54 protein-coding genes and 1 tRNA gene (1 of these 55 only partly in view) are annotated in these 56,793 nt (G+C 67.9%); 27 read left to right on the top strand and 28 right to left on the bottom strand.

Features of this window, described 5'->3' with window-relative positions; genetic code table 11:
• The 3 genes in view from recD to recC are tightly spaced (at most 34 nt apart) and all read right to left on the bottom strand, a layout consistent with a single transcriptional unit that may run on beyond the window.
• Window positions 1-1,835, bottom strand: partial view of an exodeoxyribonuclease V subunit alpha gene (gene recD, locus ACFWPH_RS16815; protein ID WP_378751908.1) — the 5' portion only. It extends 85 nt beyond the left edge of the window; the window shows 1,835 of its 1,920 coding nt (coding positions 1-1,835); its start codon is at window positions 1,833-1,835; its stop codon lies off the left edge, out of view.
• Window positions 1,832-5,188 (bottom strand): UvrD-helicase domain-containing protein, encoded by a 3,357-nt coding sequence (locus ACFWPH_RS16810; protein ID WP_378751906.1) that lies wholly within the window; start codon window positions 5,186-5,188, stop codon window positions 1,832-1,834. Before ACFWPH_RS16810 ends, recD begins: the two co-directional genes overlap by 4 nt.
• Window positions 5,189-5,222: 34 nt before the next feature.
• Window positions 5,223-9,272 (bottom strand): exodeoxyribonuclease V subunit gamma, encoded by a 4,050-nt coding sequence (gene recC / locus ACFWPH_RS16805; RefSeq protein WP_378751904.1) that lies wholly within the window; start codon window positions 9,270-9,272, stop codon window positions 5,223-5,225.
• A gap of 327 nt (window positions 9,273-9,599) precedes the next feature.
• Here recC and ACFWPH_RS16800 point away from each other — a divergent pair, with 327 nt between their 5' ends.
• Both ACFWPH_RS16800 and ACFWPH_RS16795 read left to right on the top strand, forming a co-directional pair.
• Window positions 9,600-9,812 carry a hypothetical protein gene (locus tag ACFWPH_RS16800; protein WP_062979623.1) on the top strand — a complete coding sequence of 71 codons (213 nt, stop codon included), beginning with the start codon at window positions 9,600-9,602 and terminating at the stop codon, window positions 9,810-9,812.
• An 88-nt stretch (window positions 9,813-9,900) separates the two neighbouring features.
• Entirely contained in the window at window positions 9,901-10,743 is an 843-nt protein-coding gene (locus tag ACFWPH_RS16795) for a serine hydrolase (protein ID WP_378752650.1), read from the top strand.
• 83 nt (window positions 10,744-10,826) lie between these two features.
• Here ACFWPH_RS16795 and ACFWPH_RS16790 read toward each other — a convergent pair whose 3' ends face one another.
• Entirely contained in the window at window positions 10,827-12,311 is a 1,485-nt protein-coding gene (locus ACFWPH_RS16790) for a cytochrome P450 (protein ID WP_378751902.1), read from the bottom strand.
• A gap of 251 nt (window positions 12,312-12,562) precedes the next feature.
• Between ACFWPH_RS16790 and ACFWPH_RS16785 the strand changes: the two genes are divergently transcribed.
• The 5 genes from ACFWPH_RS16785 to ACFWPH_RS16765 all read left to right on the top strand — a co-directional run bounded on the left by ACFWPH_RS16785 (window position 12,563) and on the right by ACFWPH_RS16765 (window position 19,395).
• On the top strand, window positions 12,563-14,032 hold the full coding sequence (locus ACFWPH_RS16785) for an NAD(P)/FAD-dependent oxidoreductase (protein WP_378751900.1): 1,470 nt from the start codon (window positions 12,563-12,565) through the stop codon (window positions 14,030-14,032).
• Window positions 14,033-14,108: 76 nt separating this feature from the next.
• Window positions 14,109-15,353, top strand: coding sequence for a hypothetical protein (locus tag ACFWPH_RS16780; protein ID WP_378751898.1), 1,245 nt, complete (start codon window positions 14,109-14,111; stop codon window positions 15,351-15,353).
• 564 nt (window positions 15,354-15,917) lie between these two features.
• The gene (locus ACFWPH_RS16775; protein ID WP_378751896.1) at window positions 15,918-16,784 is read left to right on the top strand and encodes a hypothetical protein; all 867 of its coding nucleotides are present in this window, start codon (window positions 15,918-15,920) and stop codon (window positions 16,782-16,784) included.
• A 578-nt stretch (window positions 16,785-17,362) separates the two neighbouring features.
• On the top strand, window positions 17,363-18,469 hold the full coding sequence (locus tag ACFWPH_RS16770) for a lycopene cyclase family protein (protein ID WP_378751894.1): 1,107 nt from the start codon (window positions 17,363-17,365) through the stop codon (window positions 18,467-18,469).
• A complete protein-coding gene (locus ACFWPH_RS16765; RefSeq protein ID WP_378751892.1) occupies window positions 18,469-19,395 on the top strand; it encodes a Ku protein in 927 nt (308 codons plus the stop codon). Before ACFWPH_RS16770 ends, ACFWPH_RS16765 begins: the two co-directional genes overlap by 1 nt.
• Window positions 19,396-19,402: 7 nt before the next feature.
• Here ACFWPH_RS16765 and ACFWPH_RS16760 read toward each other — a convergent pair whose 3' ends face one another.
• The gene (locus ACFWPH_RS16760; protein WP_378751890.1) at window positions 19,403-19,900 is read right to left on the bottom strand and encodes a GNAT family N-acetyltransferase; all 498 of its coding nucleotides are present in this window, start codon (window positions 19,898-19,900) and stop codon (window positions 19,403-19,405) included.
• 176 nt (window positions 19,901-20,076) lie between these two features.
• Between ACFWPH_RS16760 and ACFWPH_RS16755 the strand changes: the two genes are divergently transcribed.
• Window positions 20,077-20,979: a universal stress protein gene (locus tag ACFWPH_RS16755; protein WP_378751888.1), complete on the top strand. Its 903-nt coding sequence runs from the start codon at window positions 20,077-20,079 to the stop codon at window positions 20,977-20,979.
• A 119-nt stretch (window positions 20,980-21,098) separates the two neighbouring features.
• Here the strand turns inward: ACFWPH_RS16755 and ACFWPH_RS16750 are convergent, their stop codons facing one another.
• Window positions 21,099-22,010: an LLM class F420-dependent oxidoreductase gene (locus tag ACFWPH_RS16750; protein WP_378751886.1), complete on the bottom strand. Its 912-nt coding sequence runs from the start codon at window positions 22,008-22,010 to the stop codon at window positions 21,099-21,101.
• A gap of 202 nt (window positions 22,011-22,212) precedes the next feature.
• Between ACFWPH_RS16750 and ACFWPH_RS16745 the strand changes: the two genes are divergently transcribed.
• From ACFWPH_RS16745 to ACFWPH_RS16710, 8 genes are all read left to right on the top strand, one after another.
• On the top strand, window positions 22,213-23,103 hold the full coding sequence (locus tag ACFWPH_RS16745) for an alpha/beta fold hydrolase (RefSeq protein ID WP_378751884.1): 891 nt from the start codon (window positions 22,213-22,215) through the stop codon (window positions 23,101-23,103).
• A 384-nt stretch (window positions 23,104-23,487) separates the two neighbouring features.
• Entirely contained in the window at window positions 23,488-24,375 is an 888-nt protein-coding gene (locus ACFWPH_RS16740) for an alpha/beta fold hydrolase (RefSeq protein WP_378751882.1), read from the top strand.
• Window positions 24,376-24,481: 106 nt separating this feature from the next.
• The gene (locus ACFWPH_RS16735; protein WP_378751880.1) at window positions 24,482-24,817 is read left to right on the top strand and encodes an Lsr2 family protein; all 336 of its coding nucleotides are present in this window, start codon (window positions 24,482-24,484) and stop codon (window positions 24,815-24,817) included.
• A gap of 240 nt (window positions 24,818-25,057) precedes the next feature.
• Window positions 25,058-26,128: an alpha/beta hydrolase gene (locus ACFWPH_RS16730; protein ID WP_378751878.1), complete on the top strand. Its 1,071-nt coding sequence runs from the start codon at window positions 25,058-25,060 to the stop codon at window positions 26,126-26,128.
• A gap of 84 nt (window positions 26,129-26,212) precedes the next feature.
• Window positions 26,213-27,268 (top strand): fused (3R)-hydroxyacyl-ACP dehydratase subunits HadA/HadB, encoded by a 1,056-nt coding sequence (locus ACFWPH_RS16725; protein WP_378751876.1) that lies wholly within the window; start codon window positions 26,213-26,215, stop codon window positions 27,266-27,268.
• A 76-nt stretch (window positions 27,269-27,344) separates the two neighbouring features.
• The gene (locus ACFWPH_RS16720; protein ID WP_378751874.1) at window positions 27,345-27,794 is read left to right on the top strand and encodes an SgcJ/EcaC family oxidoreductase; all 450 of its coding nucleotides are present in this window, start codon (window positions 27,345-27,347) and stop codon (window positions 27,792-27,794) included.
• A gap of 87 nt (window positions 27,795-27,881) precedes the next feature.
• Entirely contained in the window at window positions 27,882-28,184 is a 303-nt protein-coding gene (locus ACFWPH_RS16715; RefSeq protein WP_280417995.1) for a hypothetical protein, read from the top strand.
• Entirely contained in the window at window positions 28,174-28,503 is a 330-nt protein-coding gene (locus ACFWPH_RS16710; RefSeq protein ID WP_378751871.1) for a hypothetical protein, read from the top strand. The genes ACFWPH_RS16715 and ACFWPH_RS16710 overlap by 11 nt, the downstream gene beginning before the upstream one ends.
• 18 nt (window positions 28,504-28,521) lie before the next feature.
• Here the strand turns inward: ACFWPH_RS16710 and ACFWPH_RS16705 are convergent, their stop codons facing one another.
• Both ACFWPH_RS16705 and ACFWPH_RS16700 read right to left on the bottom strand, forming a co-directional pair.
• The gene (locus tag ACFWPH_RS16705) at window positions 28,522-29,391 is read right to left on the bottom strand and encodes a hypothetical protein (RefSeq protein WP_378751870.1); all 870 of its coding nucleotides are present in this window, start codon (window positions 29,389-29,391) and stop codon (window positions 28,522-28,524) included.
• 196 nt (window positions 29,392-29,587) lie between these two features.
• Complete coding sequence (locus ACFWPH_RS16700) at window positions 29,588-29,959, bottom strand: hypothetical protein (RefSeq protein ID WP_378751868.1); 372 nt, start codon at window positions 29,957-29,959, stop codon at window positions 29,588-29,590.
• A 144-nt stretch (window positions 29,960-30,103) separates the two neighbouring features.
• Between ACFWPH_RS16700 and ACFWPH_RS16695 the strand changes: the two genes are divergently transcribed.
• Window positions 30,104-31,885 carry a thiamine pyrophosphate-requiring protein gene (locus tag ACFWPH_RS16695; RefSeq protein WP_378751866.1) on the top strand — a complete coding sequence of 594 codons (1,782 nt, stop codon included), beginning with the start codon at window positions 30,104-30,106 and terminating at the stop codon, window positions 31,883-31,885.
• Between the two features lie 326 nt (window positions 31,886-32,211).
• Window positions 32,212-33,357 (top strand): RNA-guided endonuclease InsQ/TnpB family protein, encoded by a 1,146-nt coding sequence (locus ACFWPH_RS16690; RefSeq protein WP_378751864.1) that lies wholly within the window; start codon window positions 32,212-32,214, stop codon window positions 33,355-33,357.
• A gap of 129 nt (window positions 33,358-33,486) precedes the next feature.
• Here the strand turns inward: ACFWPH_RS16690 and ACFWPH_RS16685 are convergent, their stop codons facing one another.
• Entirely contained in the window at window positions 33,487-35,526 is a 2,040-nt protein-coding gene (locus ACFWPH_RS16685; protein WP_378752648.1) for a catalase, read from the bottom strand.
• A 267-nt stretch (window positions 35,527-35,793) separates the two neighbouring features.
• On the opposite strand from ACFWPH_RS16685, the gene ACFWPH_RS16680 reads away from it, so the two are divergent.
• The 3 genes from ACFWPH_RS16680 to ACFWPH_RS16670 all read left to right on the top strand — a co-directional run bounded on the left by ACFWPH_RS16680 (window position 35,794) and on the right by ACFWPH_RS16670 (window position 38,816).
• Window positions 35,794-35,955: a hypothetical protein gene (locus ACFWPH_RS16680; protein ID WP_378751862.1), complete on the top strand. Its 162-nt coding sequence runs from the start codon at window positions 35,794-35,796 to the stop codon at window positions 35,953-35,955.
• Window positions 35,956-36,045: 90 nt separating this feature from the next.
• The gene (locus ACFWPH_RS16675; protein ID WP_378751860.1) at window positions 36,046-36,765 is read left to right on the top strand and encodes a PAS and ANTAR domain-containing protein; all 720 of its coding nucleotides are present in this window, start codon (window positions 36,046-36,048) and stop codon (window positions 36,763-36,765) included.
• Window positions 36,766-36,827: 62 nt separating this feature from the next.
• Window positions 36,828-38,816, top strand: coding sequence for an erythromycin esterase family protein (locus ACFWPH_RS16670; protein ID WP_378751858.1), 1,989 nt, complete (start codon window positions 36,828-36,830; stop codon window positions 38,814-38,816).
• Here the strand turns inward: ACFWPH_RS16670 and ACFWPH_RS16665 are convergent.
• Window positions 38,761-39,093: a hypothetical protein gene (locus ACFWPH_RS16665; RefSeq protein WP_378751856.1), complete on the bottom strand. Its 333-nt coding sequence runs from the start codon at window positions 39,091-39,093 to the stop codon at window positions 38,761-38,763. The genes ACFWPH_RS16670 and ACFWPH_RS16665 overlap by 56 nt on opposite strands.
• A 189-nt stretch (window positions 39,094-39,282) precedes the next feature.
• On the opposite strand from ACFWPH_RS16665, the gene ACFWPH_RS16660 reads away from it, so the two are divergent.
• From ACFWPH_RS16660 to ACFWPH_RS16650, 3 genes are all read left to right on the top strand, one after another.
• Window positions 39,283-39,825, top strand: a complete 543-nt coding sequence (locus ACFWPH_RS16660) for an STAS domain-containing protein (RefSeq protein WP_378751854.1) — start codon at window positions 39,283-39,285, stop codon at window positions 39,823-39,825.
• Between the two features lie 102 nt (window positions 39,826-39,927).
• A complete protein-coding gene (gene hrpB / locus ACFWPH_RS16655) occupies window positions 39,928-42,387 on the top strand; it encodes an ATP-dependent helicase HrpB (RefSeq protein WP_378751852.1) in 2,460 nt (819 codons plus the stop codon).
• Window positions 42,388-42,582: 195 nt separating this feature from the next.
• Window positions 42,583-43,542, top strand: coding sequence for a peptidase (locus tag ACFWPH_RS16650; protein WP_378751851.1), 960 nt, complete (start codon window positions 42,583-42,585; stop codon window positions 43,540-43,542).
• Window positions 43,543-43,562: 20 nt separating this feature from the next.
• Here the strand turns inward: ACFWPH_RS16650 and ACFWPH_RS16645 are convergent, their stop codons facing one another.
• The 6 genes from ACFWPH_RS16645 to ACFWPH_RS16620 form a co-directional block, all read right to left on the bottom strand.
• Entirely contained in the window at window positions 43,563-44,021 is a 459-nt protein-coding gene (locus ACFWPH_RS16645; RefSeq protein ID WP_378751849.1) for a hypothetical protein, read from the bottom strand.
• Window positions 44,022-44,140: 119 nt separating this feature from the next.
• The gene (locus tag ACFWPH_RS16640) at window positions 44,141-44,767 is read right to left on the bottom strand and encodes a hypothetical protein (RefSeq protein WP_378751847.1); all 627 of its coding nucleotides are present in this window, start codon (window positions 44,765-44,767) and stop codon (window positions 44,141-44,143) included.
• 137 nt (window positions 44,768-44,904) lie between these two features.
• The gene (locus ACFWPH_RS16635; RefSeq protein ID WP_378751845.1) at window positions 44,905-45,339 is read right to left on the bottom strand and encodes a DUF5313 family protein; all 435 of its coding nucleotides are present in this window, start codon (window positions 45,337-45,339) and stop codon (window positions 44,905-44,907) included.
• Complete coding sequence (locus tag ACFWPH_RS16630) at window positions 45,336-45,806, bottom strand: MarR family winged helix-turn-helix transcriptional regulator (RefSeq protein ID WP_378751843.1); 471 nt, start codon at window positions 45,804-45,806, stop codon at window positions 45,336-45,338. The genes ACFWPH_RS16635 and ACFWPH_RS16630 overlap by 4 nt, the downstream gene beginning before the upstream one ends.
• 207 nt (window positions 45,807-46,013) lie before the next feature.
• Window positions 46,014-46,361 carry a type II toxin-antitoxin system HicB family antitoxin gene (locus ACFWPH_RS16625; protein WP_378751841.1) on the bottom strand — a complete coding sequence of 116 codons (348 nt, stop codon included), beginning with the start codon at window positions 46,359-46,361 and terminating at the stop codon, window positions 46,014-46,016.
• 1 nt (window position 46,362) lies between these two features.
• Window positions 46,363-46,647, bottom strand: a complete 285-nt coding sequence (locus ACFWPH_RS16620; protein ID WP_378751839.1) for a toxin HicA — start codon at window positions 46,645-46,647, stop codon at window positions 46,363-46,365.
• A 300-nt stretch (window positions 46,648-46,947) separates the two neighbouring features.
• Here ACFWPH_RS16620 and ACFWPH_RS16615 point away from each other — a divergent pair.
• Window positions 46,948-47,021, top strand: a tRNA-Pro gene (locus tag ACFWPH_RS16615).
• A gap of 45 nt (window positions 47,022-47,066) precedes the next feature.
• Here ACFWPH_RS16615 and ACFWPH_RS16610 read toward each other — a convergent pair.
• The 11 genes from ACFWPH_RS16610 to ACFWPH_RS16560 are packed head-to-tail and all read right to left on the bottom strand — an operon-like array spanning window position 47,067 to window position 54,117.
• A complete protein-coding gene (locus tag ACFWPH_RS16610; RefSeq protein ID WP_378751837.1) occupies window positions 47,067-48,269 on the bottom strand; it encodes a tyrosine-type recombinase/integrase in 1,203 nt (400 codons plus the stop codon).
• On the bottom strand, window positions 48,269-48,484 hold the full coding sequence (locus tag ACFWPH_RS16605; RefSeq protein ID WP_378751835.1) for a helix-turn-helix transcriptional regulator: 216 nt from the start codon (window positions 48,482-48,484) through the stop codon (window positions 48,269-48,271). Before ACFWPH_RS16605 ends, ACFWPH_RS16610 begins: the two co-directional genes overlap by 1 nt.
• Before the next feature lie 14 nt (window positions 48,485-48,498).
• Entirely contained in the window at window positions 48,499-50,160 is a 1,662-nt protein-coding gene (locus tag ACFWPH_RS16600) for a replication initiator (RefSeq protein ID WP_378751833.1), read from the bottom strand.
• Window positions 50,160-50,837, bottom strand: a complete 678-nt coding sequence (locus tag ACFWPH_RS16595) for a hypothetical protein (protein ID WP_378751831.1) — start codon at window positions 50,835-50,837, stop codon at window positions 50,160-50,162. The genes ACFWPH_RS16600 and ACFWPH_RS16595 overlap by 1 nt, the downstream gene beginning before the upstream one ends.
• A complete protein-coding gene (locus ACFWPH_RS16590) occupies window positions 50,834-50,995 on the bottom strand; it encodes a hypothetical protein (protein ID WP_378751829.1) in 162 nt (53 codons plus the stop codon). The genes ACFWPH_RS16595 and ACFWPH_RS16590 overlap by 4 nt, the downstream gene beginning before the upstream one ends.
• Window positions 50,992-51,180, bottom strand: a complete 189-nt coding sequence (locus ACFWPH_RS16585; RefSeq protein ID WP_378751827.1) for a hypothetical protein — start codon at window positions 51,178-51,180, stop codon at window positions 50,992-50,994. The genes ACFWPH_RS16590 and ACFWPH_RS16585 overlap by 4 nt, the downstream gene beginning before the upstream one ends.
• 46 nt (window positions 51,181-51,226) lie before the next feature.
• Entirely contained in the window at window positions 51,227-52,522 is a 1,296-nt protein-coding gene (locus ACFWPH_RS16580; protein WP_378751825.1) for an FtsK/SpoIIIE domain-containing protein, read from the bottom strand.
• Entirely contained in the window at window positions 52,522-52,758 is a 237-nt protein-coding gene (locus ACFWPH_RS16575; RefSeq protein WP_378751823.1) for a hypothetical protein, read from the bottom strand. The genes ACFWPH_RS16580 and ACFWPH_RS16575 overlap by 1 nt, the downstream gene beginning before the upstream one ends.
• Window positions 52,758-53,411: a DUF2637 domain-containing protein gene (locus ACFWPH_RS16570; RefSeq protein ID WP_378751821.1), complete on the bottom strand. Its 654-nt coding sequence runs from the start codon at window positions 53,409-53,411 to the stop codon at window positions 52,758-52,760. The genes ACFWPH_RS16575 and ACFWPH_RS16570 overlap by 1 nt, the downstream gene beginning before the upstream one ends.
• A complete protein-coding gene (locus ACFWPH_RS16565) occupies window positions 53,411-53,659 on the bottom strand; it encodes a hypothetical protein (protein ID WP_378751820.1) in 249 nt (82 codons plus the stop codon). The genes ACFWPH_RS16570 and ACFWPH_RS16565 overlap by 1 nt, the downstream gene beginning before the upstream one ends.
• Window positions 53,659-54,117 (bottom strand): hypothetical protein, encoded by a 459-nt coding sequence (locus ACFWPH_RS16560; protein ID WP_378751819.1) that lies wholly within the window; start codon window positions 54,115-54,117, stop codon window positions 53,659-53,661. The genes ACFWPH_RS16565 and ACFWPH_RS16560 overlap by 1 nt, the downstream gene beginning before the upstream one ends.
• Window positions 54,118-54,260: 143 nt before the next feature.
• Between ACFWPH_RS16560 and ACFWPH_RS16555 the strand changes: the two genes are divergently transcribed.
• Window positions 54,261-54,992, top strand: coding sequence for an XRE family transcriptional regulator (locus ACFWPH_RS16555; protein ID WP_378751818.1), 732 nt, complete (start codon window positions 54,261-54,263; stop codon window positions 54,990-54,992).
• A gap of 9 nt (window positions 54,993-55,001) precedes the next feature.
• The gene (locus tag ACFWPH_RS16550; protein WP_378751817.1) at window positions 55,002-55,484 is read left to right on the top strand and encodes an NUDIX hydrolase; all 483 of its coding nucleotides are present in this window, start codon (window positions 55,002-55,004) and stop codon (window positions 55,482-55,484) included.
• Here ACFWPH_RS16550 and ACFWPH_RS16545 read toward each other — a convergent pair.
• Window positions 55,460-55,987, bottom strand: coding sequence for an HD domain-containing protein (locus ACFWPH_RS16545; protein WP_378751816.1), 528 nt, complete (start codon window positions 55,985-55,987; stop codon window positions 55,460-55,462). The two genes, ACFWPH_RS16550 and ACFWPH_RS16545, sit on opposite strands and share 25 nt — an antisense overlap.
• Window positions 55,988-56,793: the final 806 nt, after the last annotated feature.

Here is a 56,793-nt window from a genome sequence, read left to right as displayed (position 1 = left end):
GTTCCCAGGATGCGCACGTGGCGGCGGGCGCGAGTAATGGCGGTGTACAGGAGTTCCCGGGTCAGCAGGCTCGATCCGGGCTCCGGTAGGACGATGGTCACCGCATCGTATTGGCTGCCCTGACTGCGGTGGATCGTCATCGCGAACACCGTGACCACGGCGGGGAACCGGGTCGGATGGATCAGCAGCGGTTCCTCGCCCCGCTGCAGTGCCACCCGCAGCGACCCGTCCGGGCGGCTCACGACCACACCGGTATCGCCGTTGTAGATCCGCGCCTCGTGATCGTTGGCCGTCACCAGCAGCGGTTGCCCCGGATACCAGGTGCCGGTCCGGTACTCCGGGCCCGCACCCGCGGCGGCGGCCCATTCGGCCGCCGTCCGGTCCCAGTGCTCCACCCCGTACGGGCCCCGGCGATGGGCACAGAGAAGGCGATGTGATTCGAATGCGGTCAGTGCCGCCGCCGCGTCGCCGGTCTCCGCCGCCGCGGTGACTCGTTGTGCGGTGGTGACGGTATCGGCCCGGACGGCGGCTATCTCGTCGGGGCCGAGCAGTTCGAGCGTTTCGCCACCGGACCGCAGCAGGTCCAGCGCAGCCTCGGTATCCCCGGCGCGGACCGCCACCGCCAGTTCGGCGATCCGGCCGCCGAAACGGCGCCCGCGGGTGAGCCGGACGATCCCGCCGCGCAACCGCTTACGCTCGGATTCGGTCAGCGCCTCGGAATCTTCCGCAATTCCGGCCGGTGCAGACGCACCGGCGAATCCGGGTTCGGCGGCGAGAATCGCCTCGAAGGCCGGATCGGGCTCGACCGGGAACGGCGCGGCCACCAGATCCGCGAGCACCGCCCCCGCGTCCACGGAGGCGAGCTGATCCGGGTCTCCGGCCAGCACGAGCCGGGTGTCCGGGCGTAGTGCGGCGAGCAGCCGGCTCATCATGGTCAGCGAAACCATGGACGTCTCGTCCACGACGACCACGTCGTAGGGCAGTCGATTGTGTTCGTGATAGCGGAACCGGGTGGTGCGACCGCGCTGCCAGCCCAGCAAGCGGTGCAGTGTCGCCGCGGAGAGTTCGGGGAGGCCGAGCGGCGCGGCCTGGTCGCGGACGGCCTCCTGCAACCGGGCCGCAGCCTTACCGGTGGGTGCGGCCAGCGCGATCCGCAGCGGTGCACCCCCGGGTTCGGCCGCGCGATGCGCGACCAGAAGCGCGAGAATACGGGCGATGGTATGCGTTTTCCCGGTGCCGGGTCCGCCTGCGACGACGGTGGTCCACTGGGTGGCGGCCAGCGCCGCGGCGAGACGCTGCCGGTCGGGGGTATCGCCCGCCGGGCCGAAGAGCCGATCGAGTTCGCGGCACACCACGGCCGGATCGGCGGCCGGATGACCGGCCGCCCGCGCGGTGAGCACCCGGCGGATGGTGTGTTCCTGCCGGTAGTACCGGTCCAGATAGAGCAGCGGGCCGACGCCCGGCCGGGCCGGTTCGGTGAGCCGCAACGGCCGCAGCGGTCCGGCCGGGCCGCCGCGCACGAGCGGACTGTCGCGGACCGCGTCGATCACCGATTGTTCGTCGGGCCAGGGTAATTCGGTGAGGTCGAGCTGATCGGGATGTTCGTCGTCGGTATCCACGCCGATATCCCGCATCCGGGTCAGGTCCAGGCAGACCGACCCCGAGCGCACGGCGCGTACCGCCAGCGCCGCCGCGAACAGCACCGGTTCGCGGTCCTCCCCCGCGAGCCGGCCCAGCCGGGCGGCCACATGCACATCCGCGGCCGACAGCACCCCGGCCTCGTTGAATTCCCGCAGTATTCCGCGCCCGCGCTGCGCCACCCGGATCGGGATCACGCCCCACCTCCGGCCAGCAGCTCGGACAACTCGGTGATCAGGACGGGCGGCGGTGTCCAATCGAACACTCCCGCACCGCCGGGGGTCTCCGGTCCGATCATGCCGCGGACGAACAGGTAGCGGATACCGCCGAGATGTTCCGCGGGATCGTAGCCGGGCAGCCGCCACCGCAGATACCGGTGCAATGCCACCGAATACAGCAGGGCCTGCAGCGGATAGTGCGAACGGATCATCTCGGCGGCCATCCGGTCACAGGTGTAATGCGCGACGGTGAGATCACCGGTGCCCAACCTGTTCGTCTTGTAGTCGACCACGACGAATCGGCCGTCGGGTGTGCGTAGCACCGCATCGATACTGCCGGTGAGGTATCCGCGTAACGGGGTGTCGTCGAGAGTGCCGAGTTCGTCCGCGTAGGTGTGGAAGATATCGCCGGGGGCCAGCCGGGACCGCACCAGCGCGGCGATCCGGTGCAGCGTGGCCCAGCCGGCGGCGGGTGCGTCCCCGCCCGCGAGGGGCAGTTCGAATTCGAGTTCGCACAACCGGTCCCGGTCGGGGATATCGGCGAGGGCGCCGAAACCGATCGGGGTCCGCAGAACGGCGAGCAGTGCCTCCGCCAGCAGGTCCGGATCCGCCGCGGACAGCATCTCCCCCACCGCTTCGGCGCAGCGGGCCCGCACCTCGGCGGCCGGGTCGGCGGCGTCGGTACTCACCCGCTCCAGCACCGCATGCACCAGGGTGCCGAATTCCGCACCGTAGGGCAGCGCGTTCATGAGAGAGGCGGCACCCGGCTCCGGTTCGGCCAGCGGCGCCGGTGCTTCCGGTTCGTCGTCCGGACCGAGGGCCTCCTCCGGTTCGGTATCGGGCACCATGCTGTGCGCCGCGGCGGTCAGCGCCGAATAGGAGGTCCGCCGCCACTGCTCGTCCAGCTTCCGGTCGAAACGCGCCACCGCGAGCGCACCCCCGGCCACGCCGGCGCGCGCGTGGAACACCGGCACCTGCGGTCCCGGGTCCGCCGCCGTAACCGAGATGGTCTCCGCCGCAGCCCCTGCCCACGCCCGGATCCGGTCCACCACCGCGGCGTCCTCGTCGACCGGCGCGCGTGGTTTCGGCTGCGCCGACTCCGGTGTCCGGCCGAACAACAACCGGTGCAGCGGGGCGACCGCGGTCCCGAACGACGGCGCCCACCAGGCGACCACCTGGCAGCACGCACGGGTCAGCGCCACATAGCACAGCCGCAGTTCCTCACCCGCCGATTCGCTGTCCGCGCGCTCCTTGCGGGCGTTGTAGCCCGGTGCGTCGGGGCCGCCGATATCGAGCACCCGGGCCCCGTTCTCGTGCATCAGCAGGGTGGCCGGTTTCGGATCGGCCGAACTGTCCCAGGCGAACGGCAGGTAGACGATCGGGAATTCGAGTCCCTTGCTGGCGTGCACGGTGGCCAGCTGGACCGCGGCCAGATCCCGGTCCAGCCGCCGGCTGCGCCCGGCCACCGAGCCCGAACCGGGTTCCCGGATCCGGTCGGCGAGCCATCTGGTGAGCGCGGTGAGCCCGAACCCCTCGGTGGCCGAGACCTCGTCGAGCAGCTGAGCGAGCTGGCGGATATCGGTGAGCCGGCGCTCGCCGTGCTCGACGGCCAGCAACCGCGGCACCAGCCGGGTCGCGGCCGTGAGTTCCTCGACAACAGCCGCGAACCCGGCCCGGGCGAACAGGCGGGCCGCATCACGTAATTCGGCGCTGACCCGCCCCACCAGATCCGCGCCGCCGGTATCCATTTCGGCGCTCGTGTACCCGAATATCGGAGTGAGTGCGGCCAGCCGGACCCGGTCCGCGCGATGCGGCTGTTCGAGCGCGGACAGTACCCACAACCAATCGGTGGCACTCGCGGTACCGAAAACACTGCTACCGCTGGTCAATACGACAGGCACGCCCGCGCGTTCGAGCGCCTCCCGGACCACCTCCAGCTGGGTGTGGGTGCGTACGAGCACCGCGATATCGCCGGGCCCCAGCGGGCGCCCCTCTCCCTGCTCCCCGGCGGGGGCGCCGTTGTGCGCCGCGGGCCGCCGGCCGGTCGCCTCGGTGAGGACGGTGCCCGACTCCAGCAGCGCCACGATATCGCCCGCCAGATCCGCGGCGACCCGGGCGCGCTGCCGGTGGATATTCGGAAATCCCGACATACCCCGGGGTCCGGCCCCGGTGCGCGGCAGGCACCGCAACCGCAGCGCCGTGACCAGTTCGGCGGGGCCCCGCAATCGGGTCCACGGCTGGGTCGCCGTCACCGTGGGCACCACGATCTCGTCGTGCCCGAGCGCGGCCCCGCCGAGCAGGTGGTCGAGTGCGCGCAGCAGGCCGGCGTCGCTGCGGCGGTTGGTGGTGAGTTCGCGCCGGGCGGTCGCCTGGCCGACGGCGTCGAGATAGCTGAGTACTTCGGCGCCGCGGAACGCATAGATCGCCTGTTTGGGATCACCCACCAGCACGAGTGTGTTGTGACCGTGGAATGCGCGGTACAGGATCTCCCATTGCAGCGGGTCGGTGTCCTGGAATTCGTCCACCAGCACCACCGGATACCGGTCGCGGATGCGGCGGCACGCACCGGGGCCGCGCACCGGATCGGCCAGGATATCGCGCAGCAGAACCAGCAGATCATCGAAATCCCGGACGCTCGAAAGCCTTTTGCGTCGTTCGGTTTCCGCACGTACCGCCGCGGCGAAAGCAACCCGCTGCGCCGACACCTCGTCGGTGTCCGGGGCGAGCGCGGCCTGCCGGTCGCGCACCGCGGCGGCCGCGAACCGGTGGGCCTGTTTGATCGTGAACGGCGCGGGCGTGCGCGCGTAGCGGCTCAGATACAGGTCGTCGATCACCGCGCGGGTGAGGTCGTCGGCCTCCTCCACCAGCCGCACACCGGGGTCGAGATCGCCGGCGACACCCAGTTCGGCCAGCATGCGCCGGCAGAAACTGTGCGTGGTGGCGATCACCCCGGCATCGAAATCGGAGAGCGCGGTGAGCAACCGGGCCCGGCGGGCCGCCACCTCGCCGGGTTCGGCGGTTGCCAGATGGCGCACCAGCTCATCGGTCGCGGTGCGTGCGGCCGCCGGGTCGGCCAGCGCCGAGGCGACGGCGACGAACCGGTCGCGGGTCCGTTCGCGCAGTTCCTGGGTGGCGGCGCGGCTGAAGGTCACCAGCAGCAGCCGTGATATCGGGATCGCGGCCTCGGCGACGTAGCGGACGGCCAGGCCGACGATCGCATAGGTTTTCCCGGTTCCCGCACTCGCCTCCAGCACGGTGGTACCGGCCGGCAGGGCATCGCAGAGCGCGAAGGTGTCGCCGGCTGCGGGCGGTGTGGTGGCGGTCGCTGTCACGGGAACCGCCCGACGTCTCCGCTGCGCGCGGTGCTCATGGCGCCCCTTGCTGTTCGGCCCGCAGCAGCGGGCCCCAGAGGCGGCGGGCGATGGAGCCGAACCGCGTCTGTTCCACGGGCTCACCGTCGGGCGCCGCCGCGGCGGTGAGGCGGCTCAGGTCCGGTGCCGGACCCCAGACGTAGCGCACGTTCCGGTCGGTGTGCTCGGCGAACTCGCGTTTCTTGTCCCCGCCGCCGAATTCGCGATCGGCCGCGACCATGGCTTCCTCCGGTGCGAGGCGCCGGAACCGCGCCTCGGCGTAGGCGGCGGTGGTGGCGGTCGGGATCGGCAGGGGTTCGGCCAGGCCGGCCTCGCGCAATGCGACCAATGTCCGCAACAGGCCGCTCGCCTCGTCCGCGGCGGGCGCAGTGAGCTCGGCGCGCCAAGCGGGTGTCGGGAACCGGCCGCGCCCGGTAACCGCAGCGCGCCACGACCGGTCCTCGGTCGCTGCCAGCGCCAGCACCGAAACCCAGGCCGCCAGGCGGTGTTTCGGCGCGACCCGGGAGTAGGTGGTACGCACCAGCAGATCACCGCGCACCTCGGCGACGGTGCCCGTCAGGCGCCGGCCGCCGCCGAGATCGACGGCGATATCGATATCGCGGGGCGGTTGCGCGTAATCCGGTGCGGCGGCGCGGAAGAGCGTATCGACCGTCCGCTCCACCTGGTCCAGCACTGCACGGCCCAGTTCGGCGGGCGGTAAGGTGCCGCGCCGCCACTCCGCGGCCCGCAGCTCGGCGGGGTCGGCTCCGGCCAGCCGGGCGCTCAGCATCCGCTCCCCGAGCGACCAGGTCTCGAGACCGCCGAATTCGATCGGCAGTCGATCGGCGATCTCTTCCTCCTGATCGGGGATCCGCAAACCCAGCCGCTGCCACAGGAATCCGCGCACCGGATGCTCCAGAAAGGCAATCAGCTCGGCCAGGCCGACTTCGGTGGTCTCGGCCGCGGGCAGGGAACGGGTGAAGGGGCTCGCCGCGGGTTGCGCGGGACGCAGCGTCGCCTGCGCACCGGCGTATGCGGCGGTATCGAAGGAGAACGGCGCCGCGGCGGCGAAATTGCGCCGATCGTGTGGTTGCAGCGGGTGGCGGGTGAGGACCGCGGACATCCCGGCCGGTCCGACATGAGCACGCACGGTATCGAGCAGCTCCGCCACGGGTACCGCGGGCGGACGGTAGGCACCGGTCACCGGATCGGCGCCGGTGTGCAACACCACCAGGGTGTCGCGGGCGGCCATGATCGCATCCAGCAGCAGTTGCCGATCCTCCGACCGCGGATCACGCTCTCCCACAAGACGGTCGCGCGCGGGAATATCGTCACCGTCGAGGCCCGCGCCACGGGGAAAGACCTCGTCGTCCACGCCGAGCAGTACCACCACCCGGTGCGGGACCGAGCGCATCGGGGTCATGGTGCAGACGGTGAGCTCGCCCGTGCGGAAGTTGGCGCGGGTCGGGGTGGCGGCGAGCCGGCTCTGCAGCAATTCGGTGATATCGGCGAGCCGCAGCACGGTATCCCCGGCGTGGTCCGTCGCGGCCGCCAGTTCCCGGCGCGCCTCGGTGCGTATCCACTCCTGCGACGGGGCGACATCGGTGAGCAGATCGAGGGAACGCCCCAGGGTCGCCGACCACTCCGCGGCCGGTGCGAGCCCCTGGAGATCGCGCAGGATCGAGGCGAGGCGATCGATGTATTCGGCGAACCGGCCGGCCAGATCGATATCGTTGCTGTCCACATCGTCGAGCGGCAGGACCCGGTCGAGCCAGTCCTGCGAACTCTCGTCGGCGGTGACGCCCAGCAGGATCCGGTCCAGCGCGGCGTTGAGGGTGTTCTGTTCGAATTCGCCGAGGCCGAACGCATGCCGCTGCCGGCGTCCGATCCCCCAGCGGGCACCGGCCTCGACGGCCCATTCCCGCATCCGCTCGATATCGTCGTCATCGAATCCGCAGGCCCGGCGAACCGGTTCACAGGCGGCCAGATCCAGCACCTCGGTGACGGTGACCCGCCCCCGCGCCAGCTCCAGCAGCACCGCCACCACACCCAGTAGTGGATTGGTTGCGCCGCGCCCATGATCGGCGAGCCGTACACGTAACCGGTGCCCGGGATGGGCCACGGCCTCCGGTGCCTCGGTTCCGGACGGTACGGGTTGCCCGAACGCCGCACGCACCAGCGGGGCGAACGATTCGACCTCCGGGCACATGATCACCACATCGCGCGGTTCCAGGGTGGGGTCGGCGGCGAACAACCCGAGCAGGCATTCCCGCAGGACCTCCACCTGCCGCACGGGGCCGTGGCAGGCATGGATCTGCACGCTGCCGTCGCCGGTGTGCCGGCCCGCGACCGGCGGCCAGTCGTCGTCACGGATATGCGCTTGTAGCGCCTGGAGCAGGGACGACGGCGAATTCCGCCCGTCTCCGTCGTCAGCAGAACCGGCTGCGGCCATGGACTTTTCGCCGACCGGCTGATCCGATGCGCTCGCCTCGGCAGGCACCGGACCCGGCGCTGCCGGATGGCGGGTATCGGTTTCCGCAGCCGGCAACCGCAGTTGCAGTTCCCGGATATCGCGACTCAGCCCCGCCAGCAGTGGGTGCCGCACTACACCGGCCGAATCATCGTCCACCCGTGTTCTTTCCATAGCGAGTAACGGGCCGCCACCGGGGACCGATCCCGGCACTCGGACCGCCTCTGGGCGCGCGCCGGGCGCTGAGCTCGAGCCCGACGCCGAGCTCGCCATCCCTCGGGCCTCGGCGAACGTTTCGGCGGCCGCAGTGATCTCGGAGTCGAGCGGACGGCCGGTCACCCCGACCGCGCCGGCGGAGTGACCAGGTCCGGTGATGCTCGGTGCAGCGCTTTGATCCGGAACAGCGCTTGGGTCTTGTGCAGAGCCCGGATCAGATTCTGAGCTCGGGCTCGGTACTGAACCCGAGTCCGGCGCCGGCCCCGGGGCCGAGTTCAACACTGAGCTCACCGAGTCCGTGCCGGGGCCGGGTGCCGGGGTCGAGCCGGGAGCCGATTTCGGGCCTGAGCCTGGGCCAAGGATTGGACCTGGTGCGGTGGATGGGCCTGAGACGGTGGGTGCACTCGAGCCTGCGGCCGGGGCCGAGAGTGGAGCTGCGCCCGGGCCCAGGGCTGAGACCGAGCCCGGGGCTGGGGCCAGTGGTGCCGACCACGCGGTGGGTAAGCGATCTCCGGGATCGCAGGCCGGTCCGCCCGGAGGGCGGCGATGCCGGTCCAGCGAGTTCCACATCGCCGGACTCGGGTGCGTCAGCCATAGATGCAGGTCGCGATGTTCGGCCACAGCGGTGAGTACCGCCAGGTGTCCCGCGGGCAGTCTGGTCGCCCCGAAGAGCGACAGGCGATCGGGCAGTGTGACAGCACGCGGTTCCGCCCGCAGGCGTGCGCAGGCGGTGTGCAGCCGCTCCGCCGGGCCGGGTGCGCCGACGGCCGCGCGCAACCGGCGCCACAGGGCGGGCTGCCAGAGCAGATCGTCCGGGAGCGGCCGGCCGGTGCCGTCGGTATCCGCCCCGCCCGCCCATTCGGTGATCAGGTGGGGACGCTGCACCGCATACCCGTCGAACAGCGTGGCCAGGCGGGCCGCCGTGGCGTACCGCCGACCGAGCCGGTGCGCCGCGGCGGCCGGCCCGGAGGAATCGGTTTCTCCCTCGGGGACGCCAGGCGGATCCAGCCCGAGGTGGTGCGCCAGTACCGCGCACCACGGTTCTCCCACCGCATCGTCGATCACCCGCAGCAGTGTCCAGACCACCCGGTCGTGGGCCCACGGATCCGTCTGCGCACCGACACCGGTGGCCTGGGCCAGTACCTCCTCGACCAGCGCGGCCGGGGCAGGGAAACGGATATTGGCCGCGATTCCGTCGCCCGCATCGGGGGCCGCGCCCAGCACACCCGAGAGTTGTTGCGCCAGCCAGCGCTCCACCCCTTTGGCGGGTACCGCGACCACTTCCGTGGCGAACGGATCCGGCAGCGGATCGGCGAGCACGGCCGCGAGCGCGCCGGCGAGCGCGTCCGCGCGTTCGGCACGGTGGATGTGCAGCGCCATCTCCGCCCTTCCGCTCGGTCCGATCGCCGGTGTCCGCCCTCATCCGCACAGCTCGGGCGGCTCTCTCGTCCACCCGTTTATACGCCCTGCCACCGACAGCGCCGGGTCACCCCCCACGACGGCAGAGGACAACCCCCGGACAGATGGTCATCATCCGAATGTCCCTAGCGCCGAAGGCTTCTACCCGATATTCAGTCGTTCCGCACAGTGATTTAGCGCACATGAGTCACCGACACGCGGCCGGATGGCCGGGATCCGGCGGAGTCGCTGTGTCACAGTGCAACCCCGGGAGGAACGGGTTACCGCACGAAAGGCTGGTTCGCGTCGATGAAAGCGCTGGTTGTTCCCCTGATACCGAGAGACGGATTCACCGTCCGCCGCTCCGGGGACCGGTGGGAGCTGGTCAACTCCCGGCATTACGGGCGGACCGTCGTTCTGCATTCGTGGCCTCGCGATCAGCACACCGAGGCGTTCGAGCACTGCTACCGCCTCAACGGCCGCCCGGTGGCCGATCTGAAGGCCACCGCCCGGGTCCACTAGCGGATCACGGAAAACGTGCGCGCCGAGCGCCGATGTGACAAGGTGTTTCCTCGTGCGTTACCCCCTGCTCACCGGTGCTGCGCCCCGCATGGCCGCACCCGCCACAGTCCTGGCCGCCGCCGCGATCATGTTCGCCGGTGTGCCCGCGGGCCTGCCCGCGGCCGATGCCGTTCCACTCGCGCACACCCAGGGTTGCGCGCACGGTTTCGACTGCGATCTCGCCGGCCGTATCGAAACCGTCAACTCGTATCTCGATTCGCGACCGGGTGTCACCGGCTATGTGATCCGCGATCGGAACACCGGCGCCGTCTACGCCAGCCCGCACGCCGAAGATATGGTGTGGACCGCGTCGACGATCAAACTCGCCATCGCGCAGGATCTGCTCAACCGGGCCCGCGTCGGCGCCATCGCCCTGCCGCCGGAGGATCGCGGGCTCATCGAGCAGATGATGTCGACCTCCAACGATCAGGCCACCGATATCCTCTGGAACAAGTACGCGGGCCTGGACCGGATGGCTTTCAACAACGCCTTCCGCGCCAACGGAATGACCAGCCTGGCCCCGCAGCCCTCGCCCAATCCCGGGCCGCACTGGGCATTCCAGAAGACGACCGCCGCTGATCTCGACCGGCTCATGTCCAATGTCCTGGACCGGATGCATCCCGATGACCGCAACTACCTGCTGGACCTCATGCGCCGTGTCGATTCCAATCAGCACTGGGGCGTCTGGGGCGCCGGCTCGGCGATGCGGCCCGGCCTGAAGAACGGCTGGTCCGATGAGCAGGGCGGCTGGGTAGTGAACTCGGTCGGTTTCGCCGGACCGGGCGAGCGATACACCCTGGCGATAATGACGGCGATGAACGGTGAGGGCGGCTACCAGCAAGGCTCCGAAACCGATACCACCGTCGCCGAATATCTGCTGTCCGGCCGCTGAACCACCGCGCCCGAACCGTTTCCGCAGCGCCCGGCACCGGCCCCACCCGTAGCGGGGAACCGGTGCCGGGCGCTTCCGGTGTCTCAGGTGAGACGTCGCAACCGCATCGGGGCGTCGTCGCGCGGGAACGGAATCGTGGTGAAACCCCAGGGCATGCGGTAGTTCTCCGGGAAGCTCCACGCATAGTCGCGGACCAGGGCGGAGATGATCGTCTTCACCTCGAACGTGCCGAAATGCATGCCGATGCACTTGTGCGACCCCGCACCGAACGGCATCCACGCGAGCCGATGGGATTTGTCCTCCCGGCGCTCGTCGGAGAACCGCAGCGGATCGAAAACCTCCGGATCGGTCCACAATTCGGTGAGTAGGTGGTTGACCTGATAGCCGAGGTCGACCGGGGTTCCGGCGGGGATGTAGTGCCCGCAGATCGCGGTATCGCGGACGGCGCGGCGCACCATACCGGGCACCGGCGGCATCAACCGCAGACTTTCCTTCACCACCAGGTCCAGGGTGCGCAGGCTGTCCAGATCGGCGATGGCCGGCGAATCGCCGGTCAGATCCAGTGCCAGGACCTCCTCGCGCACCTTCTGCTGCCACTCCGGGTGTTTGCCCAGGTAGTAGGCGACCGCGGTGGCGGTGGTGGTCGTGGTGTCGTGCGCGGCCATGATCAGGAAGATCATATGGTTCACCACATCGTCGTCGCTGAAGACCGAACCGTCCTCGGCGCGTGCGTGGCACAGACCGGAGAAGAAATCCGAGGCATCGCTGCGCCGCTTCTGCGGCAGCATCCCGCGGAAGTACTCCTCGAGCACCTTGCGGCCACGTAATCCGGCCCGCCATTTGCCGCCGGGCACATTGTGCCGGACCAGTGCGAGCCCGGCATGCGTGCAGGCCACGAATGCGTCGGTGAGTTTCCTGCGCTCTTCGCCCACCTCGAGTGCCATGAAGGTTTCGCCGGCGATATCCAGCGCCAGTTCCTTGATGGCGGGAAACATCTGCACGGTCCGGCTCGCCCCCGCCCCCTCGGGCACCCAGCGGCCGATGGTCGAGCGGACGACCGGTGTCAGTTCGGCCAGATGGGCCTCCAGGCGTTCCCGGGTGAATGCCTGCTGCATGATGCGCCGGTGGAACATATGCTCGTCGAATTCCAGCAGCAGCAGACCGCGCCGGAAGAACGGGCCGATGAAATAGTCCCAGCCCTGCCCGAAATCACGGCGGCGGCGGCCGACCACTTCGTCGAGCGCCTCCGGCCCCGCGGCGAACACCCGGTCCATTCCCATCGAACTGTTGAGGGTGACCGGGCCGAACCGGCGGTACCGGTCCAGCATCTCGGCCGGACCCCAGCGCATGTAGTGGAGGGTGCGCCCCAGATAAGGCAGGCCCCCGTCGCCGCGTACCGCGAGAGTATCGTTCCGGTCCGGCGGGGTGGCCAGGGTTCGCGGTCGCTCGGGGACCTGCAGGAGCAGCCGGTCGAGTACCTGACGCCGCGGAATTTCGATGAGCGCCGAATTCTCGGTATCGGTGCGCGCCCGCGACGCTCGCGTGGCGGCACGGTCGACGGTGACCATGGCAGAACCTCCTGAGAGATAGCACCCATCCTATTCTCTTTGTTGCAACAGACTGGGCGATTTCGACCGAATCGGTACCTGCTCGCCTCCCCCGAGACCGCCGCGCGATCGCTATCGTGGTGAGTTGCCACACCACCACGAGCGAACAACAGCGTCGGACTGTGTCCTCGACGGGTACTGCTACTACCGTGTGCGTTGTCGGACATGATCATCACGGGCAGCCACCGGCCCACCGCTGGCGAGGAGCGACCATGAGCACGCAACCTGTTGGGAACGGCCGGCACCGCGTCGTGGTGATCGGGTCCGGATTCGGCGGTCTGTTCGGGACCAAACACCTCGCGCGGGCCGACGTCGACGTCACCCTCATCTCCAAGAGCACGACCCACCTGTTCCAGCCCCTGCTCTACCAGGTGGCCACCGGGATCCTGTCGGTCGGCGAGATCGCGCCCGCGACCCGGCTGGTGCTGCGGAAACAGAAGAACGCCCGGGTGCTGCTGGGCGAGGTCACCGATATCGACCTGGCCGAGCGCACCGTCACCTCGGTACTGCTCGGCGAATCCACCGTGACCCCCTACGACAGCCTGATCGTCGCGACCGGCGCCCAGCAGTCGTATTTCGGCAACGACCAGTTCGCCACCTTCGCGCCCGGTATGAAAACCATCGACGACGCCCTCGAACTGCGCGGCCGCATCCTCGGCTCCTTCGAACAGGCCGAGGTCGCGCAGACGCAGGAGGAACGCGACCGGCTGCTCACCTTCGTGGTGGTGGGCGCCGGCCCCACCGGAGTCGAACTGGCGGGCCAGATCGCCGAACTGTCCGACCGCACCCTCGAGGGCACATTCCACAACATCGACCCGCGCGACGCCCGGGTGATCCTGGTCGAAGGCGCGGGCGCGGTACTCGGCCCCATGGGACCGAAACTGGGCGGTAAGGCGCAGCACCGGCTCGAATCCATGGGTGTGGAGATCCAGTTGAACGCCCTGGTGACCGATGTCGACGCACACGGCGTGACGGTGAAGGACAAGGACGGCACCACCCGGCGGATCGAATCCGCCTGCAAGGTGTGGTCGGCCGGGGTGCAGGCCAGCCCGCTGGGCAAGATGCTGGCCGACCGTTCGGCCGGTACCGAAGTGGACCGCGCGGGCCGGGTCGTGGTGGAACCGGACCTCACCATCAAGGGACACCCCAATGTCTTCGTCGTCGGGGATCTGATGTCGGTACCCGATGTTCCCGGGCAGGCCCAGGGCGCGATCCAGGGCGCAACCTACGCCGCGAAGCAGATCAAGGCCGAGGTGGCGGGTAAACAGACCCCGGCCGACCGGCGGCAGTTCAAATACTTCAACAAGGGCAGTATGGCGACGATCTCGCGATTCAGCGCGGTCTGCCAGGTGGGGAAGCTGGAATTCGGCGGTTTCGTCGCGTGGCTGGCCTGGCTGGCGCTGCACCTGTATTACCTCGTCGGTTACCGGAGCCGGATCATCACGATCATCCAGTGGTTCGTGACCTTCCTCGGCCGCGGGCGCGGACAGATGGCGGCCACCGAACAGTGGATCTTCGCGCGTCTGGCGCTGGAGGCGGTGTACGGCGACAGCGAAGAGGGCGAGGAAATCGTGCGCGGGGCGGCGGGCCGCCGGCCGCCCGGTTCCTCGCAGGCCAATCCCACCGGCAACGGGGTCGCTACCCCGGCCGAGAATTCCGGGGGCGATCGTAAAGTCGGCTGACCGGCCGACATCCCAGGCGCCGACCCCTTCCGGAGCTAATATCGGGCAATCCGATTGATTCCGGAGAAAGGCGACCATGGGTAAGCACAGAGCTCCCGGTGTCACCCGGCGCGCTACCGGATCGGTCGTCGCGGCGGGCGCGGTCCCGCTCATCGCGACACTGATCGGCGCCGGTACAGCCAATGCCGAAACACCCCCCGCCCCGCCCCCGATCCCGGCACTGCCCGCGCTGCCCGCACTCCCGGCGGGCCTCTTCCCACCGGCTCCCCAGCCGGCCGTGGACACCGCGGTACCTCCCACCGCGCCCGGTCCGGCGCCGCCGGCCACACCCGGCGCCCCATCACCCGCCGTACCGGTGACGAACCTTTCCACCACCCCCGCCGGGCCGATGCCTGCCGCACCGGCAGCACCCGCCCTCCCCGCACCGATCGCAGACGTGTTCGGCGCCGCGCCGGTAGCACCGGCCACATTGGACGCACCGGCCTATCTCGTCAGGCCCGCGGCACCGACCCCCGGCGCCCTCGCCACGTCCGTGGACCCGGCACCCGGTCCACTGGCCGCGCTCGGTGCGTTGGTGCCCGGCCTGCCGGAGGCACCCGTTATCCCGACCCCGATGGCGGAGCCGTTCACCGGACCGGCCGCCGTCGACCCATCGGCGCCCGCCGTCCAACCGCCGGCAGCACCGGACCCGGTCAGGGCGGCTACCACCGCAGTCCAGAACGCTGTCCAGTCGGTGACCGAGACCATCGGTGCGGCGGCGGCACCGCTGACCCGGCCCGTCCCCGGGATCGCACCGCCGGCCGCGCTCGCCGATCCGGGCGCGGCGCTCTATCGCACGCCCCAGGGCTCCCTCCCCGCGGCGCAGCCGGGTGTCCCCGGTACGCCGGCCGACGCACCGCCGGGCACACTGCGGATCGGCAACTTCGTGATCGCCGTACCGTTCGACGCCGGCCCGGTCAACCAGGGCGCCGCGCAGGCCGAGGATCAGGTGTCGACCTATCTCGATTCGATGGGTGTGGAGTCCACCCGGTCGGATCGGCTCGCCGCCCAGACCCTGGGTAACGCCGTCATCGGCGCGGCCATCGGCAACGCCGTCGCCGCGCCGGTCGCCATCCCGTTCGGAATGCTCGGCGCCGCACTGGGTTTCGTGGCAGGTATCCCCTTCCTCCCGACCGGCCTCGTCGTCGGGCCCGTCCTCGGTGCCGCGGTCGGCTACGGCATCGTCGCAGTGCCCGCCACGATCGCCGGAGCCGCACTCGGGGCGGCGTACGGCGTCACCGACGGTTTCACCACGCCGCTACTCGGCGCAGCCCAGCCGTGAGCCCCGGTATCCGGCCCGAGCCCCACAGCCGGCTACCGGACTGCACGGACCAGCCGGTTCCTCCGTGTGGGTGCCCCGTGCCGGTGCCCTACCATCCGTCGTCGTCGGACCCCCATACAGATCTCCATCAGCATGCCCTGGGTTCGGCCAGGCAAAGCGGCCATGTTCCGGCGCGAATTCGGTCGGCGGTCGGATCTGCGTCCTGCCGCCGGGTACCGGCCATGGGTCGGGCTCCACTTCCGCACCTGGACTGCCGGTATCGAGGCGTCGCGCGAATCGTTGCCGATCGCGCCCGCCGGCACCGGGCACGGCTCCCGCCCGGGCCGGTGTCTCGGGCCGAGGCCCCGGGCACCGCGTCGAATCGAGGCCGTCCGATCGATTGCACGTCCGGCGATATGGTCACCGGCTTCCGGTGCCGCAAACCAACCGTTATCGCTGCGTCGCCCTGTCCTCGGTGCAGGTTCGAGAGCGGATTGCCCGGCGGCATGAACAGGAGAATCCCATCCGCCGCGCGTTCCGGTCCGAATGTTTGGCAAACCGACAATTTCCCGGAGAAAGGCGACCATGGGTAAGCACAGAGCTACCGGTCCGGCTCGGCGGGCTGCGGGATCGGTGGTAGCGGCGGGCGCGGTTCCGCTCATCGCGACACTGATCGGCGCCGGTACGGCCAATGCCGAAGCACTCCCCGCTCCACCCGCGTCACCCCCGATTCCCGCGCTACCGGCGAATCCGCTCCAGCCGGCCTCCGCCGCCCCCGACCCGGTCCGCGACCTCACCGTCGCCGTACAGGACGCGACCCGGGTGGCCGTGCGGTCCGCTACCGATACATTCGGGATGGCGGCGGCGCCGTTCCTTCCCGCACCGCCGGCCCCGGCGCCTGCGGCGGTCGCCGAACCGGCCCCCACCCCGGCGACCCGGGCGCTACCCCAGCACACCTACCTCGCTCCGCAGGGCGAATTGCATGCGCCGATGCCGGTGGCACCGGTGGCGCCGATCGAGGCGCCGCCCGGCAAGCTGCGGATCGGCAACGTCGTCATGGATGCGCCGCCGTTCGACGTCCGGGACATCAATACCGGCGCCGCACAGGCGGAAGCGCAGGTGGCGACCTTCTACGATTCGGTGGGCGTGGAGCGCAGCCGGTCGGACCGGATGGCGGCGCAGACCGTGGGTTCCGCGGCCATCGGCGCCTCGGTCGCCAATACGCTGGCCTCCCCGATCTCGACCACCTCGGCGATGGTCGGCGCGGTCGCCGGGCTGATCTCCGGTGTGCCGTTCCTGCCGATCGGTCTCGTCGTGGGCCCGGTGCTCGGCGCGGCCATCGGCTACGCGGTGATCGCGGCACCGGCGATGGCCGTCGGTGCGGCTGTCGGCGGAGCGATCGGAGCGGCCGAGGGGTATACCGCGGCACCGTACGGCGCGGCACCGCAGTGATCACCGGGTGTCCGGCGGGATGCGCTCGCCGGACACCCGATCGGCCGGGGTGAGCGTTCCCTTCGAAACGCCCCGGCCCGAATCAGCGGCACGCGGACAGGCGGAGGGCCGGCTGCCCGGCCCCCATCGACCGTTGGGTCCGCCGGAACCCGCCCGCGCCATGTCGACAGCGCCCCGTATCAGCACCACAGCCGCACCGGCCCGCACGTACAGCCGACGGCGCGGATCATTGCTCATTGCACCGGGCGTGTGTTCCGCCGGGATCGCGACGGCGCCGGTATCCATGGCGCCCCGCCGAGGAATGATTCTTATCGGCCGCCGAGCCGAATCACCTGCCACCGACTGCGACCGGTCTGCAATCGGTGGTGCCCCGGTTCGCCGAGCGATACGGCCGGGCGTCGGCCCGATGTCGATACCGCCCCGGCTCGACAGCCCTCCGGATTCGTCACCGAGGATCATTCGGGTCCGCGGTCATCCAGCCACCACACTATGGGCGCACGACCGGCCGAACCGAGCGGTACCACTATCCCGGTACCCCGCCGACAACGGATAGTTCCGGCCGTGTTTCGATCCTCTCCGTGCGCGCCGATATCGTGATCTGCGGTCTGGGCCCGGCCGGGCGAGCGCTCGCCCACCGATGCCTGGTGCGCGGTATGTCGGTTGTCGCGATCGATCCCCATCCAGACCGGCGCTGGCAGGCGACCTACGCCGCCTGGACCGACGAACTCCCGCCCTGGCTGGACGGCACCGCCGTCGCGGCGACGGTCTCCTGGCCGCATGCCCACGGCCGGCGCGCGCATACGATCCCCCGGTCGTACTCGGTACTGGATACCGGCCGCCTCCAGCACAGCCTCGATCTCACCGAAGCCACTGTGCTCTCCGGCCGGGCCACGACCCTCGACCGGCACACCGTCACCCTGGATTCCGGCCGGAGGGTCTGGGCCGATCGGGTAATCGACGCGCGCGGCCTGCGGCGCCGGGCCGGCCGGGCCGAACAGACGGCCTACGGACTCGTCCTCGACGATCCCGGTGCAGATGAGCCGCCCCTGTTCATGGACTGGCGCGCCGACAACGGTGCCGATTCCGGCTCGCCGCGGTCGTTCCTGTACACGATCCCGGTCGGCGGCGGCCGGGTGCTGTTCGAGGAGACCTGTCTGGTGGGCGCACCAGCGATCGACCTCGGTGAACTCGCGCGGCGATTGCGCTGCCGGTTGCGGGCTCGCGGTATCCCGGTGCGTGGCGACGAACCGGTCGAGCGAGTCCGCTTTCCGGTCGTGGGCGGCGTCCCGGGGGCCGGCCGATTCGGCGCCGCCGGCGGGTACCTGCATCCGGCCACCGGATACAGCGTGGGGGCGGCGTTGGCGGCAGCCGGCGATATCGCGGCTGGTCGGGCGGCCACCTCGAATGCTGCCCGGGCCGTGTATCGCCTGCGCCGCGCCGGGCTCCGGGCCTTGCTCTCTCTGCCGCCGGGCGAAGTTCCCGGGTTCTTCGACGCGTTCTTCGAGCTGGATATCGGCCTGCAATGCGCCTATCTGTCCGGTCACGCCGACCTCGCCGGCACCGCCGCCGCGATGACCCGGCTGTTCGCGGCGGTGCCCGCCGGTACCCGCGCGCGGCTCGCCGCCGCGACACTCCATCTCCCGGCGCTCTCGCACCCGGGGTCCGGTTCGGTCATCATGGAGTGATGCGGTCAATCTGGAAAGGCTCGATCGCGTTCGGGCTGGTGAACGTCCCCGTGAAGGTCTACACCGCCACCGAGGACCACGACATCCGGTTCCATCAGGTCCACGCCAAGGACGGTGGCCGGATCAAATACGACCGCGTCTGCACCGTCTGCGGGCAATCGGTGAAATTCGCCGATATCGATAAACAGTACGAATCGCCGGAGGGTGAGAAGGTCGTGCTCACCGACGACGATTTCGCCAAATTACCGGTGGCGGAGAAACATGAGATCCCGGTTCTGCAATTCGTCCCGTCGGACCAGATCGATCCGATCCTCTACGACAAGACCTACTATCTGGAACCGGATTCGACCACCCCCAAGGCCTATGTCCTGCTGGCCGCCACACTCGAACGTATCGACCGCACCGCCCTCGTCCATTTCACCCTGCGCCAGAAGACCCGGCTGGCCGCGATGCGAGTCCGGGACGGGATGCTGGTGTTGCAGACGCTGCTGTGGCCGGACGAGGTGCGCTCGGTATCGTTCGAATCGCTGGAGGAGGCCAAGGCGCCGCGGCCGCAGGAAATCAAAATGGCCGAAACCCTCGTCGAATCGATGTCCGACGATTTCGACCCCGATCAATTCACCGACGAATATCAGGTCGAACTGCAGCGGTTACTGGAGGAGGCGATCGCCAGCGGTGACGGAAAGGTTGCCGAACGCGCCGCGGAGCCGGCCGAGGAATCCGATGCCGAGGTGGTCGATCTGGTCGCTGCGCTGCAGCGCAGCCTGGAGGCCAGCGGCGCCCGCGGTGGCGAGAAGTCCGGTGGCCGCGGAGGTGGCAAATCCGGTGGTACGAAATCCACCGGGGAGAAGAGCTCCGGCGCCGCGAAAGCCCGCAAGACGACCCAGCGCAAAACCCCGCAGAAGCGAACTCGTAAAGGCGCGTGAGTCCCGGTCACAGGGCTTGGATGAACCAGTCCAGGTAGCCCTCGGTGTCGATGCTGCTGCGGTGGTAGTGGAATCCGAGCTGATGGGCCAGTGCGATCTCCGACTTGTTGTCCCTTTCGATACGCAGCACCGCTTCATCCGCCACATCGTTGCGGGCCAGATATCGGCAGGCCAGCACGACGGTCCGGCCGGGCACGCCACTGTCGCGCCACGGCGCGTGGATTCCGTAGCTGATATCGGCCTGGCGTTTGGCCAGGAATTCCGGTTCCAGCGTCACATCCAGCGTCCCCGCCAGCGCATGCGACGTTACGTCCACGACGGCGAATACTTTCCGAGGTCCGTCGGCGGCCCATTCCGCGGCGCACCGTTCGAATTCGGCCACCGTATTCGGTGTGCCGGGCCCGGCCGTCCGGCGCATCGACTCCCGGTCCTGGGCGGCCAGGTGCGCGGCGGCGTCGGCGACCTCGATCGGCCGTAGCCCGATCACCCCATCCGATATCAGCACGTGATCATGATCTGCATATTTCACGGCATTCGACAAGCCCCATGGACGGCGAGCCGCCGACGAGAATTCCGGCTAGCGTTCGGGAGGCCGGCGAGCAACAATTCCGCGACACGCAATCGTGCAGACACGCCCGCAGTATAGGACCGCCACGGTTTGCCGGGTGGATACTCGGGGCCATGACCGATAACCCGGAGGATCCGCATCGGCTCGTATCCGCTGCCGTGGTGGTGGGCGTGGACGGTACCCCCGCCGCCCATTCGGCCATCCGCTGGGGCGCCATGGTGGCCGCCCGGCGTGGGCGGCGGCTCGTCCTGGCCTACGGGATGAATTCCACCCCGGCCAAAACCTGGCTGGTCGCCTATCAGCCGATGGTGGACGAAGCCGTGCAGACGCTGCGCACACACGGCGAACAGGCATTGACCACCGGCGTGCAGGTCGTCCGCGAGGCCGCGCCGGATCTGGCGGCCGATACCCTGCTCTCCGAACACAGCCCCGCAAAAATGCTGATCGAATTGTCCAAATCCGCGCATATGGTGGTGCTGGGATCGCGCCGTGGCGGCGCCATCGCGCATCTGGGGTCGACCATTCTGGCAGTCGCGGCGCACGGACACGGCACCATCGTCGCGGTCCGCGAGGACGCCGAGGACATCGCGAACGGCCCTGTCGTGGTCGGCGTCGACGGCAGCCCGGTCAGCGATACCGCCGTCGCCGCCGCCTTCGCCGAGGCCTCCGAACGCGGAGCCGAACTGGTCGCGGTCCACACCTGGAGCGACCTCACCTTCACCGAATTCGCCAGTACCGGTTTCATCGAGATACCGGCCGAAGATCTGCAGACCGCCGAACAAGCGGTACTGGCCGAGCGGCTGGCCGGATGGCAGCAGCGCTACCCGGAGGTCACCGTGCGGCGCGAGGTGTATCCCTCGACCCCGGCAATGCATCTGCGCGAATGGTCCGAACGGGCCCAGCTGGTCGTGGTGGGCAGCCGCGGCCGGGGCGGATTCCGTGGGTTGCTGCTCGGTTCGACCAGCCAGTCACTGATCCAGCGGGCCGCCTGCCCGGTCATGATCACGCGGCCCTGATCACGCGGCCGGGCCGATCATGCGGCCCGGCTGATCGTCCGGGCTCAGCGGGCAGCCGGGCTCGAGCGGTCGGCCGGGCTCGAGCGGTCGGCCGGGCCCGAGTGGTGGGGGCTGAGCGCTCAACCGAGCAGGCCGGCCAGCAGCGCCCGGGTGCGCTGTGCTTCCGCGCCGCCGGCGAAGACCGAGGCGACGAATTCGGTGGCACCGGCGTCGAAGACCTCCCGCACCCGGGCGGCGACCTGGTCCTCGGTGCCGATGATCGCGAGATCCGCCGGACCGGCCGCGCCCTCGCGGTCCATCATCGCCCGGTAGGACGGCAGTGTGCCGTAGGTGGCGAAGGTGCGGGCCGCGCGTTCCCGCGCAGCGTCGGCATCGTCGGTCACCAGCACCGGTAGCGCGCAGACGATACGGGCCGGGGGCCCGCCGGCGTCCGTCGCGGCCGCGGTGATGGTCGGGGCGATATGCTCCCGGATCGTGGCCGGCCCGGTCATCCACAGCACGGTGCCGTCGGCGCGGCGTCCGGCCAGTTGCAGCATCCGGGTGCCCATGGCGGCCAGGAGAACCGGGATCCGGCCTTCGTCCGGGATCCCGAGTTCCAGATTCCCGGTCAGGGTTTCACCGGTGAAGGACACCGGCTGCCGTTCCAGCAAGGGGCCGAGAATCGAGAGGTATTCGCGCATGTGGCGGGCGGGCCGCTCGAACCCGTACCCGAACATGTTCTCGATGACGACGCGATGGGACAGCCCGATACCGAGGGACAGCCGATCCGGGCCCACCGCCAGTGCCGTCGTGCGGGCCTGCTGGGCGAGCGCGCCCGGATGCCGCGGGTAGGTCGGCACCACGGCCGTCCCGAGCTCGATCTCCGGTACCTGGCTACCGGCCACCGCCAGCGCGGTGAGCGCGTCGACGCCGAAGATATGCGACATCCAGGCCGAGACGAATCCTTCGTCGGCGGTCCGGTGCAGGTCATCGGTGAGCGTACGCAAGGCGTCGCTTCCGGATCGTTCACTGAGCAGAATGCCGATCCGCACGGCGGGCCTCCTGGACGGTTCGTCGGGTCTGGACCTCGATGGTTGCGGCACCGACCCTAATGGACGCGGTACGGCGAAGCCCGGCACCGGACCGCGTGTGGCCGCAGGCAAACCCATACCGCCGCGGTACCGATCCCGAGCCGCCGGCCGACGCGCCCGGGACTTGCTCGACCACGGGCCCGCGGCGGGGCATGCTGTGACCATGGACGAGTTTGCGAGCTGGCGGTCGAACGGGCAGCGTTTCACCCATCGCGGACACCAGATCTTCTGGCGGCCCGGCGGAACCGGTTCCGCGGGAACACTATTGTGCCTGCACGGCTTCCCCACCGCGTCCTGGGATTGGCACCGGATCTGGCCGGATCTGTGCGAGCAGTTCGCCCGCGTCCTGGCCCCGGATCTGATCGGCTTCGGCTGGTCGGCCAAACCGCAGCGCTACGACTACACGATCGCCGATCAGGCCGATCTGTGTGAGCAACTGCTGCGTGAACAGGGCATCGACCGTTTCCACATCCTCGCGCACGACTACGGCGATACCGTCGCCCAGGAACTGCTGGCCCGTGATGCCGAACGCCGGGCCGCCGGCGATACCACGCTGATCATCGAATCCGTCTGCCTGCTCAACGGCGGACTCTTCCCGGAGGCCCACCGGCCGCGGCCCATCCAGCGGCTCCTGGCCGGTCCACTCGGCCCGCTGGTCGGCCGGTTCGGTACCGAGAGCACCTTCGCGCACAGCCTGGCCGCGGTGTTCGGGCCCGACACCAGACCCGATGCCGACGAAATGCACCGTTTCTGGCTGCTGTGGTGCAGTAAGCACGGGAAACGCAACGGCCACAAGCTGATGGGGTATATGGCCGAACGGCGGACGCACCGGCAGCGCTGGGTCGGTGCCCTCGTCCGGCCGCAGGTGCCGGTCCGGTTGATCGACGGTTTACGCGATCCGGTGTCCGGGGAGCGGATGGCGCGCCGCTATCGCCGCGTCGTCGACGAACCCGATGTGGTGGAACTGCCCGCTGTCGGTCACTACCCGCAGCTGGAGGCTCCGGAGGAGACGCTGCGCGCATTTCACGAGTTCCACACGACCCGGGTCGGATAAGCGGGCGTTCGGCCCCGGCCGCGGCCAGGACAGACCGAGCGCATCGCGAGGTCCCTGGTGGCTCCCCCAGTGCCGGAACAGTCGGCCGGGGTTCCGGGAACCGGCTCGTGCCTCGCATTTCCGGCACGGTGCCGGGCAGAGGGTACCGCTGGGCGTGTTCGCGCGGCACCTCACCGGGTTTGGTTGTCCGCGGTTTCGACCGGCCTCGAAAGGGGATATCTCGCGCATTGCCGGCCGGGCACGATCTCCGCGGACCACGCCGCGACGAGCACCCAGCGGGGACCGGGCGGTGCTACCGTACGGCCGGGTGCCGGTGTGGTGCCCGGGCTCCGGACCGGAGCCGCTCCCCTGGGGCGGGGGAAACGCAGAACGAGGGGATGCCGCATGCTCGAACCGGACGCCGTAACCGGGCCGGATCACCACATCCAAGGGGTCTCCGAGTGGGTGACCACCCGGGATGGGCGTCGATTGCACACCATGGTCCTGCCCGGCCCACAGAACTCCACGGCCCCGGTCGTCGTCTTCGAAGCGGGCGCGGCGGCCACTCGCTCTTCGTGGGGGCTGGTGCAACCCGAGGTCGGCCGTTTCGCCCGCGCTGTCGTCTACGACCGTGCGGGCCTGGGCCGTAGCCCTGCCGATCCGGCGGGCCGGAGCCTGGACCGGATGGCCGATGATCTGGTCGATGTGCTCGATCATTTCGGGCCCGGACCGTTCGTGTTGGCCGGACACAGCGCCGGCGGAGTGATCGCCCGGCTCGCTGCCTCCCGGCGGACCGACCGCATGGCCGGGCTCGTGCTCGTCGATCCCACCGATGAGGCAGCAGAGATGTTGTTCGGGCCCGCCTTCCGGCGCATGGAACGCGTGGCGATCACGGTGAACCGGGCCCTCGCGCGACTGGGTCTGTTGCCCCGGATGTTCGGCTGGATGCTCGACGCGATGCCGGCAGATGTCCGCGCCGATATGGAACGCGAGGCGTTCACTCCGGAGGTCATCCGGACGCAGGCGAGACAGGCCCGGACCTTCCTCGACGACCTCGCGGCTTGGCGCGAGACGCCTCCGGTCCTCGGCGATATCCCGGTCACCGTCGTATCGGGCGCCCGCGCGGGCGACGGGATGAACACCCGAATCCGGGCGGCAGCCAATGCCGCGCACGCGCACCGCGCGACCGTTACCGGCGGACGCCATGTCCTGGCGCATAATTCGAGCCACTATCCCCCGATCACCGACCCCGGCATCGTGGTCGAGGAGATCCGGCGCTTCGCCGCGCCGTGAAGACCGCGCGGTACCTGCACGCCGGCCACAGCCGCCGCCGGTTCCGGTGCGCCGTAAGGATATCGCTACGATTGTCGGGACAATTTGCCCACTTTCGGAGGAATGCATGGCGCGCAAGGTCATCGTTGAGCTGGTCGACGACTACGACGGAACTTCGCCGGCGGAAGAGACCGTCACCCTGGCTCTGGACGGTGTCACCTACGAGATAGATCTCTCGGCACACAATGCCGGGAAACTGCGCGACATCGTCGGGGGGTGGGCTGCGCACGCGCGCCGGGTCGGCGGCCGGGTCACGAAGAGTAAACGTCCCAGCCAGGCTGCGACCGATACCCGGCAGACCCAGGCCATCCGCGAATGGGCCCGCACGAACGGTATGGAGGTCTCGAACCGCGGCCGAATCTCGGCCGAGGTGCTCGAGGCGTACAAGAACGCGCAGAAGTAGCGGAGAAGGGTGCTCGGGTGGCCACGGTGGCCGGCCGGAACCGGTCATAGGCGCCGCGACCCGGGCGCGTGACACATCACAAAAAGGTAACAGGACAGTCTCCGGTAGCGACACAGAAACCGGTATGCCGATGCCGTGGCAGGGCCACGCGTTGTTCGGCACCGGTCGGGAAGCGCACGGACGGCGGATGCCGGCCGTGCGCACGATGTGCTCACACCGGACGAAAGGCCCTGTTCACTCATGCGATTGTCACCGGCGATTCCCGCCCTCCGCAGCCGCCGCAGATTCTGGCTGGCCACCGCCGTGCTCGCCGTGATGATCCAGGCAGTGTCACTGGTCAGCGGTGGCGCTGCTCCGGCCGCACGGGCGGCCTTCGATCCCACGGGGATGGATTTCTGGGTCGACTCCGCGATGGGTCCGATCAAATCCCGGGTGTTCCGTGCCGCCGACGGCAATACGTCGCGGGTGGTGTACGCCCTCGACGGTATGCGCGCCCGCGAGGACCTCAGCGGCTGGGAGATCGATACTGATATCGCCCGGGAATTCACCAAATGGAATATCAATGTGGTGATGCCGGTCGGCGGGCAGTCCAGCTTCTACACCGATTGGAACGCCCCGAGCACCTTCCTCGGCGTACCGCCGGGAAGCGGGTCGGGGAACGGATCGGCGTCGGGTTCGGCGTCGGGCTCCGGCGGGCTGCAAGCCCTGGCGGCAGGTCCGGGGAAGTCCTACACCTACAAGTGGGAGACCTTCCTGACCCGCGACCTGCCGAACGCCCTGCGCGACCGGCTGGGTTTCGCGAGCCACCGCAACGGCGTCTTCGGCCTGTCGATGGGCGGTAGCGCCGCGCTCACCCTCGCCGCGCACTACCCCGGTCAGTTCAGCTTCGCCGGTTCCTATTCCGGTTACCTGAACATCTCCGCGCCCGGTATGCGGGAGGCGATCCGGGTCGCGATGGTCGACGCCGGCGGATACAACGTGGATTCGATGGCGGCCCCGTGGGATCCGAAGTGGCTGCATATCGACCCGTTCGTCGCCGCACCCAGCCTGGTCGCCAACAACACGCGACTGTGGGTTTCGGCCGCCAGCGGGCTGCCCACCGCGACCGACGGCCCGAGTATCGGCACGGTCAACGGGATGGGGCTGGAAGCATTGGCCCTGGTGAACACCCGGGCATTCCAGGTGCGGATGGCGACGCTGGGGGCACAGAACGTGCACTACGACTTCCCTGCCCACGGTATCCACGCGTGGAACAACTGGGCCGATCAGGCGCTGCGGATGTTGCCGGACCTGTCGGCGAATATCGGGTGACGGCCGTGGACGGGCACCGGCCTCGCACCGGGTGCAAGGCAGTCGCTCAGCACTATCGATATCGACTCGGTAAGGTTCGGGTTCATGGGGCATGAGGATGTAATCGATTCCACCGGCAGCACTTTCGCCGCAGGTGAACTTCCGGTGGGATTGCGTTACCGCACCCGCGACCACTATGTGGTCGGCCGGGAGAAGATCCGCGAGTTCGCCCGCGCCGTCCAGGACCACCATCCGGTGCACTGGTCCGAGGGCGCCGGCATCGATTATGGATACAACGGTCTGATCGCCCCGCCGACGTTGTTCTCCGTGCCCGGATTCCTGGCGCAGACCGAAATGTTCGAATCGGTGATGACCGGCTACGACCTGAGCCAGGTCATGCAGACCGATCAGGTGATCCGCTATCACCGGCCGATACGTCCCGGCGACGCCCTGTCCTTCGAGGTCTGTCTGGAATCGGTGCGCCACGCGTTCGGTGGCGACCTCATGTCGTTCGAAACCGTGGTCACCGATCAGCACGGCGCGCTGGTGCTGGTTTCCCGGACCGATGTGGTCGGGCGCAGCGGTGCGGGGCCCGACCTCGGTGAACTGGGTGCCGGTGTCCTCATGCACGGTTTCCGGCCCGGCGCCGATCGCACCACCCCCGCCCCGCGCGCAGGTTCGGCCGTCCGCCCACCGGTTTCGCGGCCCGCCGCGCCCGGCGCCGAGCCGCCGGCCGGCCCGTACGTCCGCGATTTCGATACCGTCCGGGTCGGCGACGAACTACCCGCCCGGACGGTGCGGTTCACGATCGGGGATCTGGTGAACTACGCCGGAGTTTCCGGGGATCCCAACCCGATCCATTGGAGCGCCGAGGTCGCCGATCGCGTGGATCTCGAGGCTCCGGTCGCGCACGGTATGTTGACGATCGGTACGGCCGCGGGCTTCGTCACTTCCTGGCTGGGTGACCCGGGTGCGCTCCGGGAGTACGCGGTCCGGCTGACCAGTCCGGTCTTCGTCACGCGGGAGGGCGCCGAGATCGAGTTCGGCGGCCGAGTGAAGGCGACCGATCCGGTCGCACGGACCGCGACGATCGCGCTCACTGCCCGCCATCAGGGCCGCCGGGTATTCGGCCGTGCGACGGCTGTGGTCCAGTTGCGCTGACCGGGCCGGGTTCGTGACGGATGCCATTGTCCCGCCCGCTTGACCACAACCTCTATTGAGGTTCCAGGCTGTTGTCATGAGCGCAACAGCGTACGAACGCCCCACGGTCGAGGACAGCACGGTCGACCACACCGCCGATATCGCCGCGATCCGGCAGTTGGTCGGCGATGTCGAAACCGGCTACAACACCAACGACGCGGAGTTGATGGTCAGCGGATTCACCGCCAACGCCGCTGCGGGTAACGCGGTGGGCGCGATCACCGCCGGATACGACGCCCTCTTGGATTCCGCCCGGCGCGGCCTGGCCGGTTTCCTGGCCGGCGAACATGTGCGTTATGCGGTGACCGATATCGTTTTCCTGCGTCCCGATATCGCGATCGCGCACAAGACGGCCCGCGCGGTCACCGCGCACGGCGAACTCATCGACCGCGATCCCGCAATGGTCGCGCTGTACGTCCTGGTCCGGGAGGGCGGGCGCTGGTGGGTCGCGGCGCGGCAGAACACTCCGGTGCCCGCGCCTGCCTGACAACAACCGCCCGGGGCGGCCGACCGCAACCGCCCGGGGCGGGCTCTGGGCCGCGGAGGTACTACCGGGGTATTATCGTGGTTGTCCGTGGATCACGGGCAATACGAATGGTGGGCCGGAGCGTACGACCTGCTCCACCGCAGCGGAATCGAGCCCTGGGAAGTATTGGAGGTGCTGTATTCCCCGCGGCGGTGGCCCCGGGCGGCAACGAGCCGCGAGGGACTACCCACCGCGACCGTCTGGGGCCGTACCGACGACGGCCGCGCCCTGATCGTGCTGCTGCGGTGGCTCCGCGCCGATACCCGCTGGCAGATTCTGCTGGCGAGCCCGATGCGGCCCCACCAGCTCGCCGAGTACACCGCATGGGAGGCGACCCGAGATGATCGATAACGAACCCGACCCCGGCTACCCCCGGACTCCCGAGGCGGCCGAGGATTTCCTGAATACGCTCACCTACGACGACACCGCTACCCTGCCGCCGCTGCCGCCGGCCACGGACCGGATCGAACAGGGTATGGTCGCCACCTCGTTCAAATGGACACCGGAGATGCGTGACCGGGTCCGGCGCAAGGCCGCCGAACACGGGGTGACACCGTCCATCCTGATCCGCCAGTACATCGAGATGGGCCTGCTGGCCGAACAGTCCGAACGGATGATCCCGCTGGCCGACGCGGTCCGGGCGCTCACCAGCCTCCCGCATTCGGCCTGACCTCCGCCGGTACGGTGATCAGCTCGCGAGCACCGTTCGTTCGTCGGGCGCCGGGCCGATGGCCCGCGGTGGCGCACTCAGGGCATGCGCGGCACCGACACCGGCACCGATTCCCGCGCCGACCGCGGCGAGCGGGGCGGCCATGAGGGCTGCACCGTAGGCCGCACCCAGTGGTGCCGCGCCCAGCCCGATCGGCGCGAACGGCAGCCCGACGGCCAACCCGATCGCCCCGCCGACACCGGCGCCGACGAGCGCGAACGGCGCCGCCACCGCCGCACCGGCTGCGGCCCCGAGTGCCGCCGCGCCGAGGGTTTGACCGGCAATCCGGTCGGACCGGGTGCGTTCCATCCCGACCGAGTCCAGGAATGTGGCCAGCTGCGCTTCGGTGACGGCGGCACCGTCGTTGAGCTGGATCGCCTGCTCCCTGGGCAGCCACTCCGGCGCGTCCACGCGGAGATCGCCGAACCGCAGGACACCGGGCGGCGGCGCGATCGGCGGCACCGGGGATACGGGGGCGGGTCCGTGCAGATTCTCCACGGGCGACAGATAATCGCTGTCCGGTACGGGCCGCGCCCATTGCAGCGAGCTCAGGGTGTCGTCCGGAATGCGTACGCCGTGGTAAGGACGCACATTCGGGGCTTCGGCGTTCGGCCACCGCGCCTCGTCGCCCGCATACCCGGCGGCCCCGGGCGGTACAGCCTCGTCGACGGCAGCGTGCGGTGCGGAATCATCGTGCTCGGCGGGGCTCACCGCGGTGTATCGGCCGGGTTCGGCGCTCGCGGTGCCGCTGCCCACCATGGCGAGAACCACGGGAACTGCCCCCGCCACCATCAGCGATCCCATCTTCTGCCGCTTCGGACTCACTGCTCTGTGCTTGCCGGTGCTCATCGATCACCTTCCATGAATGAAAGAGATGCTGTTGTTTCACATTCGGATCCGGCAATGAATACGGATGGGCAGAATTCGGCACACGAGGAGCGTAAAGGTGCGCTGAACAGCCTTTACGGATATGTCCAGGGCCCTGGAACGCGCCTACGCTCCGACCGTTGCCCGGCACGGCGCCGAGCAACGTGTCGACAACGGATCAGGGCGCCGGCGGTGCACCGGTATTCGTGCAGAACGGATGGCACGATTCCGGCGTGGGGGTCACCCGGGCAGGTTCGTCGCCGAAATCCGCCGAGCTCACCACCATCATCACCACCAGGGCCACACCGATGACGAACCCGAAAACCAGCAGCGTGGGCCACAGCCAGGTCCGCATCGGCTTTTCCCGCACCACGGGCACCCTCGGCTCCATGGGGTCGGCAGGGTTCACCGGACTCATCGGGTCGCCCGGCACCACCGGTTCGCCCGAGGCCACCGGGGAAGCCGGATCCACCTGATTCAGCGGATCGGCCGGGTTCATCGGGTCGACCGGCTGTAGGGGACCTCGTCCGGGGCCACCGTATTCGTTCATGCCACACCACCTCCAGGGGCTCTCCGGCACCGGTTACCCGTTTACTGCCGCCGTTCACGTACCCGCCGCCCGCCGTGGTTGAACCGGCGCCGAGCGGGTATTTCGCCCGCGACGCCGCGCCATCCACCAGAACCAGGAGGACTCATGCCGCTGCAGGTGGGCGATTACGTACTGCAACGTCTCCGTGAATGGGGTGTCGAGCAGGTCTTCGGATATCCGGGCGACGGGATCAACGGTCTCGTGGCCGCCTTCGGCCGCGCCGGCAATCAGCCTCGGTTCGTTCAGGCGCGCCACGAGGAGATGTCGGCCTTCCAGGCGACCGGTTTCGCCAAGTTCAGCGGAAAGGTCGCAGTGTGTACCGCGACCTCGGGTCCCGGCGCCATCCACCTGCTCAACGGCCTCTACGACGCCAAACTCGATCATGTCCCGGTGGTGGCGATCGTCGGCCAGACGGCACGCAGCGCGATGGGTGGCAGCTACCAGCAGGAAGTCGATCTGCAATCGCTGTTCAAGGACGTCGCCTCGGACTATCTCGTCGAGGTCAATGTCGCGAGCCAGCTGCCGAATGCCCTGGATCGCGCCTTCCGTACCGCGATGGCCCGGCGCGCGCCGACAGTGGTAATTGTGCCCGCCGACCTGCAGGAAGAGCCGTACGAGCCGCCGGAGCACGCGTTCAAGCAGGTACCGTCGAGCCCGCCCAGCAGCCAGCACACCACCCTCATCCCGCCGGCGGCGGAGCTCGAGCGAGCGGCCGAGGTACTCGGTCACGGATCGCGGGTCGCGATGCTCATCGGGCAGGGGGCTCGTGCCGCTGCCGCGGAGGTGCTCGAGGTCGCCGAGCTCACCGGTGCGGGAATCGCCAAGGCGTTGCTGGGCAAGGACGTGCTGTCCGACGAGCTGCCGTTCGTCACCGGGTCCATCGGTCTGCTCGGCACCCGGCCCAGCTACGAACTGATGCGGGACTGCGACACCCTGCTCATCGTCGGGTCCAATTTCCCCTACAGCCAGTTCCTACCGGATTTCGATCAGGCCCGTGCGGTGCAGATCGATATCGACGGAGCGCTCATCGGGATGCGTTACCCCACCGAGGTGAATCTGGTGGGCGACGCCAAAGCCACACTGCGGCAATTGATTCCACTGATCGAACGCAAGTCGGACCGCTCGTGGCGTGACACGGTCGAGCAGAATGTGGCGCGCTGGTGGGAGACGGTCGCGCAGCAGGCCGCGGTCGAGGCGAAACCCATCAACCCCATGCGGGTGGTCACCGAACTGTCCGAGCGAATCCCCGGGAACGCCGTCGTCACCGCCGATTCCGGATCCTCCACCAACTGGTACGCCCGCTGTCTGCGCTTCCGCGGCGAGATGCGCGGCTCGCTGTCGGGCACGCTGGCCACCATGGGGCCGGGTGTGCCATATGCGATCGGCGCGAAATTCGCCCATCCCGACCGGCCGGTGATCGCCCTGGTCGGCGACGGCGCCATGCAGATGAACGGGCTCGGTGAACTCATGACCATCGCCCGCTACCAGCACCTCTGGGAAGACCGGCGGCTGATCGTCTGCGTTTTCCACAACAACGATCTCAACCAGGTCACCTGGGAACTGCGCGCCATGGGCGGTGCGCCGAAATTCGAGGAATCCCAGAACCTTCCCGATGTGCCCTACGCCGATCTGGCGCACGAGATGGGCCTGGAGGGGATCGCTATCGATCATCCGGACGATATCGGGGATATGTGGGACCGGGCGCTGGCCACCCCGAGTCCCACGGTGCTCGACGTCCGCTGCGATCCGGATGTGCCGCCGATTCCGCCGCACGCCTCCTACGAACAGATCAAGGATCTGGGTAAATCCTTACTGCGCGGCGACCCGGACGCCTTCCATCTCATGGTGCAGGGCGCCAAGACCAAGGCGCAGGAGCTCCGGATCTGAGCCGGGTTTCCCCGGGCCTGCTCGTGACCGGCGGCGGCACCGGATTCCACGCCGCCGGTTCACGGATCCTGCGCACGCTGCCGATCGACCCAGCTGCGGCGTTCCCGGTCGCGGTAGCCGTAGGTGGCCTTGCGGACGGTGAGATCGTCCTCCAGTCCAGACCCCACCGTGCCGGCCACCGTACCCAGCGCGCCAGATACCAGGTCGGGACGACCGTGAAACGCAGCTCGAGCAAGCCTGGCCCTGCAGCACAGGGATAACGCATCAATAGCTCCGCGGTCAGTGTTCGAGAATTTTGTGTCGGTGGCCATTGTTACGGTGCACGGGTGCAGCTTCGGTACAACTTCCGCGTCTATCCGACGCCCGGTCAGCGCATCGCGCTGGCACAAGCGTTCGGATGTGCGCGGGTGGTGTACAACGACAACCTCCGGGCCCGTGATGCCGCGTATGCGGCCGGAGTGAGACTCTCGGATACCGAGATTCAGCGGCAGGTGGTCACCGAAGCCAAACGCACCCCCGAACGGTCATGGCTGGCCGGGGTGTCGTCGGTGGTGCTTGTGCAGGCCTGCCAGGACGCCCGCGCCGCGTATCGGAACTGGTTCGACTCCCTGTCCGGGAAACGTAAAGGCCCCAGACTCGGCAAACCGCGGTTTCGGTCCCGGAAAGACAATCGGCAAGCGATCCGGCTCACCCGCAACGGTTTCGGTGTGCGGGTGAATCGGAAGTTGTATGTGGCCAAGGTCGGCGAGTTGAAGGTGGCGTGGTCGCGGGAGTTGCCGTCGGAGCCGTCGTCGGTCACGATCGTCAAGGATTCGGCGGGCCGGTATTTCGCGTCGTTCGTGGTCACGGTCGGCGACCATCCGTTGCCGGAGGTCGACACCGAGGTGGGTATCGATCTGGGTCTTACTACGTTCGCGGTCTTGTCGAACGGACGCAAGATCGACAGTCCTAGGTTTCTGCGCCAGGCCGAGCGCCGGCTGAAGAAGGCGCAACAGTGCCTGTCTCGGAAGGAGAAGGGCTCGCAGAACCGGGTAAAGGCCCGGATCAAGGTCGCCAAGGCGCACACGAGGGTGGCCGATACGCGCAGGGATTTCGCACACAAGCATTCCACAAGGATTATTCGCGAGAACCAAGCGATATTCGTGGAAGATTTGAGCGTGCGAGCTCTCGCGCGGACCCGCCTGGCAAAGTCGGTGCACGACGCAGGGTGGGCAATGTTCACCCGGCTGCTGGAAGAAAAGGCTGGACGGCACCGCCGTACCTTCGCCAGGGTGGATCGCTGGTTTCCCTCGACCCGGTTATGTTCGGCGTGCGGGGTGGTCGGAGAGAAAAAGCCGTTGCAAGTACGGGAATGGGCCTGCACCTGCGGTGCTGTCCACGACCGTGATCTGAACGCTGCTCGTAATATTCTCGCCGCAGGGCTTGCGGAGAGTCGAAACGCTTGTGGAGAGGCGGTAAGTCCGGCCGCGTAGCGGACGGCTCACCTCGGTGAAGCAGGAACCCACCGGAGAACCATGTGGTTCAGGAGGAGTCCCGGCCGTTCAAAGCCGGGAGGAAGTCAAAGTGCTCGGTCCGCTCACCCAGCACCCGAGGCCCGCGCTTCAGGCGGGTATCGCCGTGGTGTCGCGCTCCCAGATGCGGTGGCCCGCGAGCACCGTGGCGAAGGATTCCACGAAACCGTCGGAGACCGCGTCGCCGGTCTGGAGTACCCCGTCGGCCGGGGTGTCCGGTTCGGGTGGGACCGCGATACCGCCGGCCCGCAGCACCTCGGCGCCCGAACCGAGCACTGCCACCGGTTTGAAGTGCTTGTATGCCTCGGTCACGAAGTGCACCGCGGGACCCGCGGCGGCGAGGGTGCGGGCGGAGGTATCACCGCCGGCCACGACCACCGCGTCGTAGAGCACCGACGCCATCGTCGCCAGGGTTTTGTCCACGGTCAGGGCCCCGTCGGTGGCACCGCGGAGTTCGCCGCCGTGTTCGGCCAGTACCTCGGTTTCGGCGCCGCGTGCGCGCAGCGCCGAACGTAGCTGTTCGACGCCCGCCACATCGACCCCGTCGGCCGCCAGGACGGCGATCTTGCGGGTGGCGATGGTGGCCGGGGGATCCTTCACCTGCGACAGCGCCGGCGACAACGGCACATCTTCCACCGGGCCGGCGTCGGGGGTGGGCAGTCCGAGTTGGCCGGCGACCCGGCTCGCCAGGTCCGGGTCGATCCGGACCAGCTGCTCGAGCGCATGCGACCGGATCTCCACACGTTTGCATTTGCCGAGTTCGAAGGCGAACGCGGAGACGATGTGCTCGGCCTCGGTCGCGGTCATACTGCGCCAGAACATCCGGGGCTGCCGGTAGTACTCCTTGAAGCTTTCGGCGCGGACCCGCAGCGCGTCGCCCTCTTCCCGCCGGGTGTAATGGCGGAACACATCCTCGTCGGCGAGAGCCGGACAGCCGCCGCCGATGGTGTTCTTGGTGTAGAAGGCCTGGCCGTGCGGGATATCGTGGCGGCCGAATCCGTCCTGCTGATGGGTGCGGACATCGGCCAGCGGCCGGTTCACCGGCAGATGCGCGAAATTCGGCCCGCCGAGGCGGATGAGCTGGGTGTCCAGATAGGAGAAATTGCGCAGCTGCAGCAGTGGATCGTTGGTGAAATCGATACCGGGTACGACGTTGGCCGTATGGAAGGCGACCTGTTCGGTTTCGGCGAAGAAATTATCCGGATTGCGGTCGAGCACCATCTCACCGACCGGGCGCACCGGAACCTGTTCCTCCGGGATTATCTTGGTGGAATCGAGCAGGTCGAAATCGAAATCGAATTCCTGTTCCTCCGGTACCAGCTGCACGCCCAGTTCCCAGCGCGGGAAATCGCCGGCTTCGATACTGTCCCACAGGTCGCGGCGGTTGTAGTCGGGGTCGCGCCCGGCAACCTGCTGGCATTCGTCCCACACCAGCGAGTGCACGCCCAGGGCGGGCTTCCAATGGAATTTCACGAAGGTTCCGCGGCCTTCGGCATCGACGAACCGGAACGTGTGGACGCCGAACCCCTGCATCATCCGGTAACTACGCGGCAGCGCGCGGTCCGACATCAGCCACATGATCGCATGCAGGGTTTCGGGCTGTTCGGCCACGAAATCCCAGAGCGTATCGTGCGCCGACTGCGCCTGCGGGATCTCGTTGTGCGGTTCGGGTTTCACCGCGTGCACGAAGTCCGGGAATTTGATGCCGTCCTGGATGAAGAACACCGGGAAGTTGTTGCCGACCAGATCGTAATTTCCCTGTTCGGTATAGAACTTCGTGGCGAATCCGCGGACATCGCGCACGGTATCGGCCGAGCCGCGGGATCCGGCGACGGTGGAGAAACGGACGAAAACCGGGGTCCGGGTGCCGGGGTCGGTGAGGAATTTCGCGGCCGTGTATTCCGCCAGCGAATCGTCGTAGGGCCGGAAATAGCCGTAGGCACCGGCGCCGCGCGCATGGACGACGCGTTCCGGAATGCGTTCGTGGTCGAAATGGGTGACCTTCTCGCGGGCGTGGAAGTCCTCGAGCAGCGTCGGGCCCCGCGCGCCGACGCTCAGTGCGTCGTCGGTGTGGTCCACCCGGACACCCTGCTGTGTGGTGAGGTACCCGCTCTCCCGGTCCTGCCGCAGTGGGTCGAGCTGTTGTTGTTTGGGGTCGGTATCGCCCCGGCCTTCGCCGAGCGGGCGCTGCGCCGCCTCGGACGCGACGGGTGTCGCGGATCCCTGATCCGATGTTCGGTCCACGAGTTGTCCTCCTCGATGGGGTGCCGGCCGTGCCGTGCCCGGCCTGTGAACATGGTCGTTTCCCGGTCGGCGGCTTCCCGGATCCGCGGGCGATAAACACCGAAGCACGATCGGGGCCTGTGTCACCGACCGCCGACGGGGTACCCGCCGCCCATGAGCACACCGGATCCCGACCCCCGGAACACGGCCGATCGCGACGAACCCGATTTCGCCGAGGAACACGCCGAGCCCACCCACGCCGACGAACACCCCACCGGCGAGCAGATCGAAACCGACGAATCGACGCCGAAGGGGCACAGCGGTATGGATTCGTAACCGCTGTTTCCCTGTCTCCTACCGGGCCGCCGCCGGCCGTGGCACCGGTCGATAGTGGCTGCGCGGGCAGCGCGGGGAATAATCACATCCATGAACGCGCGGGACGAGCTGCCGGAGTCCGAAGTCGAACTCGTCGAACGGGTGGTCGGCGCCGGCGACCCCCTGCAAGTGGGACGGTTCCGGTACTACTTCGCGACCCGGACCTGGGAATGGTCGGCGGAGGCCGCCCGGATCCACGGCCACCCGCCGGAGGTCCGTCCCACCACCGAGCTGCTGCTCTCCCATAAGCACCCCGACGATCGCGACCGGCTCGAGGCCATGATCCTGTCGGTCGAGGACGGGGGCCCGTTCTCCAGCCGGCACCGCATCATCGATACGGCAGGCGACGTCAAGGAGGTGCTCGTGGTATCCGAGCCGATGCTCGACGAGTCCGGCGAAGCGATCGGTACCGAGGGCTTCTATATCGATCTGTCCGCCGCCGCGGACGAGTTCCGCCGGGAGGCCCTCGACGACACCCTGCCGCAGGTGCTGGATGCCCGGATGGTCATCGAGCAGGCCAAGGGCGCGCTCATGCTCGCCTACGGGATCAACGCCGACCAGGCCTTCCATGTGCTGCGCTGGCGCTCGCAGGAGACCAATATCAAGTTGCGGCGGGTCGCCGAACGGATGGTGGCGGCACTCCCGGGGATCGCCGACGAGGAGGTCCGGCTGCGCACCCGCCTCGACCATGTCCTGCTGACACTGCACCGCGATATCGGCACGGACAGCACCGACGGCGATCCCGCCGCGGCGCCTACCGGTCAACGCTGATCGGTCGTCCGTCCCCCTGACCTGCCCTGTTTGCCCGGGACGGGACCGGGTAGCGCGCCCCCATGGCGACAAGCGCTTACCGTGACCGTCGCGAGGCCGGCCGGACGCTCGCGACGCTACTCGACCGTTTCCGCGACCCGGATACCATCGTTTTGGCTCTGCCCCGGGGCGGTGTGCCGGTGGCTTACGAGGTGGCGCAGGCGCTGGAGGCACCGCTCGATGTCCTGGTCGTCCGCAGACTCGGCTCCCCGGGTAATTCCGAGCTGGCGCTGGGCGCGATCGCCAGTGGCGGGGTTCTGGTCACCAACGGTGACGTCCTCGCCGCGGAGCGGGTCGGCCCCGATGTCCTGGAGCGGATAGCCCGCGCGGAGGGCCGGGAACTGCGCCGCCGGGAACAGGCCTACCGGGGTGAGCGGCCGCTGCTCGATGTCACGGGCCGCACGGTGATCCTCGTGGATGACGGCCTGGCGACCGGCGCGACGATGGATGCGGCGGTGCGCACGGTGTACCGGATGCATCCGACGCGGGTGGTCGTCGCGGTACCCGTCGCCCTCGAAGCCACCTGTGCCGGGCTGCGCGGACGGGTGGACGATATGGTCTGCGCGCGCGTACCCGCCGGTTTCGCCGGTGTGAGTGCCGAGTACCAGGACTTCACCCAGAGCTCCGACCAGGAGATCCGCGACCTGCTCGACCGGGCCGCGCAGCTCCCGGCGGGCGAACAGCAGGCCGCCGCCACCGGCCCGGAGGTGGGTGTCAGGTCCGCCGCCATCCCGCTGCCCGACGGCGTCCCGTCCGACGATGACCTGCTGGACCTGGTGGGTGATGCCCGGTACGTGCTGATCGGCGAGGCCACGCACGGCACCTCGGAGTTCTACGCCGCCCGGGCCCGGATGACCCGTACCCTCATCGAACGCGCCGGTTTCGACGCGGTGGCCGTGGAGGCCGACTGGCCCGACGCCCACCGCGCGAACCGCTATATCCGCGGCCGCGGCGACGACGGTGACGCCGAGCAGGCGCTGCGCGGTTTCCAGCGTTTCCCGATGTGGATGTGGCGCAATACCGTGGTCCGCGATTTCGTGGAATGGCTGCGCGAATACAACCGGCGCGACCCGGCGCGCACCGCCGACTTCTACGGCCTCGACCTCTACAGCATGCGCCGCTCCGCCGCGGAGGTGATCGGCTACCTCGACCGGGTCGACCCGGCCGCCGCGCGGCGGGCCCGCGACCGGTATGCCTGTTTCGACCAGCACACCGATGAACAGCATTACGGTTACGCCGCGGCGTTCGGGGCCGGCGAGGATTGTGCGGACGCAGTGGTCGCACAGCTGGCGGACCTGCAGCGGATGAGCACCCGGGAACTGCGCACCGACGGGCAGAGTGACCCCGACGAACAGTTCTACGCCGAACAGAACGCCCGCCTGGTCGCCGCGGCCGAGCAGTACTACCGGGCGATGTTCGGTTCCCGCGTATCGTCGTGGAATCTCCGCGACGAGCATATGTTCGCCACCCTCACGGCATTACGCGGACATCTGCGGCAGCGCACCGGTTCCGACGCCAAAATCGTGGTATGGGCCCATAATTCGCATCTCGGCGACGCACGCGCCACGGAACTCGGTTCGGCCGGGGAGTTGAATCTCGGCCAGCTGGTCCGGCAGAACTGTCCCGGCGAATCCCGCATCCTCGGTTTCACCACCCACACCGGTACCGTGCTGGCCGCCGACGAATGGGACGGCCCGCCCCGGGTGAAGCGAGTGCGGCCTTCGCTGCCGGGCAGCGTGGAGAATCTGTTGCACCGCACCGGGATCGAACAGTTCCTGCTGCGCTTCGATCGCGAACCGGTCGCCGCGCTCGACGCGCCCCAGCTCGAACGCGCCATCGGGGTGGTCTACCGTCCGGACAACGAACGGCGCAGCCATTACTTCCATGCCCGGCCCGCGGACCGGTTCGACGCCTTGCTGCATATCGACGAAACCAGCGCCCTGACCCCGCTGGACCTCATCGCACACCACGGGCCGGACGAACCCGGGGACACCTACCCGCACGCCGTCTGACCAGCGTTACACCACCCGTCCGGGTGACGATCTCCTCGGCCAGGCAGGTACGCCCACCGGCCATCCGGATATCGCCGGGGACCTCGACCCGTGCCAGCGCCCGGTCGAACGGGTCGGGGATCCGGCCGATCTCCTCCCGGATCTGCTGGACTGCGGAGGCGAAGGTCTCCGCGTCCGGGACCTCGAAACCCAACTGCGAGGAATGCGATTTGATCGGTTTCACCCAGAACGGAAACGGGATATCGATATCGTCGTCCAATTCTTCGGCGGATACCATCTCTCGAAGGTTGGGGATGCACGGTGCCACGAAGAGCCGGCCCGAAGAGAAGGCAGCGACATCGCATCGACCCCGCCCATACCCGGTCGAGTGGGCTAGGGTGGGACACAGTCACGGATTCACCTTGAGACATGCAGGGTCGGCGTGACCGCGATGCGCGAACGCATCCTGAGCCGAGTCGGGTGCCTAATGAATGCCGATACCAGCTCCTCGTCCTTCGCTTCGGCCCATGCCGCGTCCTCGTCTACGCGCTCGCCCGAGCAGCAACTACTCTTCCGGGTCCGGCGCCGCGGCGAGATCGTCGTCCTGTCGGTCCGGGGGCAAGCCGACGCGTACACACTGTCGCTGTGGCGGCAGGAAGTGGACAAGGCCGTCGAGACGGCGGCGGCCGGGCGCGGCGCACTGATCGTCGACACCACCAGGCTCGAGTTCCTGTCGCTGCGCACCCTCGCGGCGCTGGCCGAGGACGCGCAGCGCTATCGGCGCGACGGTATCGAGATATGCCTGGTCACCCCGAACCCGCGCATCGCCCACCTCGCGGGCGGCGATCCGCGAATCGTCCACCTACCGGTCTGCACGACGGTGGTCGGCGCACTGACCTCCCTGCAACTTCGCCGGCAGACCGAACGCCGGCCCGCGCGCCCGCAGCCGTACCGGCCCCCGCAGATCACCCGCGAAGAACCGGAATCCGAGCACAACCGCCTGCTTCGTGAGCTCGCGCGGCGCAACTGATCCATACATCGCGGCCGGAACCGGCCGCACCGAGACCGGCCTGCCGAGCAGGTCGAGCGGTGGATGTGGCAGCCCGGAGCCGAGGTATCAGACTGTTCGGTGATGAAACTGCCCGAGCTTCCCGATCTACCGATCCGTGGTGTTCTCGATCGTATTGTCGAAACGCTGACCGAACACGAGACGGCCGTCCTGGTCGCGCCGCCGGGAACCGGCAAAACCACCCTCGTCCCGTTGGCGCTGGCCGCGAGTATCGAAGGCCGAGTGCTCGTGGCCGAGCCCCGGCGGCTGGCCGCGCGAGCCGCGGCCGGGCGGATGGCCGCGCTGCTGGGCGAACAGGTGGGTGAAACCGTCGGCTACTCCGTCCGAGGAGATCGCCGGGTAGGGCGGCGGACCCAGATCGAGGTCGTGACATCCGGGCTGCTGGTCCGGCGGTTGCAGGACGACCCTGAGCTGGCGGGCATCGACACCGTCGTTCTCGACGAATGTCATGAACGGCATCTCGACGCGGACCTGCTGCTGGCATTGCTGCTGGATGCCCGCGCCGGACTGCGACCGGAATTGCGGGTGCTCGCCACCTCGGCGACCGTCGCCGCCGACCGGCTGGCGACGCTGCTCGGTGCCGACCATCCTGCGCCGGTGGTGCAGGTCGAGGGCCGCACCCATCCGGTCGATACGACCTACCTTCCGCCGCTGCCCCGTGAGCGCAAGGAGGCACAGGTCGCCCGCGCCACCCGGGCCGCGCTCGCCGGCACCGACGGCGACATCCTGGTCTTCCTCCCCGGCGCCGCCGAGATCCGGCGGACGACGGCACTTCTGGCCGGCCTCGGCGACGTCGACATTCTTCCACTGCACGGCCGGCTGTCGGCCGCGCACCAGGACACAGCGCTGCGGCCCGGCCCACGACGACGCGTGGTGCTGTCCACGGCGGTGGCGGAGTCCAGTCTGACCGTGCCCGGCGTCCGTGCCGTCGTGGACTCGGGACTCGCCCGCGTGCCGCGTATCGATCGGTCGCGAGGACTGGCCGGACTGGCCACGGTCCGGGTGTCGGCGGCGGTGGCCGGCCAGCGCGCCGGGCGGGCCGGTCGCGAGGCACCGGGCCGGGTGTGGCGCTGCTGGCCGGAATACGAACACGCCACACTGCCCGCCTATCCCGAGCCGGAGATCCGCACCGCCGACCTGACCCGGTTGGCATTGGAGCTGGCGTGCTGGGGTACCGCCGACGGGCACGGCCTCACCTGGTGGGATGCGCCGCCACCGGGCGGTCTGGCGGCCGGGCGCGAGGTTCTGCGAATACTGGGTGCCGTGGACGACGACGGCGCGGTCACCGACCGCGGGCGGCGGATAGCCCGGATCGGGTTGCCTCCCCGGCTGGCACGCGCACTGCTCGACGGTGCGGCCGTGGTCGGGGCGCGCACTGCCGCGGAAGTGGTCGCCGTCCTCGACGACGACACCCATACGTCCGGCGTCGATCTGGCGGCCGGGCTGCGGATGCTGCGGCGCGAGCAACCGGCACGCTGGCGACGCGAGGTCGAGCGGCTGACCCGTACGGTCGACGGACCGGACGGGGTCGATGATCCCGCCTACGTGGTCGCGCTGGCCCATCCCGAACGGCTGGCCCGCCGCCGCGGCCCGGATTCCGCGAGCTACCTCATGGCCGGCGGCACCGCCGTGACACTGCCCGCCGGCGCCGGAACGGGCGACGCGGAATGGCTGGCGGTCGGTGTCGCCACGCGTGATCCCGGCCGGTCCGACGGATATATCCGGCTGGCGGCGGTCGCCGATGAACAGCTCGCGCGCCGCGCCGCGGCGAACCTGATCACGACTGCCGACGAAATCGAGTGGGTCGACGGTGATGTGGTCGCGCGGCGAATCGAACGCCTGGGCGCGATCACCCTGTCCGAACGCCCCCTCCGCGACCCCGATCGTTCCCAGCTGGCCGCGGCGGTGCTGCGCGGGCTGACCTCGACCGGTCTCGGCCTGCTGTCCTGGGACACGGACGCCGTCGCCCTGCGGCAGCGCCTCGATTTCCTGCACCGCGCCCTCGGCGCCCCGTGGCCACCGGTCGACGACGAATCATTGCTGGCCGCCGCCGACACCTGGCTGGGTCCCGAACTCGCCGCCGCCCGCCGCCGCGCCGACCTCGAACGTATCGACGCCGGGCAGGCACTCCAGCGCCTGCTCCCCTGGCCGGATGCTGCCCGGATGGACGAACTGGCACCCGACCGCCTCGAGGTGCCCTCCGGCAGCCGCCTCCGCCTCGACTACGCGGCCGACCAACCGGTGCTGGCTGTCAAGGTGCAGGAAGTCTTCGGCTGGAAGGAGACACCGCGCCTGGCCCGGGGCCGGGTCCCGATCGTGCTGCATCTGCTCTCCCCCGCCCGGCGCCCGGTGGCGGTCACCGCGGACCTGGCGTCGTTCTGGCATACCGGCTGGCCGCAGGTCCGCGCCGACCTCCGCGGCCGCTATCCCAAGCACGCCTGGCCGGAAGACCCCACCACCGTGCCCGCCCACCGGGGCACGGCTCGCAACGCAGGTCGCGACCGGCCGGCGGCACCACGCTGAGCCCTGACTCCGGCCGGCCGGGCGGGCAGACCTCCGCCCCGCACTCTTCTCAGCCGAGTGCAGTGGCGGGTCGCACCGCAACGCAGATGACACCGTGGAACCGGCCGGCACCCTCGATTATTTGCGCTGAGGTTGCCGGTGCCGCAGACTCGATGCGGGCAACGGTCCTGCTCAGCTCGCACCGGGAGGTCACGGGTGACGGTCTATCGCATGCTCGCACTTGCCGCAGCCGTGGTACTCGCCGTGGCGGGTTGCGGCGACGACCCGGACAGCGGCGCCGTCCGGTCCCCGGCGATCCCCGCCCCGCCGCCACAATTCTGGTCGGCACCCGCCGACACCCCGCAGCAGCAGGCCGCCGTCGCCCAGGCGACGCGCCAGATCGACGTTTGCGCACTCCTCCCCCGCGATACCCTCGACGACCTGGACCTCGGCGAAATCCAGGACGTAACGATCGGCCTGGACTCGTGCCGCGCCACCCTCGGCGACCCGGCCCCCGCCGAAGCCGCCACCCTCACCTGGCATTCGACCCTGCTCCCCCCGCTGGCTCCGCGACTCGGTATCGACAAACATCTCGGCGACGTGCACGTCCTGCTGGTCCCCGACCGCGACCCAGGCGCCCGCGCGTGTGGCGCCACGGCCCGGTTCCCCTCGGGTGCCGCCTTCTACCTCGGCCTCTCCGTCCCGAACCGCGATTCGTGTGCGGTCGCCGACGGTTTGCTGCCCGGTATGATCGACCGCTGGCGACAGTCGCCGCCTCAGGGCACCTCCCCCGATACCGTCGACACCGTCCTGCTCGGCGCCGACCCGTGCGCGGTCCGCGCGAAACTCGACGGCACCGCCGATACCGACGAACGCCGGCTCACCCAATGCCTGTTCCGGTATCGCGACGAAACCGTGACGGTGGCCTACGACTACCGCGTCACCGACCAGGTGCGGGCCCGCGCCACCGAAGAGAAGATCGACGACCGCACCGTCTTCCGCACGACTTCGCTCTACGACAGCAGGATCCCGATCTACTCCGCCGTCGTTGGCCCCGAATTACCTGCCGACAGCACAGCTTTCGTGGCCCGCGTACCGGCCGTAGAGGTCACCTCGGCCACCGACGACGTCGCCCGCCAGGTGATGTCGCAGGTTCTGACGCTCTTCCCGCAGTAATAGCTCCAGCGGCGCGATACTCACTCGGGCAGCCGTCGTTCACACTCCTCGAACGGTGTACCCGAGTCGAAGCAGTCGGCCAAACCGCTCTGCACATCGCCGGACGTCGGCGGTTCACCGCACAGGATCCCGCACCGCTGATACCCCGGAACCTCCGAACCGTCGGGATAGCGACAGCCGTCCTCGGCACACGTGTACTCACGAGTGTTGGGATCCCTGGGTATCGGCTCCGGCGAATACGACCAGACGAACGCATCGGTCGCCTCCACCTGGGTGCAATAGACAGTACGGCCGTCCTCCACATGCGCGACCGCTCCGGGCTCCTCGCAGTATTCGTTCAGTACGACGAGCTGCCCGGGCGGTGCACTGTCGGGAGCGGCCACCACCGGCGCCCCCGCGGCCGCGAAAAGCGCGGCCGCGCCGAGAACCGCGCCGGCGATCCGAGAAACGATCAGAGGGCTTCGAGCTGTTGATTTCATCGGAATGCCCCATTCCTGTCGAGTCCACATCCCCGCCCCGGTTCGACGCGGCCAACAGTAACCGCTCACTCATTCACGGAGAATGCCCAGCGGCAAAGCCTCCGCAGACCGGCAAGTTTTCAGGCCGATCCACCGTGCAGACCCGGTGTGCCACGGAAGCCGGGCCGTCCGATGCGGGGATCGGCGGTGGCGGCGGCCGGAGCATCGGCTACCCGGCGCCCCTCGACCGCATCGACCGCACGCCGGTTGAAGGCAATATCGCGGGCGCTGCGCACCGACAGCCGTCCGAGCGAGGTCGCGGCGAAGAACAGGATCAGCGCGCCGAGCCCGTAGAAGAATGTCAGCTGCACAAAGGCCTGCTTCCACTCGGACCCCGCGACCGGTTCACCGATATCGCCGAGCCCCAACGGGCCTGCCAGCAGCGGCCCGATCACAAACCACGCACCGGCCGCCGTGGCCAGCCACGCACCCGTACTCGCCACGATCCGGTTCCGGCTCAGCAGCATGAGCAGCCCGCCGATTATCGCCACCACCCCGGGCAGCACCTGCAGCCAGCCGCGCGCGGCCGACCACACCCACGGCTCGTCGGGAGTGTAGGCAAAACTGAAATACGGTCCGATGAACGGGATGAGCACACCCCAGATACCCAGCAGCAAGACGGCCAGACCACCCAGGGCACCCCGGCTACGCGGGATATGCAGACGCCCTCCGCGCCCACCAGCAACATTTTCGTCGACGTCTCTCATGACGCCTCCAATCATCGACAGCAATGCCGACCACGCAGTACCCCGACCGAGCAGAACTACGCAGGTCTCGGCGCCGGAACAGCCGTCGATCTTGCGCACGCCGCGGTACCGTTTCGCCAGTACCGCAAAGCGATGTGTCAGCCGCGGTTGAAGCGCCTCTCGTAGCTCGCGCGTTCCGCAGCGGCGCGGCGCTGCCGGTCCGGGTCGGCCAGTACGGGATCGAGCCCGTGCTTGACCAGCACATGACGCCGATGTACATACACCAGCGCGACCGCGAAAAACGCGAGCGGCAGGAACACCAGCGCGGCCATCGAAACGCCCATCCACCACGGGCCCGGCACGAGCGCAAACAGGCACAACAACGGAATCGGGGGCAACAGGAAGCGCTGCAGGTACCGCCGGGTGGCACCCGGACCGGTCTGGTCGCGAAGGACCCACTGCTGCATCGAAGACGGCAAGGGCCGGCCGAAGATGTAGCGGATGCGCTGGATCGGTGTGGGAGTCCGATCGGTCACGGGGCCCTCCTGCCGGCCGTCCGAAGTCGCGTTTTCGCTGACCACGGACACGTTCATGATTCGTTGTCCGGATAGGCAACCGCTGCCCGCCGGGCCGCCTCGTTGACACGACCGAGCACTTCACGCAATTCATCGAGGTCACTCAGCTCCACACCGAGCCGGTCCACGACAGCGGGCGGGATCCGTTCAGCTTCCCGGCGTAACGCACGCCCCGCTTCGGTGAGGTCGACCACCAGGGTGCGTTCGTTGCCTGGATCGCGCCGCCGGGTGACGAGACCAGCACTCTCCAGCCGTTTGAGCAGCGGCGACAACGTGGGCGAATCGAGCTGAATTGCCTCAGCGATCGCCTTGACCGACATCGGCGCTTCCCCCCACAGCGCCAACATGACGAGATACTGCGGATGCGTCAACCCGAGCGGCTCCAGCAGTGGCCTATACACAGCGAGCACCGAGCGGTTGGCGACAGCAAGCGCAAAACACACCTGCCGCTCCAACCGCAGCGGGTCATCGATCTCCGCAGTCATCACACCTCCACCGATCCGGTTTCACCAACATAACCTGCGAATAGTTAATGCACAAACTATTCGCGCGAAACCAGGTGACGGAGCCGCTGACCACGGAGCTTCCTGACATGGAAGACGAAACCGACTCCACAGCGCGAGCAATCACTTCCAGCCGAATCAGCTCGACCGCTGCCCGACTATCACGACGTTTGCACCCTGAGGCCAGCCCTAACTCGAAGCGAGCCGCTCATTCGCCAGGTGGTTCAATGACACCTTCTGCTCGGCAGCTTCCCGCGCGAGACGGGCATGCAAGTCGGGGGACGTACGGACCATGAACTTACCGCTGTAGCGACGTTCCGCCAGCGGACGAGGCACGGGTTCATCGTTGACTGCCATATCTTTGATGACCTCACGGACCAGTTCGCGGATGCCTTTCAAGGCTGCATCCTGGTCCGGGGTCAGCCATGACAGAGAAGGGAACTCGGCGCAGAGTCCGACGAATTCTTCATCTTCGGGCGACCAAAGTACGCGATACGCATAATGCGTGTAGTCCGGCAGATCGTAGAGATCGGACATGCTAGTCACCCTCCTTTTGTTCTTGTTCGAGTCTTGCCTGGAGCTCGAGGAGTTTGTCGATGGCTGCGATCACTTGTTTGACCTGGTAGGGCTTGCATCCACCATTGGGGTTCTCCTGAATGTTGACGCGCGGATCACCGGGCCACGGGGTTTTGAAGACAGCGTGACTGCCGCCCGTTGTGCGAGGCTCACCGAAGTGCTCACGACACACCGATTCGAGTTCGGAGTACCGGACATTTGTTGGCGATTCCCGCATCTTGGCGAGCAGCTTCTCCACCTTGGCCACACCTCCATAGTATCACCCGCGATACTAGATGGAAGCCTTCAATCAAGGCACAACCACATCCAAGACGAGAACAAACTCCCCACAGCCAGCTTGGAACCCCCTTGCCGATTACCCACTTGACCCCAGCGACAGCAGAACGCAACCCGCAACACCTGTTGAACGCCTATGAGAAACGCGACGCAGACTCGGCCGCACCAAGATACGCGCACCACCGGCAGTCGATTCACCCACTCTGACCTGCCGATTAGTAGTCACAAACGACTCTGAGGTAATCTCATCGAGCACCCCGGCGGGGTGCGACGGGCTGTGGCGCAGTTTGGTAGCGCACTTGACTGGGGGTCAAGTGGTCGCAGGTTCAAATCCTGTCAGCCCGACAATCAGAAAACCCCTCCTGACCAGCGCAGGAGGGGTTTTCTTTGTCATCCGACCACCCGGAGTTGGGGACCAGATGGGGACCGAAGGTGCTCCGAAAGGAGTTTTCCGTCCTCGATCAACGCCTTGATATCGGGGTGCAGATACCGCTGAGTGATCCGGGGGTCGGTGTGGCCAGCGATCCGCTGTAGCCGATGCACCGGTACCCCCGCATCCGCGAACCACGTCAGTCCCGTATGGCGAAGCCCGTGACGCCGGAGGTGCTCGTAACCGAGTTTCGCGACCACATCGTCCCAGTGGGTGGCATCCCGCAGCACTCCGGTCGATATCCGGCCGCCACGTGGGCCCCGGAACAGTCGAGCGTCAGCCTTCCCGTTCGTTGCCTCGATTCGGCGTCGGACCATCGGCCGAATGTCCTCGATGACCGGAATCCGGCGCGCACGTCGGCCCTTTGTTCCCTTGTCCTGCATCCCGCCCGGCCCCGGCGTGGTTTGCCGCCGCAACGTCCATACCCAGTCGTCAACATCGATATCACCGACCCGGCACCCGGAGACCTCGCCTATCCGGGTGGCCGTGCACGCAGCGAAGATCACCACATCACCCCAGCCACGATATTCACCATGAGATGCCGCGACCAGCGCATCCGCGAGAGCAACAAGCGTCTTCCAGTCAGGCAGGGCGAGGGCGCGCGGGTCTTCCAGTTCGTCCTCTACCTGGTCGAACATGCGTTGCCAGCCGCTGACCTGTACCGGGTTGCGATCGATCAGTTCGTCACGGACAGCCTGCTCCATCAATCGGCCCCAGACCGCGAGGGTGTTCTTGACCGTCGACTTGCTGCAGCCATCTGCGATCCACGACCCGACAGCCCTGTCCGCCACACCGGCCGTAATCATGGTTACCGGCAGATGCCCCACGGCCGGAAGCACCCGACGCCGCCAACCAGCCAAGTACGGGTCCCTGGTCTTCGGTTCGATCCCGCGTAGCGCCAGCTCAAGGCTGACTTTCCCGTATTCGGCCAGTGTCGCGGTGGCCATCTTCGGATCGACACCCCGCAGCGCAGCTTGCCGAATTTTCTCGATCCACGCCTCAGCCTCATCCCGGGTTTCGAACGCTTCCGACACCGAGGGACGTTTCTTGGTGGCCGGATCGGCCCAACGTATCCGAGCTCGGTACGGCTTGGCACGCTCCCGGACCTCGATATCAGCCCGGAGTTCGACGCCGAGCGGCATCGGATGAATCTGCTTGGTCATCACGCGGCCATCGGGTCAACGCGCCGAGCCTGCAAGTACGCCTCGACATCAACGCTGCTGTACCGAATCACACGATCCGACACCTGGACAAACGGAGGCCCTTGCGGAGGAAGAGCGGTACGCCAGCGCCTCAGGCTCGAAGCATCAACGCCAAGTATTCGGGCGACCTCTTCCGTTGTGTACCAACGCACTTCGAGTAACCGATCGAATGCCATTGCCGTGTACCTTCCTATGCCGCTTCCGGGATTGCCGAGATTCCGAGTTCGTCTGGTGGCCCGGCGTCGAGCAGGGCGCGGTTGTATTCGGCGCGCCAGGCGATGCGCTGGACGATGGAGGCCATGATGATGTGATCCCGTGGCGGGCAGTTCTTGTCGCCCGGCTTGACCAGCGAATACCGCAGGTTCGGGTTGTCCGGTTTCTCGATGCCGTACTCGGCGAGCAGTTGCCGAACGAAGTTCACGCGGTCGGCCTGGTGGTCCGGCAGGGTTTTGCCCGACCACTGGCGAGAGTTCGGGGTCCGCTTGCCGGGGATACCGAGCAGGTCCCGGCGATGGCAGCGGCCCCGGCACCGACCGGGAACCGTCTTCTCAGTGGCACCGAGGGGGACGATGCCGAAGCGCAACCAGACCGGGCAGTTCTTCGAGCACGGGATGTGCTGAAGTTCGGCGTGCAGGCGCTCGTAGTGGTCGGCCGCGCGCTGAGTCTCCGGTTCGAGGACTTCGTTGATCGACTTGGTGAGATATTTCGTCATGTAGCCGATGTGGCGGGTGGCTTCTTCGGTGCCGCCGAGGATGCCTTTGGAATCGACCTGCTCCCCGAACCGGGTCACATGCGCGGGTGCCCACTCATCCATCCCGCCGAGGACATCGATCGCGTCATCGAAACCGAGCAGCGCAGCCCCGGAGTCCGGATCCACGAACGTGGTCTGTTGCGGGTCCCAGACCGGCACGACATCAGCGGGGTATATCTCGTCTTCGGGGTCGAAGCGGGGCCACCACACTTGGAAGTAGGTCGCGGCGGTGACTTGCTGAATGATCTTGTGCGAGATCGCGCCCCGCAGTGCGACATGCAGGTGGGGGGCTCCCCGGCGCTGGGGTTCGACGGTGCCCCAGTACTGGACGTTGTAGCCGACCACCCGGCGCAGATTCTGGATCCAGCGATCCACCAGCTGGGCGAAGAACACGATGTCGCGGGCAGCCCGCTGGTAGTCGTAGGTGCCCGCGGTACGAGGTGAACCATCGGATTGCACCTGCCCGTAGGAGGGCAGGGTCAGGGTAACGAACATCGAGGGCCGGAACTTGCCCGCAAACTGCTGGCCGATGGTGTGCTTGGAAACCTTGCGGCGCGGCAGATTCGGCGCATCCTGACGACGACGAGTCGAACGCTTGCGACGCTCCTTGGACTCCCGATCGAGATCCGGCAGCCGACCTCGGAACCCGGACTCCTTCATTTCGTCATCAAGTTCGGCCACAACGTCTCGGACAGCGGCCATCATCTCGGCATCACCGTCTTGCTTGGCCTGCTGGTAGGTGCCGAACAGATCCGAGCGCGCGGTGAGCAGATCGATCTGTGTCTCGGTGGGTTCCTGGGGTTCGACCTCGGGTTCGGTTTCCATGTGCCAGCCTTCGCGGCACTGGGTGATCCGCAGGAACCTGTTGCGCGTCGCACACGGTTTGCACACCGATTCCAAGGTCGCCTTGCACGGGACGCCGACGTAGTTGTTTCGGCCGGCAACCGGGTCGAACACCTTCATGATCAGGGGCCGGGTGCAGACACCGACCTTTTCGGCGGTGGCTTCGGCGACATCCCGGAAGTCCGGCAGGCTACGACGGGCTGCCGCAGTCTGCCGGGCCGGGACCCCGGACTCATCGGTCGAGGTCACAACATCCATCAGGCAACGTCTCCTTCCGGCTTGGTCCAGTGATCCACGCGAGGCACCAATACCGTCTCGGCGAGCGCGTCACCGAAGCGGAACCGCAGTTCGACCGTGGCCGGGCCGACGATCGAGGCGTGGCACTGGTCGGCTTTGAACGCGTGTGCGATGGTCTCGGCGCGGTTCTCGTAGTCAGCCGGGCACTGACCTTCCAGCATCCGCAACCTGACCCGATCGGTGCCTTTCCCGATCACGGCACCGGCAAGGCGCGGTGTGACGACGCGGGTTTGGGTGGTGACGGTGAGGTGGCAGGCTTTCATCAGGCGAGCCCAGTTGCGGCGGTAGCGCCACCAGGTCAGGAACCGGGTCCGGGCACGGTGGGTGATCCACCGGGCGAACAGGTCCGGGCGAGCCCGACGCCACAACAGCAGTAGCCCGGTGAACGCGATAGCGACCGCGACCGCCGAAGGCCAGCCGACCAGCACACCCGTAGCGATAGCGAGGCCGACCGGGATGGAGATCGCCGGGAACAGGATCGCCCAATGGATCGCGGTGGCGAGGCCAGCGACGAGGTACCAGCCGGAGTACAGGACAGCGAGCCCGAGCCAGTCGAACGGGTCACGGCGGGTGCCAGTGGTGGAGACGGTGGCCGTGGACGAGCCGCCATGGTTGGTGGTCGACAGTGTGAAGCTCATGACGGGTTCTCCGGGTCGAAGAGGGCGAGTTGATCGGTGCAGGGTTCGTGCAGGTTCTTGCGGGCCTGGCGAGCGCGTTTGCTGCGGCGAACCTGGTCGGCGGCTTCCACGACGATCCGGTTCGGTTCCCGCCGAGGGCTTTCGGCCGGCTGGGTCATGCCGCCCACCCCGAACCGTCGTCAGGGTCGGTGGTGAAGTCCCAGCCGGGCACCTCACCCGTTTCGGCGAACATGGCGACCGCGACCGATACCGGATCATGTCCGGCGCGTTCGAGAGCGCAGCGACGGCGGGCGGCGAGGTCGATCACATCGGCGGGGGCAGTGACGATCAGGTGGCGAGACATGGGTGTAGCTCCGTTCCAAAGTGAGGATGGCTCTGGATAGATCAGGTCAGGCCGCGAGAGGGCCCTGCTCGTCGCCGAGGTCGTCCGGGTTGAAACCGGAGTAGTCGGCTTGTGGGGAGAAGTCCGGCTGGACCGGGGAGTACTGCTCGACGATGCGGTCCGTGTCGTCGTCATCGACCCAGTAGGCGCGGACCCGCACGAAATCAGCGGAGCCATCTCGGCCGACGTAGGCGACACCGGGAGTCGTGGTCGGGATGTGATGGCACAACGCACCGGCCGGTTTGGCTTCGTCGCCGAGGACCATGGTGGTTTGGCTCGGTTCGGCGAAACGCAGTCCGACGCGGACGGAGAACAGTTGCCGGTTGGGCATGGTCTCCTTCGACGGGTCCTGCAACGCGACGATCACCGAGTAGCCGACCGCGCGGCCCTGGGTCAGAATCACCCCGAGCAGCCGCAAAGCCTCCGCCACCTGCGTTTTGGATGCGAACGCCGACAGGGAGGCGTATTCGTCGATGATGATGACCTTCAGCGGTTCATCCACACTGGGCGTGTACTTGCGGATACGTGCTGCTTTGAACCGGGCCGCACGCTCCTGCATCTCCGCCTCAGCAGTGGTGAGCATGGCGATGATGCCATCGGCGGTCCACTGGAAATCGGTGAACAACCGGTCTTCCCCGCGACCGAATTCCATCCCGCCCTTCGGATCACCCATCAGCACATCCACCAGCCCGGCTTTGATCGCCGGACCGAGACCGTTGAGGATCGACCACAGCACCGAGCCCTTACCCGATTCCGTGGCCCCGGCGATCAGGATGTGGGAATACATCACCCGCAGCCGCCACACGTCGAAGTCCTCGGTGATCCCCACAGGAACGGCTTCCAGGTCCACCCCGTAGGCAAGCAGATCAGTGACCGGGGCCGGGGCGGCGAGGACATCGTTCGTCCGCAGTTCCAGATGCACGAACCCCGGAGCAGGGGACGACACCCGGACATCGGGGACCGCGAAGTAGTGCGCGAGAGCATCGCGGGTGGCGTCGTTGTTCCAGTCGGCGAGTGACTGGCCGCCCAGCATCTGAACCTCGACCAGCATCCCCGAATCGGTGAGATTCGCGGCGGTGACGTTGGGAAACCCGGTCTCCCACGAGCCGAGTTTGAACGCCTGCCACATCAAGGCCAGTTGCGCGGAGTCGGTGACGATCGCCGCAGCCGGACCGAGATCCACCGGCATTGGCGCGGAGACAGGTTCGGGTTGTTTCACCTCGTCCAGGCGACGCCAACGCCACAAGGTGAACGCGGAGACAGCGGCAGAACCACCCATCACGAGCAGGTCAGGCGAAATCATCACAGCACCTCCGGATTCCGAGACTCGCCGAGGTCGCAGAACAAGCGGCAGCCCTGGGCATTGGCGGGTGGGGCGGGCGGTTCGTTGCAGAACATCGCGCACTTCTGTGCCGAGGGCGGCTTGTCCTCGCAGAACATCGCGCACGAAGCCGGGGCGGCCACAGCATCAGCGGCAGGGACAACAGCCAGCAGCGGGACCAGGACCGCTGTAGCCAGGACAGTGGATTTCGAGAACATCAGGCACCCCCAACAGGGACAGCGAGCGGCAGCATCGTTTGCACCGGCCGCGAGGAACGAACAGGAACCGGAGCGACCGGGGCCGGTGGAGCCAAGGCCGGGGCGGGAACAGGAGCAGGAGCAGGTGGCGCGACCGGTTCGGGCTCGGGTTCGGGAACCGAATCGGTCGCCGGATCGGGAGAAGATTCGGCCGGCAAAGCAGCCGGAGCAGGCGCGGGGCCGGGCTCGGGCTGCATAGTGGAGACGCGGAACAGCAGCGCGAGGCCGTGGGTATCGACCAGCAGCGATATCGGAGCCACCGCCGCCACCAACGCCGCGAACAACCCCAAGGGTGAATCGGTGGCCACGACCGCATGCACGGAGTTACCGGCGACCGAGACCAGAGAACCGACGATCAGCACGCCAAGGAAGAAACGGCGTTCGGACTTATGGTTGGCGCACACCAGCACCCCGAACGTGGCCAGCAGGATGGTGCCGTCCACGATCAGCGGAAACAGCCACGCATCGCCAGCGGGCATGCCCGAGATCCGGGCGAGGTCTTGCAGGGTGGAAAACGACAGCCGGAACGCTGCCGCTCCCACGCCTACGATGATGAGTGCGGCGGACCAGCGCGCCAGGCGCATCATTCCCGCCGACTGATCCGCCGCCCGCATCACGACACCCCAACCTGAGCAGAACCAGCAGACGAAGTGGTGGCCGCGTCGTGTTCAGCCAGCGCGGCCGACAGCTCGGACACCAGGTCACGAGCCTCATCCGGGGTCAACCAGGCAGTACCCGAACCCTCCGAGAACCGCATCACCATGTGCGCCGGGTAATCGGCAGCCCCGACGAGGGGGATAGTCGGGACGTACCGCACCGTGATCGGCTCATCGGTCGCGACATGCAAACCCAGGGCAGCCATCACGCGGCCTTTCCGGACGGACGAGCCGCACCCTGATCAGCCGGAGCCTGCTTGGAACCCGAGTTGTCGCCCTTAATCCCCGTCGCGCGGATCATGAAGCCGATCGACTTGAACTGGCCGTTGCCGACCACACGAGGCTTGAGCAGCAACCCTTCCAGCTCGATCGGACGCAGGCCCTCCAGGACTTCCGGCTCCGAAGGAACCGGCATCTGGTCGGCAACGAATGTGATGTCGTAACCGGCCTGGTTGGCCTTGCCGCCCGCCCGGTCCATGATCGTCGCCTTCCACAGGCGCTTACCCGAGCCGTTGCCCTCCCGGTCATAGTCCTGCGCCTGACGCTTCGGCGCGTTGCGGTCCTCACTGAACTCGGTCTGCGCCTCCACATCACCGAGCAGCAACACACCCTTCGGGAACACGGAACGGAAATCGGTCGGGATCCACATGTCCTTCAAAGCCATCTCTGAAACTCCTTGTGTGAGTTGGTATTACGTCGACCTAGTGGCCGTGCAACCTCTGACACATAAAGCATCTCGCGACACATAGGGACGCAATAACCCAAGAAGTGGGACACTTAGGGACACTTTTGCAGTAGAATGGTGACATGACGAACGAACGGCTCCGGGGGGCCATGGCCGCCGCCAACTTCACGAAAAATGGTCTGGCAGAACAACTTAAGATCAGCACGAAGACCGTGGAGCGCTGGATCACGCAGGATCGATGCCCACACCCAGGGTTGCGGTTGAAAGTTGCCCGCGCACTGGACCGCGACGAGACCTACCTCTGGCCCGAGCTACTGGCTGGCAGCAGGTCCACTACCGCCACATTGTCGGAACTGGTCGAGATCTGGCCCACCCGCCCGGAAGTGCCGCATGAGGTCTGGCGTTCACTCATGAAGCAGGCCGGTGACCATATCGATGTCCTGGTATACGCAGGGGGCTTCTTGGTCGAATCCCTCGATTTCGTGAATGTCGTACGCACCAAGGCGCATGCAGGCGTCCAGGTCCGCATACTTCTCGGTGAGAGCGATTCACCCGAGGTCAAAGCTCGCGCCCGCGAGGAAGGCTTGCCCTCCCTGCCGCAGCGGTGCCAATCCACGCTGGAATACCTCCGGGAAACGATGAACCAGCCGATGGTCGATATCCGCACTCACCGTACGACGCTGTACAACAGCATCTACCGCTTCGGCGACTCGATGCTGGTCAACACCCATAGCTACGGCGCTTATGCCGCAAAGTCCCCGGTGCAGCACCTACAGAAGGTCCCCGGCGGTCGCCTGTTCTCCTACTATCTCGACTCGTTCGAGGCAGCCTGGAAAACAGGACGCCCCGCGTAATCTGTCCTCATGGGACGCCGAATCGACTACCACCAGGACCCGAACGCGCCAACGGCTAACAGTGTCCGGCCGAGCGCGGCGGCATTCGTCCAAAGGGATGGCGAAGTCCTGTTGATATGCAGGTCAGATAATGGAAACTGGTCCATGCCTGGAGGCGCACACGACCCGGGCGAATCACTGAGCAAGACAGCTATTCGGGAGACGCAAGAAGAGACCGGGGTGGATATCCGCGTAACCGGCATCGTTGGTATTTTCACGGACCCGACCCACGTCATTCACTACACCAGCAACGATGAGGTACGGCAGGAATTCACTGTGGTATATCGCGGTGAATCCGTCGGAGGAGAACCGACGACCAGCAACGAGAGCACACGAGTCGAGTGGGTGCCGGTCGAGCGGATCCCTGATCTGACCATGGACCAGAGCCAGCGGAAGCGCATCGATTGGGCGCTGAACGAGAGCGAACCCTACATCGACCCGGACGCCCGCTGAGCAGCCGCCCTTAGCCACGGTTCCGCCCGGGTAATCGCAGTGTGCACGACGCTCCCCGGCTCGTACCGTTCCAGAATCTCTGCCAGCCGCTCGTCCACACTGAACTGTTCGCCGTTCGGTCCTGTGGATAGGTCAGCCCACCACAGGAGATCGTCGGCTTTGTCGAGACCGGCCACCTCGGTCACCCGGAACTCATCGAAGAGGCTCGCATCCAGTTCGCGCACGTCAGCCTCGACTTCCGCTGCCGTATGGAATGCCACCATGTGACACACGACCGGCGAGTAATCGAGCGATTGCAACAACTGCGCACCGTCGATCGGGTGGAAACCGGTATTCGGGTACCCGTAGCCCACGTCATGCAGATACGCCGCCGTGATCGCGTCACCCCGGAGCTCCACGGGCAAGCGCTCCGCGACGGTTTCCATCCGCCGTCCGACCGCGATCGAGTGAGCCCGCCGCGATTCCGTCAGCGGCGCCAGCAGGTCAGCCATGGCCTCATTCACGGCCGCCATGGTACGCCCGGTTTGTTCTCGGAGTAGTTGCCGAATTTCGCCATACAGGATCAAGGGCGACGGCGCTGCGCGCCGCCGCCGCACCACGGCCGCACCGGCCTCGCTCGTGCCTCGCTCACCCGGACGACCGGTGCGTCGGCGACACGCTGCACCGTCAGCCTCCGATCCGAGATGGCTGGTATTCGATAACCGAGAAGTGTGGGCACGTCGAGAGCCGTACCCGGCTTACCTCCCGCAGTCGCACACGAATCGGCCGGCACTCTGCCCAGTCAACCGGCTGTGGTCCGGTCGCAGGAAGTTCGACACCGACATGACCTGCGCGAATCGATTGCCGAACGAATCTCATGGCGACATCCGGACGTGGGGACTGGGCTGGTTGCGTAGTCCCTGCCTCCTCATGGCCCGATTGTCTGACCTCACTCGGCCGAGTCAAGGGAAAGAGCGCCCTTGACACGACCTCCCTCAGCTCAGGGATGGCCAGTATGAGGAAGCAGGGGAAGGGAAGTCCCCGGGGGAGCGGAACCCACCGAACAGCGCCAATCGGTGGTCCTGAAACAGGAAATCCCCAACGAACGACCAGGCGTCCGTGGGGACCAGATGGGGACCACACGCTATTCACGACCACGCACAACGCCCCGATTCAGACGCTTCACGCCGGTATGCACACCACGCATGACGTGCGTAGATGCAAACTCGCCATTCCTGGGGGTCAAGTGGTCGCAGGTTCAAATCCTGTCAGCCCGACAATCAGAAAACCCCTCCTGACCAGCGCAGGAGGGGTTTTCTTTGTCATCCGA

Source organism: Nocardia sp. NPDC058499 (assembly GCF_042719915.1).
Lineage (GTDB): Bacteria > Actinomycetota > Actinomycetes > Mycobacteriales > Mycobacteriaceae > Nocardia.
Note: the sequence above shows the minus strand (reverse complement) of the source record. Positions and strands in the feature narration are given on the sequence as shown.

Coding starts and splice junctions, on each gene's coding strand:
- recC (WP_378751904.1), bottom strand. CDS start 9,272: ATGGCGCTGCACATCCACCGTGCCGAACGCGCGGACGCGCTCGCCGGC.
- ACFWPH_RS16800 (WP_062979623.1), top strand. CDS start 9,600: ATGAAAGCGCTGGTTGTTCCCCTGATACCGAGAGACGGATTCACCGTC.
- ACFWPH_RS16795 (WP_378752650.1), top strand. CDS start 9,901: ATGGCCGCACCCGCCACAGTCCTGGCCGCCGCCGCGATCATGTTCGCC.
- ACFWPH_RS16790 (WP_378751902.1), bottom strand. CDS start 12,311: ATGGTCACCGTCGACCGTGCCGCCACGCGAGCGTCGCGGGCGCGCACC.
- ACFWPH_RS16785 (WP_378751900.1), top strand. CDS start 12,563: ATGAGCACGCAACCTGTTGGGAACGGCCGGCACCGCGTCGTGGTGATC.
- ACFWPH_RS16780 (WP_378751898.1), top strand. CDS start 14,109: ATGGGTAAGCACAGAGCTCCCGGTGTCACCCGGCGCGCTACCGGATCG.
- ACFWPH_RS16775 (WP_378751896.1), top strand. CDS start 15,918: ATGGGTAAGCACAGAGCTACCGGTCCGGCTCGGCGGGCTGCGGGATCG.
- ACFWPH_RS16765 (WP_378751892.1), top strand. CDS start 18,469: ATGCGGTCAATCTGGAAAGGCTCGATCGCGTTCGGGCTGGTGAACGTC.
- ACFWPH_RS16755 (WP_378751888.1), top strand. CDS start 20,077: ATGACCGATAACCCGGAGGATCCGCATCGGCTCGTATCCGCTGCCGTG.
- ACFWPH_RS16745 (WP_378751884.1), top strand. CDS start 22,213: ATGGACGAGTTTGCGAGCTGGCGGTCGAACGGGCAGCGTTTCACCCAT.
- ACFWPH_RS16740 (WP_378751882.1), top strand. CDS start 23,488: ATGCTCGAACCGGACGCCGTAACCGGGCCGGATCACCACATCCAAGGG.
- ACFWPH_RS16735 (WP_378751880.1), top strand. CDS start 24,482: ATGGCGCGCAAGGTCATCGTTGAGCTGGTCGACGACTACGACGGAACT.
- ACFWPH_RS16730 (WP_378751878.1), top strand. CDS start 25,058: ATGCGATTGTCACCGGCGATTCCCGCCCTCCGCAGCCGCCGCAGATTC.
- ACFWPH_RS16725 (WP_378751876.1), top strand. CDS start 26,213: ATGGGGCATGAGGATGTAATCGATTCCACCGGCAGCACTTTCGCCGCA.
- ACFWPH_RS16720 (WP_378751874.1), top strand. CDS start 27,345: ATGAGCGCAACAGCGTACGAACGCCCCACGGTCGAGGACAGCACGGTC.
- ACFWPH_RS16710 (WP_378751871.1), top strand. CDS start 28,174: ATGATCGATAACGAACCCGACCCCGGCTACCCCCGGACTCCCGAGGCG.
- ACFWPH_RS16705 (WP_378751870.1), bottom strand. CDS start 29,391: ATGAGCACCGGCAAGCACAGAGCAGTGAGTCCGAAGCGGCAGAAGATG.
- ACFWPH_RS16700 (WP_378751868.1), bottom strand. CDS start 29,959: ATGAACGAATACGGTGGCCCCGGACGAGGTCCCCTACAGCCGGTCGAC.
- ACFWPH_RS16695 (WP_378751866.1), top strand. CDS start 30,104: ATGCCGCTGCAGGTGGGCGATTACGTACTGCAACGTCTCCGTGAATGG.
- ACFWPH_RS16680 (WP_378751862.1), top strand. CDS start 35,794: ATGAGCACACCGGATCCCGACCCCCGGAACACGGCCGATCGCGACGAA.
- ACFWPH_RS16675 (WP_378751860.1), top strand. CDS start 36,046: ATGAACGCGCGGGACGAGCTGCCGGAGTCCGAAGTCGAACTCGTCGAA.
- ACFWPH_RS16670 (WP_378751858.1), top strand. CDS start 36,828: ATGGCGACAAGCGCTTACCGTGACCGTCGCGAGGCCGGCCGGACGCTC.
- ACFWPH_RS16665 (WP_378751856.1), bottom strand. CDS start 39,093: ATGGTATCCGCCGAAGAATTGGACGACGATATCGATATCCCGTTTCCG.
- ACFWPH_RS16660 (WP_378751854.1), top strand. CDS start 39,283: ATGAATGCCGATACCAGCTCCTCGTCCTTCGCTTCGGCCCATGCCGCG.
- hrpB (WP_378751852.1), top strand. CDS start 39,928: ATGAAACTGCCCGAGCTTCCCGATCTACCGATCCGTGGTGTTCTCGAT.
- ACFWPH_RS16645 (WP_378751849.1), bottom strand. CDS start 44,021: ATGAAATCAACAGCTCGAAGCCCTCTGATCGTTTCTCGGATCGCCGGC.
- ACFWPH_RS16640 (WP_378751847.1), bottom strand. CDS start 44,767: ATGAGAGACGTCGACGAAAATGTTGCTGGTGGGCGCGGAGGGCGTCTG.
- ACFWPH_RS16635 (WP_378751845.1), bottom strand. CDS start 45,339: ATGAACGTGTCCGTGGTCAGCGAAAACGCGACTTCGGACGGCCGGCAG.
- ACFWPH_RS16630 (WP_378751843.1), bottom strand. CDS start 45,806: ATGACTGCGGAGATCGATGACCCGCTGCGGTTGGAGCGGCAGGTGTGT.
- ACFWPH_RS16625 (WP_378751841.1), bottom strand. CDS start 46,361: ATGTCCGATCTCTACGATCTGCCGGACTACACGCATTATGCGTATCGC.
- ACFWPH_RS16610 (WP_378751837.1), bottom strand. CDS start 48,269: ATGACCAAGCAGATTCATCCGATGCCGCTCGGCGTCGAACTCCGGGCT.
- ACFWPH_RS16605 (WP_378751835.1), bottom strand. CDS start 48,484: ATGGCATTCGATCGGTTACTCGAAGTGCGTTGGTACACAACGGAAGAG.
- ACFWPH_RS16600 (WP_378751833.1), bottom strand. CDS start 50,160: ATGGATGTTGTGACCTCGACCGATGAGTCCGGGGTCCCGGCCCGGCAG.
- ACFWPH_RS16595 (WP_378751831.1), bottom strand. CDS start 50,837: ATGAGCTTCACACTGTCGACCACCAACCATGGCGGCTCGTCCACGGCC.
- ACFWPH_RS16590 (WP_378751829.1), bottom strand. CDS start 50,995: ATGACCCAGCCGGCCGAAAGCCCTCGGCGGGAACCGAACCGGATCGTC.
- ACFWPH_RS16585 (WP_378751827.1), bottom strand. CDS start 51,180: ATGTCTCGCCACCTGATCGTCACTGCCCCCGCCGATGTGATCGACCTC.
- ACFWPH_RS16580 (WP_378751825.1), bottom strand. CDS start 52,522: ATGATTTCGCCTGACCTGCTCGTGATGGGTGGTTCTGCCGCTGTCTCC.
- ACFWPH_RS16575 (WP_378751823.1), bottom strand. CDS start 52,758: ATGTTCTCGAAATCCACTGTCCTGGCTACAGCGGTCCTGGTCCCGCTG.
- ACFWPH_RS16570 (WP_378751821.1), bottom strand. CDS start 53,411: ATGCGGGCGGCGGATCAGTCGGCGGGAATGATGCGCCTGGCGCGCTGG.
- ACFWPH_RS16565 (WP_378751820.1), bottom strand. CDS start 53,659: ATGGCTGCCCTGGGTTTGCATGTCGCGACCGATGAGCCGATCACGGTG.
- ACFWPH_RS16560 (WP_378751819.1), bottom strand. CDS start 54,117: ATGGCTTTGAAGGACATGTGGATCCCGACCGATTTCCGTTCCGTGTTC.
- ACFWPH_RS16555 (WP_378751818.1), top strand. CDS start 54,261: ATGACGAACGAACGGCTCCGGGGGGCCATGGCCGCCGCCAACTTCACG.
- ACFWPH_RS16550 (WP_378751817.1), top strand. CDS start 55,002: ATGGGACGCCGAATCGACTACCACCAGGACCCGAACGCGCCAACGGCT.